We start from the raw sequence: 50,403 nt of genomic DNA on the forward strand, positions 1-50,403 counted from the left end.
TCGAACCTCCACACCTTGCGGCACATGGACCTGAACCATGCGCGTCTACCAATTCCGCCACCTGGGCACGGCATAACGTGTATGCTATTGCTTTCGTTGAAAACGCTGCGTTTTATTGCCTCGTTTCAGCGAAGTCAGAACTATACAATACATTTTTTTGGGATGCAAATAGCCTTTGAAAAAGCGAACCAACAACGACAATAACCATGACGGTTCCCTCGTGACAGCCACGGATCTGCCCTCTGATTTCGACCCTAAAGTCCCCAGCCGCGAACAGATGCTGGACGCCTTGCGCCACGCAGACAAGCCGCTGTCGCTCGAGGCCCTGGCCGACACCACGCAAGCCTCGATTCCCCTGACCACCGGCTTCATCCGCCGCGTCAAAGCCATGGAGCGCGACGGACAAGTCCGCTTCAATGCCCAGGGAAGGTTGCAAATATGCAACAACACGGATTTCATCACGGGCACCGTTCAGGGGCACCGCGACGGTTACGGTTTCCTGATCCCCGATGACGGCAGCCGCGACCTGTACCTGTCTACCCATGAAATGGCCAAGATCCTGCATGGCGACCGCGTCCGGGTCAGGGCCAGCGGCGAATACCGTGGCCGCCCCGAAGGCGCCATCGTCGAGGTCCTGGAACGCCGCACCGTCAAGCTGGTCGGCCGTTTCCTGAAGGAACACGGCGCCTTCGTCGTCGCCCCTGAAGATCAGCGCATCAAACACGATATTCTGATTTCCGCCCAGGATGCCGGCGGCGCCGAACCCGGCCAGGTCGTCACGGTGCAGATTCTGCGCCAACCCGCCAGCCACATTCAGCCGCAGGGCCGCATCGTCGAAGTGCTGGGCGAGATCGACGACCCCGGCATGGAAATCGAAATCGCCGTGCGCAAATTCGACGTGCCGGTGGAATTCTCCAAAGCCACGATGCGGCAACTGGGTTCTATTCCCGACCACGTGCGCGATGACGAATACGCCGGGCGCATCGACCTGCGCGATGTGCCGTTCATCACGATCGACGGCGAGGACGCCCGCGACTTCGACGACGCCGTCTTCTGCATGCCCGCCGACCTGGGCACGGAAAAGCGCGCCCGCCCCGGCTGGCGGTTGCTGGTTGCCATCGCCGACGTCAGCCACTACGTCCAGCCGGGGTCCGCGCTGGACGACGACGCCCTGGATCGCGGCACCAGCGTGTATTTCCCGCGCCGCGTGATTCCCATGCTGCCCGAAGCCCTGTCCAACGGCATCTGCTCGCTGAATCCGGATGCCGACCGGCTGGTGATGGTGTGCGACATGATGATCCCCGCTGGCGGCGCCAAGGCCGGCACGGTGGCGGCCTATCAGTTCTACGAAGCCGTCATCCATTCTCATGCGCGCACGACCTACACCGACATCTGGGCCGCGTTACAGCAGCCCAAAGGGCCGGCGGCACAGAACCTGGGGGATCTGTACCCTCACGTACAGACGGCGTACGAACTGTTCCAGGCCTTTTCCCAGGCCCGCCGCACACGCGGCGCCATCGACTTCGATACCGTGGAAACGCGCATCGTCTGCAACCCCCTGGGGCGTATCGAAAAGATCGAACCCTATACCCGCAACGACGCCCACAAGCTGATCGAAGAATGCATGCTGGCCGCCAACACCTGCGCGGCGGACTTCATCGTGCGCAACAAGCGCCAGGCGCTGTTTCGCGTGCATGACGGCCCCACGCCTGAAAAACTGCAGGCGTTGCGCGAAACCCTGCGCCACCTGGGCTTGACGCTGGACGGCGGCGATGATCCGCAAACCAGCGACTATGCCAAGCTGATCCAGGCCAGCCGCGCCCGGCCAGATTTCGAGACCATTCAGACCCTGTGCCTGCGGTCCATGCAGCAAGCCATCTACAGTCCCGAACAGACCGGACACTTCGGGCTGTCCTACGAACACTATGCGCATTTCACCTCGCCCATCCGGCGGTATCCGGATCTGCTGGTGCATCGCGTCATCCGCGGCATTCTGCGCAAGCAGCGCTACCAGCCGCCCGCCCTGCCAGGCGAACCCGTCGACCCGACGCTGCCGGCCAACATCCGCGAAAAAGACGCCTGGGATGCGCTGGGCGCCCTGCTCTCGGCCCGCGAACGCCGCGCCGACGACGCCTCGCGCGATGTCCAGGCCTGGCTGAAATGCTGGTTCGTGCGCGAACACGTCGGCGAGGTCTTCAGCGGCCGCATCACCAGCGTCACCAGCTTCGGCGTGTTCGTCACGTTGGATACGCTGTACGTAGAAGGCCTGGTGCATATTTCCGAACTGGGCGGCGACTACTTCCAGTACAACGACGCCTTGAACGAATTGCGCGGCGAACGCTCCGGGTTCCGCTACCAGTTGGGCGATGCCCTGCAGGTGCAGGTCTCGCGCGTAGATCTGGAAGCCCGCCGTATCGATTTCCGTCCGGTCCGAGGAGAAGACTTCAAGTCTCTGCAGGCCGAAATCGAAGGCGATCCTCGCGCCAGCGCATCGCGGCCCTATAAAAAAGCCGCTGGCGCCAAGCCCGCCGCACTGCGCGGCACCACTGCGCATCAGCGCCGCGCCGAAGCCAAACGCGCCACACGCCAGGAAACCCCGCGCAAACGCCGCAGCTGACGCCCGCAGCGGCGGCACTACAATGACAGGCATGGCCCGCACCGCCTTCGGTGCGGGTTCCTTTCACTGCGCTTCAGGAAGACCATGTCATCCCAACAGATTCTGGCCGGATTCCACGCCGTACAGGCGCGGTTGCGCCACGCCCCCGATTCGATTCGCGACGTCTACCTGGACACCAGCCGCCAGGACGCCCGCATGCAGCGCTGCATCCAGCAACTGGAATCGGCCGGGGTGCGCTGGCACGCCGCCGATGCTCAACGCCTGGACGGCCTGGCCCACGGCGTACGCCATCAAGGCATCGTCGCCCTGGCGCAGGCCCGCCCGCTGGCCATTTCAATCGACGAAGTGCTGGATGTCCTGGAAGATCGCCAGGAACCCGCCCTGCTGCTGGTGCTGGACGGCGTGACTGATCCGCACAACCTGGGCGCCTGCCTGCGCACGGCCGATGCGGCCGGCGTACATGCCGTGATCGCCCCCAAGGATCGCGCCGTCGGCCTGAACACGACAGTGCAGCGCGTCGCCTGCGGCGGCGCAGACACCGTGCCCTACCTGATGGTCACGAATCTGGCCCGCACCCTGCGCGCCCTGCGGGAACGCGACATCTGGCTGGTCGGCACGGATGATGCCGCCGATCACAGCATGCACCAGGTCGACGCCCGCCGTCCCATGGCCTGGGTCATGGGCGCCGAAGGCGAAGGCATGCGCCGCCTGACCCGCGAGACCTGTGATGAACTGGTCTCCATCCCCATGCAGGGATCGGTCGAAAGCCTGAACGTCAGCGTCGCCAGCGCCGTCTGCCTGTACGAAACCGTACGCCAGCGCCTGAATCCGATCAGCGCATAATTCCCTATTTCCTTTCCTGCACTCGTCACGCCCCCATGTCCAATACCGGCTTCACCACTCAAATCGTCCACTACGGCCACCGCACCGATACTGAGCACGGCGCCGTGCATGCCGCCGTCCACCCTTCGACGGAATACACCTATCACGATGCGCACGATCTGGCCGCTGTCTTCCAGAACCGCAAGAAAGGCTATACCTACGGACGCACCGGAACACCAACCACCGCCGCTCTGGAAGCCCAGGTGACGACCATGGAACAAGGCAACGGCACAGTAACGTTCGCCACCGGCATGGCGGCCCTGAACGCCGTGTTCTTTGCCCTGCTGCGCCACGGCGATCACCTGATCGCCAGCAAATACATCTTCGGCAATACCAACAGCCTGCTGATGACACTGGAAAATTTCGGTGTCGAACTGACCCTGGTCGATGCCACCGATGTCGCCCAGGTTCAGGCGGCCCTGCGCCCCAACACCCGCATGGTGTTCGTGGAAACCATCGCCAACCCCGGCACCCAGGTCGCCGACCTGAAAGCCATCGGCGACGTGTGCCAGGCGCACAAGCTGGTCTACGTGGTCGACAGCACGCTGTCATCCCCCTACCTGCGCCCAGGGCGCGATTTCGGCGCCTCGCTGGTCGTCAATTCCCTGTCCAAGCACCTGGGCGGCCACGGCAACGCGCTGGGCGGCGCCGTGACCCAGACGGGGCTGTACGATTGGGCCGACTTCCCCCATATCTACGAGCAATACCGCAAGGACGATTCCCGCACCTGGGGCCTGCTGCAGATCAAGAAAAAGGGCCTGCGCGACATGGGCGGCACCTTGTCCTCCGACGTCGCCCACCGCCTGGCGGCAGGCGCCGAGACCATCGCCCTGCGCATGGACCGCATCTGCAGCAACGCACTGGCCCTGGCCCGGTTCCTGGACACCCACCCTCTGGTCGAACGGGTGCAATACCCGGGGCTGGACACGCATCCACAGCACCAGCGGGCCACGGAATTCTTCGGCGGGCTGTACGGCGGCCTGCTGGGCGTCGTGTTGAAAGATCAGGCAGATGTCTTTGAGTGCCTGAACCGCTTGCGTATCGTGGCGCTGGCAACACACCTGGGCGACAACCGCACGCTGGTGCTGCCGGCTGCCCATACCATCTACTATGAAATGGGGGCGGAGCGCCGCGCCCTGATGGGCATCCCGGATAATTTTCTGCGCATCTCCGTTGGAATCGAAGAAGAAGCCGATCTGATCGGCGATTTTGCGCAAGCCCTAGCAGATCGGTGAAGGCACCGACCACCCGCCGCCAGAACCGGTGAATACGCTCATCGCACTTAATATTTTTAACAGATGTCAGGAAATACGCGGGTCTTCAGCGGTTTCCTCTTGACACTACAAGCCATTCGAAGGCTTAATACGCCTTAGCCACCAACGCTGGCCGGGACCCGCCGCACAGACCGTGCGGCCCCAGGCAGCACCAGCCGGCACAAATGGCGGACACGTCCATCAAATGACTCGATGGATCATCCATCGGGCGACAATAAACCTCAGGGGTATTTTGTAAATGAACAAGACCGAGCTGATCGAGCACATTTCCTCCAAGACCGATCTCTCCAAGGCCGACGTAGGTCGCGCCCTGGAAGCCTTTGTCGGCGCCGTGAAAACCACCCTGAAGAAAAAAGGGTCGGTTACCCTGGTCGGCTTCGGCACCTTTGCCGTGTCCGAACGCGCCGCCCGCACGGGCCGCAACCCGCGCACCGGCGAAGCCATCAAGATCAAAAAAGCCCGCGTGCCGAAATTCCGCCCGGGCAAGGCGCTGAAAGACGCCGTCAACTGATCGGCATGCAGCTGCAAAAAGACCACCCCTGCGGGTGGTCTTTTTCATGCCTGCCCCGCCGCATCGTTTGCCCCCCGTCTCAGGCGCCGATATAATTGCGCCCTGGCTGCCCGGGACACCGGCGCAGCTATCCGGGTGCTTAGCTCAGTTGGTAGAGCGGCGCCTTTACACGGCGTAGGTCGGGGGTTCGAGCCCCTCAGCACCCACCAAATTTTTACCCGGAATATCAAGCACTTAGGAGAAACTCCCTGAGTGCTTTTTGTTTTTATGAAGCCGAAAATCGCTGAAATCACGGTTTTTGGGACACTTTTGGGACAGTTAGCTCGTCCCAAAGGCACAGGATGGGCGCTGTCTATAAATGAATTCCAGGAGAGGATTCATCATGGCAACCATCGAAAAGCGCGGACCCTATCAGTTCCGCGCCAAAGTGCGTGTGACAGGCACGCCAACACTTACAGAAACGTTCACGACGCGCGCAGAGGCGGAGCGCTGGGCGGAAAAGACCGAAGAACAGATTCGCGCCAAGACGTTTGTCGATGTCAGCGCCATGAAGGGCAAGACGCTGTTTGACATTCTGACGCTGAGCGAGACAGACTTCTGCCCCACGAAGAAGGGGGAAAAACAGGAGCTGAACTTCATAGGGCGACTGAAGGGACACCCTTTGTCGCGCAGACTGCTTTTGGACATCACGCCATCTGATATCAGGAAATACCGCGACGAGCGTCTGAAAACGGTTGGGCCAGGGACAGTGATCAGGGAGCTGGGCATGATTTCGTCGTTTTTTAACTACGCCATCAGCGAGTGCGACACATACAAGCACCTGAAGAACCCAGTCAGCGGGGTCAGACGACCGAGGGCGCCAAAACACCGCACCAGGCGCTTCCTGTGCGATTTAAAAGAGGCAGACTATGAATACATCAAGATTCTTGAGGTGACGCAGTCAGAGACGTTTAGACGGTTTCTGAAGGTCGCGGTAAACAGTGCCATGCGTCGGGGAGAGTTGGTCGGGCTGCAAATCGAGAACGTGTTGCTGGATCGCCAAAAGGTGATCTTGCCAGACACCAAGAATGGGACGGCAAGAATTGTGGCGTTATCAGAGGCAGTCACTGACGTTTTGCGCGAGCAAATAGGCGATAGAAAGAGCGGCTCTGTGTTTGGTGTGAAGGCTGACAGCATGACTCAAGCGTTTGGACGCGCTCGCGAACGCGCTCGCGAAGCTTACAGGCAAGAATGTCTTCGTGACGGAGTGCAGCCAGAACACGGGATGTTTGATGACCTGCGACTACACGATGCGCGCCACGAAGGGACCAGTCGCCTGTTTGAAGTCCATAAGCTAAGCATCGCGGAAGCAGCATCCATAACGGGCCACACAGACCCGCGCCAGCTCATGGGATACACAAACTTAGCTGATGACTACTTGGTTAAAAAGTTAGGCTAAATCAGCCCCGCCCTACGAAGTGACTCTTCCCTGGTGGGGCGACCAGACCTCTTTTTGTGGGCGGGCAAGCCAGTTTCGAGATAGTTGATGATGTCATGCAGGTGGACAACGTCCCGACGCCCGACTTTTGAAATCTGAACCGGGAACGTCCCGGCTGACTTCATGTTGTAGGTCGACTGGCGGGAGTAGCCAAGCGCAACCCCCGCTTCAGTGACGGTCAATGACACGCGATTGGGAAACTGCTTCAAAACTAACTCTGCGGGACTCATGCTGGATGCTCCAACGAACACCCAGCAGTCTAGTGAGTGCCGCCAGTGCTACGCGGTGATAAGTCGCTCGAACTCGAACGCGTCGTCATCCCTGTCGATCACCAGTATGTCGCGATACAGGCGTCTGAGGGCTTCCAGGCCGATACCCTGGCTGACGTCATTGACCGACTCTTCCAAGCCCACCAGAGGCAGCGCAGCGCCCGTCTCTGGCGATTCTTCCCAGAACACATAGTCGAGCTTCAGATGCCTTGGCATGGAGCGCACTATTTTTGCCGCCATTCCTGTCAGACGAACCCGCTTGGATATTTCGCCATGCTTCAGGGTGGTGACGTCCTTTACTGACATCCCGGTTTCCAGCATGAACAGAATTGCTCTACGTCGTGTTTGCGAAACGTCATCCAGCCAGTAGATCAGCTCTTCCATCGTCAGTCGCGGGGCAGGCACCTTGAAGTAGACCAGTTTTGGCGCCTCTTCCAGCCTGCCGTCCAGCACTGCATCCCAGACCGCGTCGACCGCGTCGACCACCTCGCTGACAGCGAGTTGGTAGTTTGGGGTGCCAAGCTGTTGCCGCAGAAAAACACTGAGTTCAAGCGGCTGAATCGAGTCGATTGAACGCGTCCATAACGTGGATTGCGACAGCAGGTTGCAGCGCCAGTTTCCGCCCAGATCGCACAAACGCATCACTTGGCCCCACCTTCGTCATTCTGGGTAGACAGACGCGTCATGATGCGGTTGACGACCGTTGCCGCCTTTGGTGCGCGCTCACGAAGGTTTCGCAAGAAAAAATCTTCAGCGTCACGCGGAGACATGCCTGCGGCCAGCCCGAGGTCGTATGCGCTGTCGATGGGGATCAGGGTTCTGCCCGCCAGGAAGTGGGAAATTGTCACATGGCCCGAGTAGCCCATATCCCTGCTCACCTCTTCGTAGGTCCGTCCGCAGTCTGTCATTGCGATGCGCAGCATCGACCGTGCAGGCGTGTTCGCCGTAATTTTCTCAGCCATGTTTTTCTCCTGGCAGCACTGCTGCCCATAAAAATAACCCGTAGGTTGGAGCTGATTATAGAGAGTTATCACTAACCACGATAGTTACCACTCACTATAAATCACTACCGATGCGTCCTGAACTTTGGCATGACTGTATCGCTGCAAACCTAATTTTCGTTGGAGCGCTTTATGTTCATCATCCCGGTTACCTACGATGCCGCTTCCCAATTTATCGACGTCTACCAGTCTGTGGAGAAGAGTCGTGTTGAGGTGGGGCAAACAATTTTCATCCCGTGCGAAGTTGCCGGTCACGACCCCATCTATGTGATGTTCGACCCCCTGGGCAACACAGCGATCATCGGTGACGGCGATCACCCATCATTCGGGGTTTAGTCGCCGACGCCAGAACTGCAACATATACAAATCAGTAATAACGGGACACATGATGAATCGAGCATCGCTTATGCGTCAGAAGGTCGAATCGGTTGTTTCGATGCTTGCCGCTAAACAAATCAAGGTCACGCAACGGGGGTCGACTGCGTATACGGGTTACCGGAAGGACGGTTCCATTTCCCACATCAATCTGCCGTATATCCCAGATGACGCAACGGACGACTTCTTGAATGCCATTGAGGGGTATCTGGATCACGAGGTCGGACATGTCCTGTTCACAGACGCGTCAGTCGCGCTTCAGGCGAAAAAAGACGGCGTCGCGGGGATGTTCAATCTGATTGAAGACACGTTCATAGAGCGCAAGATGGCTGGAAAGTTCCCGGGGTCAAATCAAACCCTAAGCGACCTAACGAACTTCTTCCTGACGAACTATACAGACAGGGCGATTCAAGACGGAACGGAAGACCCAATCCCATACCTGATGATCCCGATGTTTCGGGCGCTTGCAGGTCAAACGGCATGCCAAGACTACATGGGTGGTAAGTGGGAATTGGTGAGTGACCAGATGAAATTGCTGGGCGACTATCTGGCTAAGACCCTGCCAAGCATCGGTTCCAGCGCCGAGTCCCTTGCTGCGGCAATCGAGGTGAAGCGACTCATGAAGAGTCTTCCGCCGCCACCCACACCCCAAAACCAGGAGTCTGGTGATGGTGAACAAGGGAATGGTGATCGCACCGACCAAGACCAAGACCAAGACCAAGACCAAGACCAAGACCAAAGCCAAGACCAAGACCAAAGCCAAGACCAAGACACTGACGGCGAACGCGGCAACCAAGGTGGTGATTCGCAACAAGACGACACCGACACCGACACCGACACCGATGGTGATGGTGATAGCACGCCCCAAGACCAGGAGTCTGGTGATGGTGAACAAGGGAATGGTGATCGACAAGAAGGGGGTGGCGGCAATATGTCGTCGCTATTCGACTCGGAAGAGCTAGGTGCATTTGACGCGAACATTGGCGAACTGCTGAGCGACGCAAGCAAAAGGGCTGCTGAGTTGGCGGAATATCTGGTCTGGACGAAAGACTTCGATGACATTTCGCCCCCGGATGCAGGCTCGCCTAAAGACGAGCTGGTCACGAAGATGGTGGACGCAGTCAACGGCATGGTTGGTCCCATTCAGAAAGACTTGGAGCGCGCCATTGCCGCCCGCAGCAAAGCAATCTGGTCGCCAGGACATCGCTCTGGGCGCCTGCATAACGCCGCCTTGTCCCGATTGACTGTGTTCAAGGACGACCGGGCGTTCCGACGCAGACAAGAGTCTCGCGTGAACGATGTCGCGGTGACTCTGCTGGTCGATTGTTCTGGGTCGATGACGCGATCCAACAAGATCAAGACTGCGTGCTACGCGGCATACGCACTGGGCGTTGTTTTGGAGCGCATCAGGGTGTCGTCTGAGGTGCTTGGGTTCACGACATCACGCGACAGTTTCCCGCACGAAGAGAGTATCGAGCAAAAAAAACTAGGTGTGGAGTATGCCCGACATGAAGCGATTGTGATGCCGATCTTCAAGGGCTTTTCAGAGCGCATGACGCCGCTTATCAAGACAAGAATTGCGCAAATGGCAGAAATGGAATCTGGCCTGAGTATGTGCAATAACGTGGATGGCGAAAGTGTCCAGATTGCAGCGCAGCGTCTGTCGCAGCGCACAGAAAAGCGAAAAATTCTGATCGTTCTCTCAGACGGATACCCGTCTTCTAGCGGGAACGATGCGACGCTCAAAAAGCACCTTCTCAAATCGGTTCTGGAAGTGCAAAAAGCAGGAATCGACGTGCTGGGCATCGGGATTAAAAGCGATGCAGTAAAGAAGTTCTACCCAAAGTCGGTTGTTCTTCAAAACGTCTCTGACCTGCCAACGACCGTCATTGGTGAAATCAGGCGCCTTCTGATTCAGGGTTAAATCTTTAAATATTGATTTAAATGACTTTTTAGGGTAATTGCGCCCATTTTTGATAGTAAGTGCTTACAACACAATAGGAACTAGGATGTCGAAGATCAAATGTGAAATTTGCGGGGCTGAAACCCACATCATCGTGACTCACCTGAAGAGTGACCACCCTGACGTTTCGCCGGATGAATATCACGCGAAGTTCCCCGACGCCCCGATGTTGAGCGATATGGCGGCGCAGAAAATTGCAGAGCGCACGGGCGCTGCGCAACCGGGAGCAACCCAAGTCCCCGCTGCGGCAATCAGCGAAAATCGCAAGCCGCTACACGAATTGTTTGGTCTGAACGCAGCGGACAAAAGCGCGCTGAACCGGCGCGGCGACGCGGTGCTGGTGTCGGTGCTGCCCGATGGCGGTGACAAAGGGATGGTCCCTGAAATCGACCCGAACTATGTTTTCGACGGCGAAATGCTTCGCAACGCCCTGATGGCTTACGAACTGAACCTGCAGCTCTATGTTTGGGGGCATGCCGGCACAGGGAAGACCCAGCTGCACGAACAGATTTGCGCCCGCACAAATCGCCCGATGATACGCGTGCAGCACAGCGCAAACACCGAAGAGTCGCACATTCTCGGTCAGTGGACAGCGCGCGGTGGCGAAACCATCTTCGAGTGCGGCCCATTGGCTGACGCGATGAAAAACGGGTGGGTGTATCTGGCTGACGAATACGATTTCGCGCTGCCATCTGTTCTGGCAGTCTATCAGCCCGTGTTGGAGGGTAAGCCACTGGTGATCAAAGAGGCAGATGCTGCGAACCGCGTCATCAAGCCGCACCCCAATTTTCGCTTCGTTGCGACGGGCAACACCAACGGCACCGGCGACGAAACCGGGCTCTATCAAGGCACCAACATTCAGAACGCAGCGAACTATGACCGCTTTCGTATGGTCTTCGAGGTGCGCTACATGCCGCCAGACAAGGAGACCCAGATTCTGGTCAAGCAAGGCGGCATCGCCGCCTCTGACGCAGAGCGTATGGTCGATTTCGCCAACCGTGTGCGCGCCGAATACAGCAACGCCAAAATCAGTGCGCCCATCAGCCCCCGCACGCTGATCGCTGCATCAAGAATTGGGATGATGAAAGGAAACTACCGGGACGGCCTACAGCTGTGCTTCTCCAACAAGCTGTCCCGCGTCGACAAGGAAATCGTCGACTCTGTCGCAGCGCGGATTTTTGGCTGAGGGCTGCGACATGGAGACACAACAGGCAACAACGACGCGGGCCAACCCGCGCGGTTACGACACCAGCTTCGAGGCGCAAAACGCACTGATGATGATGCTGTCCCGCAGGGTTCATTCGCGGGTCAGACAGTCTGGCGCATTCATTCTGTTCGAGGACATTTACCAGGAGGCGTGTCTGGCTTACACCAACGCGCTGCGCACCTATGACCCATCGCGGGGGATCACGTTCAGCGCGTATCTGGGGCGCGCAGTAATGAATGAGGCGAACCGATACGTCAAGAAGCGTATCGAAGAGCGGACCGTGCATAAGGTCGTGGCGTTTTGCGAACTGCAAAGTGACGACAATTTTTCGCCTGAAGAGCTGATACCAGACGCCTCATTCAACGTCGAAGACCTTTCTGTTCGTAGCGCAGAGATTCGCGAACGCATTGACCGTCTGTCGCTTGAATCCAAGCTGATCGTGCGTGAACTGCTGTCGCCCACCCGCAAGGTTCTGGCTGCCCACCGTCGCTATGTGCGGGCAGCAGTCGCTAAAGCGGCCGAGAAAAACGCGCGCGCTCCGTCAACGGCCCTGACCGTTCGGATGATCGGCAAGCATCTTGGCTTTTCAAGACCGCAGATGCACGCCATTGCGCGGGAATTCAAAGAGGTGCTGGGGGTAACAGTCAATGCGTGACCCCAGTTGTTTCGGCATCCCAAGCGTATACGCGCCAGCATCACCAAGGTGCAGGGATTGCCCAATGTCGGACAGGTGCGCGCGCACCGCTGTCGTTGTGCTTGGCAGGTTAGGCGACACAGAGGTTTTGATGACCTTCGTGGCGCTTGCTTCGCTTGAGGCGCCGGCAAAGAAAATCACGATCCCAACAGAGCAGCGTCAACGAAAGTCGCGGGCCGCGTGGATTCCGACCGCATCGCAGGAAGTTGTGCTGGGCAAATGCCCGTCTGGGGTCGCAAAAGTGCTGCGCGGGATGTTCCGGGTGGAAAGCAAGATCATCGAATGGGTGGACAGCGGGCGAAACCCGTTCTCAATGGACGAGAACGGTCCTGCCCACATCGTTTTCGATCAGCTGCGCGCTGGCTCCACCAACCAGACGAGCGTCAGGATGGCGTTTTCCGAGCATCTTGGGTGGGGGCCAAAACCATCTGCTGTCAGAGCTTCGGTGACCATTCGGGCGCTGAGAGAAGCGGGGGTCGTCGTTGTTGAAAACGATGGCCAAATCGTCACCAATCCTCGTCTCAATGGCAACACTGTCAGCTTGGATTATGTAAGGGAATAGTCGTAATGCTCAAACACGCACTGTCAGTTCGGTCTGACCACTCAATCGGCGAGTCGATTCTGCAGATCGAGCCAATGGTGGCCCGAGCCAAAGAGCTGGGGTATGAGTCAGTGGCGCTGACCGACACAATGTCGATTTCTGGCCTGCCCGCACTGACCGCTGCGTGCAAAGACGCGGAAATCGCTCCACTGCTTGGCTGCACCCTACGCGTTTATGATGACGCGACATATTTCCCGCCCAATGCGGCAGAAAGGAAAAAAGGCGCGGTTGAGAAGGAAAACCGCACCTGCCAGATCAAGGTTTATCTGAAGTCTGAACGTGGGCTGCAATCGCTCATGGGGCTGCTTTCCCGCGCCAACAGCGCTGAACAGTTCTACTACCACGCCCGCACAGACCTGCCCCAGGTTTTGGCGCTGGAAGACGTGATTGTCACGACCGGCGACCTCTTCGGGCTTTTCCATCACCCCGACGCAGAGGCGATTGCCCAAAAGCTGTCTGAAAAGCACCCAACCTATGTTGAGGTGACGCCTATTCAGACGATGCTTTTCGACACCCTGAACACAAAGGCACTGGCGTGCGCCCGATCGCTGCGTCTGCCCCTGTTGGCGAGCTGGCCGCGCTTCTACGCCACCCCCGAAGACGCTGACACGCACGACGTCATGCGGGCGATTGCTTCGTCTGGGCAATGGACGATGGACACGCCATGGCTGCCTATCCCGACGACGCGTGATATGTGCTTTGACGAGCCAAAGGGGCTGCTGACGCACTTGGCGCAGACTGCCCGTCGCATTGGCATAACCAAGGGCGAAATCAAGCAGTCCATTGAGTCCATGGATGCGGTTGCTGACGGCGCCATGTATCGGTTTGAAAAAATGCCGATTTCGCTGCCCCACATGGCAGCAGACCCGTTTGTTGAGCTGATGAAGCACTGTCGCGATGGTTGGGCCAAGCGGTTTTCTGCGCCGGTTCTGGGTCATCAACCATCGGGCGCTGAACTGCAACAATACAAGGAGCGCCTTGCTTACGAGCTTGGGGTGCTGCGCAAGTTGGGGTTCTCGAACTACTTTTTGCTGGTGCAAGAACTGATCGGGTGGTCTAAAGCGCAGGACATCACCGTTGGCCCCGGGCGCGGTTCTGCTGCGGGGTCGCTGGTGTCATACCTGTTGGGGATCACCGACGTTGATCCTATCAGATTCGGGCTGCTGTTCGAGCGGTTCATCAACCCCGACCGCTTGGACTTACCTGACGTCGACATGGACTTTATGTCTTCGCGCCGTCAAGAGGCGGTCGCCCACGTTGTCGAAACCTTTGGGGCTGACAAAGTCGCAGGGATTTCCAATTACTCGACGCTTGGCCCCGCATCGTCATTGCGTGATGTTTCGCGTGTCCACGGCCTGAAGCCATACGAATACTCATGCTCGAAGCAGATGGAGCGTGAACATGGCGTCTCGCTGTCACTGACAGAGTCTGCTGATGCGGTCCCTGACATTGCCAAGTTTCGCGGCGAACACCCCATCATCTGGAAACATGCGCTGACCCTGGAAGGCAACATGCGTAACCTTGGCACCCACGCTGCTGGGGTCATCGTGTCGCATGATCCGATTGCAGAGCGCGCGGTCGTCATGCAGCGCGTCAAAGACTCGCTGCCCATCGTGAACTGGGACAAGCGCACGGTTGAAGACTTCGGTTTGGTCAAAATGGACATGCTAGGTCTGTCCACCCTGGATGTGCTGGCCCACGCAAAGCGCTATATCGAAGAACGCCACCCCGGCGCAGACACCGACCTACTGACCATTTCGCTTGAAGACCCGATGGTGCTGGATGCGTTTGGGAAGGCAGACACCGTGGGGGTCTTCCAGTTTTCTGGTCACGGCATGCGTAAGTTGTTGAAAGATTTGGCAGTTTTGGAGCCACTGACGTTTGAAGACATTGCCGCAGCGACCGCCCTATTCCGCCCTGGCCCGATTGACGCTGGACTGATGGACAAATACGTCGCCATCAAGCAGGGCAAGCAGTTGCCCAGCTACGTCAGCCCCCTGGTTGAGCCCGCACTGCGCGAGACATTCGGGGTCACAGTCTACCAGGAACAGGTATCCAGAATTGCGGTTGACTTGTGCGGGTTCACGGGTGCTGAAGCTGATCACCTGCGCAAAGCAATTGGAAAAAAAGATCACGACAAGATGGCGAAAATGAGCGCCAAGTTCGTTGCGGGCGCTGTCGCCAGTGGCATGCAGGAATACGAGGCGCAAGCACTATGGTCTGACATCGAGGGCTTCGCAGCTTACTGCTTCAACAAAAGCCATAGCACGGCGTATACGCTCATTTCGTATCAAACGATGTGGCTGAAGACGAACTATCCAGCAGAGTTCTATGCCGCGTCCCTGTCGGTCGAGGACGTTGATGAAAAGCTCGCCCCGCTGATTCTGGATGCCCGCGCACATGGGATTGAAGTGCTGCCGCCAGACATCAACGTTTCTACAGACCGCATCGAAATCAGGGATGACAAGACGCTGGTCGCTCCATTCCAGGCCGTCAAGGGCATCAGCACAAACGTTGCAGCAAAGATTCTGAGTGTAAGGCGCGCCCACAAGCAACCATTCAAGTCGTTCGAGGAATTCGACGAAGTGGCGACAGCCACCGTGGGCGGCAAGGTCAACGTGCGCCACAAGGACTCGCTACGCAAAGTGGGGGCATTCGCGTCTGTTGGCGATGGCGTCCCCGCCCTGCATAACGACCGCTTGAAGGATCGCTTGGAACTAATGCCGGGGTTCACCGTCGAGGTCGTCAAGGCAGAACGTGGCTTGAGCGCAGGCCGAGCCCAGCAAATCCAGATTCTGGAAATTGCGGGTCAGTGTCGCATTTGTGACAAATGCTCATTGTCGGGTGTCCCCCACCCCACCCCTGTCATGGGCAAGAACCCGCGCTTCATGATGGTTTTCGACTCGCCAAACTGGCAGGAGGGCAACGCAGGAAAGATGATGACGGGCGACGTCGCTGACGCTATCAAGGCAGCACTCAAGGACGAGGGCATCAGCCCCAACGATGGCTACTACACGTCGCTTGTGAAGGGCGTTAAGCCAAAGGGACAGAAAGCGCTGACGACAGAACAGATCAACGGCTGCTCGGAATATCTGAAACGTGAAATCGAGGTTTTGAAGCCCGCAGTCATCGTCGCGATGGGGTCAAACGCGATCAGATATTTTTCCCCTTCTATAAAGGGGGGTGTTGGCGACCTTGTTGGCAAAACGATTTTCGACCCCAGCCTGGATGCCAGCATCATATTTGGATTCAACCCGGCGTCAATCTTCTTTGATCCCGGCAAGATCAAGTGGCTTCAACAAACATGCTCCAAAGTTTCGGAGCTTCTTAACTAAGGAACCGTATGACACAAGACATCGACGCTGAACTCGCGGCGTTTCTGGATGGTATCGACAAGGAAATCAAGGGCCAAGAGACTGTCGCGACAGCCAAGCCCGAGACAGCCAAGCCCGAGACAGCCAAGCCCGAGAATCCCGTCACTGAACCAGACAAGGGTGAGCCACGCGTAGGGATCGAAGCGTCCCCCGCGATTGACACGCAGACCAAGGCTGCGCCAGATGCACCCCCGACCCCGCCAGTCCCCGCGAACGTGGGTGACGCAGACCCTGGCGTTGTCAAGCAAGCTGATGGCAGCGCGCTGAAGGCATACGTCGACGCAGACGCACTGAAGAAGGACGTCCAAGTCAGCATCACCGATCTGGACAACGTCATGATCCAGCACGCAGCGCTTTATGTGCATTACGCCACGCAAACGGTCAACGCCCGTCGCCAGTATGACCGCGTGAAGAGCGCTGTCGAAATTCTGGAAGCACAACTTGATTCGTATTACCGCAACCGCGCAGCAGACGAAGGCAAGAAAACCACCGAAACGCAACTGAAGGGACAAGTCACGGGCGACCCACGCTACGCAGACGCCCAAAAGAAGCTGATCGACGCACACAGCATCTGGAAGCTGGCCGACATTGCTGAGCGGGCGATGGAACAGCGTAAGGACATGATTCTGGAAGTCGCCCGCGACCGTCGTAAAGAGCGCGAAGGACAGCTTCGGGTGTTGGAGCTGCGTTCGATGAAAGAAGAGTTCTTGAAGAACGCGGGGGAAAAAGCCGCCTAAGTTTTGCCCTAAAATGTTGGTTACCGCTAACCAACATTGGCGGGCATACACGCCTAAATCTACAACCCACAATCTATTCGCAATCAACCACACGCACCGGAGCAAACCATGTCCAACCTCATGGAATTGATCAACCAAAAGAAGCAAGCCATCCAGGCTAACAATCGCGGCAAGACCGTGAAACCGCCCGAGGGGACGTCGTCCTGGCGCATTCTCCCCCGTTGGGATGGCGACCTGCAAGGAGCGTTCTGGCACGACTACGGCCAGCACTTCATCAAAGACACCAAGGGCAACCTGAAGGCGGTCTATGTCTGCACCGACAAGACCTACGGTCAGCCCTGCCAAGTTTGTGACGCCATTCAGCACGGCATCATGAACTCTGCAGACGACGCCATCAAAAAGGCGATGGAAGAGGCGAAATCGTCCAGTCGCGTGCTGCTGAACGCGGTCAATCTGGGCGCAGACAAACCCACCGCTGAAATTCTGGAACTGTCCCCTGGCACGTTTGCGCAGGTTCTGGGCATCATCAGCGAATGGGGTGTCGACGAAATGCTGACACTGGAGGGCGGTCGCGTCGTCATGATCGAGCGCACCGGCAAGGGTTTGCAGACGAAATACGTCGCACAAGCGGGCGCGAAGAAAGCTGACGTCGCTGAAGCGATCTTCAAGCAAGCGACCAATCTTGACGAATACGTCAAGCAGGAAAGCGCCGAGCAAGAGCGTCGCGCTATCGCCAACCTGAACGCTGTCGCGGGTCTGCTGAGCGCCCCCAGTGCGTCCAAGCCTGATCTGGCATCTGTCGCTGCTGAGCTGGACGCACTGGACGCAGACGGCACAGATGCGATTCAGGGTGCATCAGGCACTTCCCCTGCTGCAGAACCTGCAACTGCTGCGCCGCAGGTAGCTGAACAGGCTGCGACTGCACCCGCTGCCAGCACGGGCGATGCTGACCTGGATGCCCTGATGAAAGAGCTCGACGGCATTTAATCAACCACGGGTGGGCGCAAGCCCACCCGCTTCCAGGAAAGAAATGGCAAACACAATCATTGTTGATGCTAGTAATCGCGTTCACGCACACCACTCTGTAAACGTCTTGACCGTGGGCAAATTCCAGGTCCAGGCGATCTTTGGGTTCGTGCGTGAAGTGCATGCGCTGGTAGAACGAAATCCCGGATGGAGTCCCTTGGTTCTTTGGGATGGACACGCGCAGTGGCGTTATGACGTCTTCCCAGAATACAAGTCGGGGCGCGAAGAAAAAGCGAAGAACGATCCCGAAGCGGCAGACCGTCGTCGCTCCCGCGAAGCTCAAATCCCCTACATTCGCAAAGCGCTGTCGTGGATGGGAATTCACCAAATGTATTCGGTCAGCCAAGAAGCTGACGACATGGCGGGCTACTTCGCCAAGCGCATCCCCGCAGACGGGTCGCTTGTGCGTCTGGTCAGTTCTGACACCGACTGGTCACAGTTGGTCGGCACGAACGTCCAGTGGGTCGACACGATCAACGACAAGAAGCTCACGCCAACGAACTTCTTCGAGATGACGGGCTACCGGGATGGTTTCGCATACATCCAGGGCAAGGCGCTGATTGGTGACACCAGTGACTCGATTGACGGAATCCCCAAGATCGGGAAAAAGACGGCGCCTCTGATCCTGGCTGAATTTGGCTCGGTTGCCGAGTTCTTCAGGCAGGTAGACGCGGGCATCTTTATCCCCAAAAAAGTTGCCCACAAGAATCTGGCATACCCGGTGGGCAGACATATTTTTGAACGCAACATGAAGATCATGAACCTGCTGGATGCCCCCGCGCCACCAAAGGGCGATGCACGGGTGATCGCGCCTGACTTCAACCCGCAGAATCTTCGGTTGCTCTTCGACAAGCTCAATTTCCAAAGCATCTTGCGCGACTTCGACGACTGGATTGAACCCCTACAAAAACGACAAGGAAAAGCATGAAAAAACTCTGGATGAATCACGGTTTGCTGCTGGGCTATCTGGCTACGTTGCTGCTGGGCGTGGCGTTCCACGCGTCCGAGCCGTTCTTTATCGGGGTGGCGCTAGGCGGGGTGTTTTTCGTCACCTACGACAAGCTGCATGACATCTTGATGGTGCTGCGCAGTCAGCCGCAAATTTCAGGCTGCGTCATCAACGCACACAGGATGGAATACACACCCACGAATGCCATCACCAACGTCTTCTCTTCAGCCAAAGGGAAAGACGCAGCAGACGCACAACCGGAGCAACAGCAATGAGCGCAGTTGAAGACCTGAGCAAGGCACTGCTGGCTGCGGTGGGCGAAAACGACGAAAACCAGGGCGTCACACGCTACATCGACACAGGCGTCCCGTTGCTGAATCAGGTCATCAGTGGCAAACCAGATGGCGGGCTGCCACAGGGGCGCCTCATAGAAGCGTTTGCACCATCATCTGCTGGCAAAACGGCGGTGGGCACACACTTCATGGCTCAAGCACAGCGGGCTGGAGGTGTTGCGGGTTTCCACGATCACGAAAAGACATTTGACCTGAAGCTGGCAAAGAACGTCGGACTGTCAGACAAGTTCCCATTCTGGATTTACAAACAGCCGACTACCTGGGAAAAGTCGAACATGATGATCGCCAAGGCGTCGCAGGCGATTCGTCAGTCGGGGGCAATCTCAGATGACGCGCCGATCTTATTTGTTCTGGACTCGATTGCATCGTGCAACACCGAGTCAACTATCGGGAAAGACCTGGACGAGCTGAACATGAACGACACGACCGCCCTGGCCCGCGTGACGTCCACGACGCTCAAGAGCATGGCTGCGCTGGCTGAAATGTATAACTTTTCAGTCCTGTATCTGAATCAGATCAGGACAAAGCCTGGGGTTTCCTGGGGTGACCCAACGACAACGCCGGGGGGCAGCAGCATGGAATTCTACGCCACCACGCGTCTGTCGTTGTCGCGCGCGAAGATCATGGAGGCGGTTAAGGGCGGAAAGGAATTTGTGGGTCAAACGATCACCATCAAGACGGTGAAAAACAAGCTCACGCGTCCGTTCCAGGAATTCAAGCTGGACATGATGTTCGAGGAAGACGGCGTTGCTTACTTCGATCTGACCGGCGCGCTGATCGACTCAGCAATCGCGCTAGGCAATCTCGTGCAGGCGGGCTCGCGAATTGAATGGCAAGGCAAAAGCTACTACCGCAAAGCACTGATCCAGCACATCGAAGCCAATGGGCTTCATGCTGATCTGAAGGCGCTGGCTACACCTGCGTGATCACAGACGGGGTTCGCCCCGTCTCATTTTATGAGGCTGAAATGGAAAAGTATGTGCTGGGATTCGCCCCGCCAGTCACTGGCCTTGAGGGTCAGTTCAACACATTCAGGCTGGGTGTCGCGTGGGGTAAGAGACTCAATGAACACGACACCGTCATCTTGGTCAATCAACCACGGTCTGAAATTTTGGCGCGCGCTGAGGTGGTCAGCGTGCAGTGCGGAGTCTTTTCTGACATGGCTGCCATGCACGCGACGCGCAACCACAACTACCGAGGGCTGACCCGCGAAGAAGCGTCACAGCGACTGATCGCCAGCATGATCAAGCGCTACGGTCCTCACAAGTGTAGCGAGAATTCAAAGGTGACAGTGATTTATCTGCGAGTGATTTAGCTATGGCACGACATCGAATTCTGCACGACGGTATCGTCGATTTTGGAAAGCACAAAGGGAAGTCGGGCGATGACATTGTGAAGGCAGACCCAGGATACCTGTTCTGGTGCGTCGCCAGTGATTGCGCGTCAATTGATGACGCACTGGACGCAGCGGTGAGCGAGTGGGCGCGACGAAACACAAAAGAGACAAATCGGATCATTGCTGTTCTGAAGCAGAAGGGTGCATACAATCCGGGCGGGGTTAGCGGCAACAACCCCGCACAGGCATTCGTCGATAAGCCCAAACCTGCCCCGCCCGTTACCGCAGACACGAACCCCAACTGGGGAAGTTGGTAGCGATGTATAAGACATCGTCAGAATACAAGCTCCACAAGTCGGGCGCCTACAAGTTCAAGCGTCTGACCAGCGGGGGCGCATTCTTTGGTGAGTTCAGAATCTACGCCAGTGGCGCGAAGGTCTATTTCGCGGCCCGTCTACCCAGTGAGCAGGTCATGATCAAACAGGGCGCGTGGGCGCTGGACGTTGCCCTGGACGGCTGGCTCAAGATGCTGGGTGTCGAGTTCATCGGCGTAGCGGTATCCAAACGCCCGTCCCGCAACATCGAACCGCACAATGTCGGTATCTACTACCTGATGCGCACTGACGACTACTACCGCTACCGCAGGAAAGAACGCTGGAACTTTTCGGGCCACACTGGCGCGAAAGGCAAGCGCGGGTCAAGCCAATATCTGATCGACCCGATGTTCATGCGCGAACTGAATGTGTTAACCGAAAAAGAGCGGCTTGCGTGGCTGCTGGGAGTCCCCACCTGATGCTGCTTTCAAGCGCCCTACTCTGCTTAGCTGCGAACCTGTTCTACGAGAGCAGGGGCGAGCCCTTGATCGGACAGATCGCGGTCGCCAACGTCACGATGAATCGGGCGCGGGCTGCGCGTAAGGGCGTCTGTAGCGTAGTGATGAAGCCGAAACAGTTCTCATGGACGACAACATACGTTCAGCAAACCGCGCTGGGGCCAATGATCGGGCTGTCGAAGATTGAAAAAGAGCCTGTCGCTTGGGGCAATGCGGTGGTGATCGCGCAACTTGCCCTGTGGGGGATTCTTCCGCAAAGGGTCGGCAGGGCGACGCACTATCACGAAGCTGGCGTCAGTCCTTATTGGGCGAGTCACTATACTGTTGTCGCACAGGTTGGCAATCACATTTTTTATCAATAATTGTAAGTTACCACTAACGAACATGAAACCATTTGGGGTTTTTTCTGACGCACATTTACACCCGTGGACGTCGTTCAGTAGCGACGACGAACATGGCGTCAACCTTCGTCTTCGCGGGCTGTTGACCGAAATCAAGCGCTGCGCCCTCGAAGTCAAGGACGCAGGTGGCGACACGATCTATTGCGCAGGCGACGTTTTCCACACTCGCGGCAAGATTGCCCCGTTGGTGCTGAACCCCACTATCGACACAATCAAGGAAGTCACTGGCGGTGGGATCAAATTTCGCATCATGTCGGGGAACCACGACCTCGAACGTCGAGACTCTGAACGACTGTCAAGCGCAATCACCGCGCTGGCTATGCCAGGGGTTGAGATCGTCAACGAGCCATACTGTTTCACTGACGACGTGGTCGCCATGATCCCGTGGTTCGACAAGCTGCCCGACCTGCAGGACGCAATTCGCGCATGCCCGTTCAGGGGCGACAAAGACGCGACGCTGATCTTGCACGCGCCGGTCAATGGTGTGATTGCGGGGCTACCAGAAACCGGGCTTGATCCCGAGTGGCTGGCGTCACGGGGTTTTGGCCGCGTGTTTGTCGGCCACTATCACAATCACAAGGAGTTCCCCGGCAACGTCTACTCCATCGGAGCGCTTGCAAACCACACATGGTCTGACGTTGGCAGCAAGGCTGGCTTTCTGCTGGTCGACGACGAAGGGGTTCACTTTCGCAAATCGCACCTGCCCGAGTTTCTGGACCTGGACAATCTCGCAGAACTGGATCTGGACCAAGAAGAAATCCAGATGGCGGTCGCCGGCAACTACGTGCGCGTCAAAACTGACGAAACGAAGACCAGTGCGGTCGAATCGCTGCGTCAGGAACTGATCGCTTGGGGAGCGCTGGGCGTCCTGATTCGATCTACCCCAAAAGCGACTACGACGCGCGAAAGCGCGGTAACTGCGTCAATTCAGAGCGGTGCGTCCATCGAGCAAAGCATCGGCGACTACGTCAAGTCGCAAAAGTTTGCTGACCCCGGCGCTGTCAACGCTGGGTGCCTGGACATTCTTTCGAGGACTGTGGCATGAACAAATACATCAAATTTTCGCTGGTGGTGCTGAGCATGGCGCTGATCGCGCTGCCCATTGTCAGTGCGTTCGTCTACTCGTTTGCGGGTATAGAACTGTGGATGCCGGCAGAAAATGGTTCAACTCGGGAGCTGGGCATCCTGCTTTTTCATGTGGTGACGCCAGTCTTTGGCTCTTACTTGTTTGTTGAGGTTCAAAGCAAATGAAAGGGCTTCGACCGATGTGTCCCTACTGCCGTAGTTGGGCAAACCTCGTGACGGGCAAGGAAATCTACCCTCACCGCCCAGACCTGTTCGACAAGAAATTCTGGGAATGTGCGCCATGTGGCGCATACGTCGGGTGTCACCCTGGCGGGATCAAGCCGCTGGGGCGTCTGGCGAACGCCAGTCTTCGCGTGACAAAGCAGCGCGCTCACGCAGCATTTGACCCCCTGTGGAAAGACGGCGGTATGACGCGCTCAGAAGCGTATGCGCGCTTGTCTGAAGACTTGGAAATCCCCCGTGAAGAATGCCATATCGGGATGTTTGACGAGTTCCGCTGCCAGCGGGTCATCATCTGGGCACAGAACGTTTGGAATAAAGCATGAATATCGAAACCCTTACCATCGTCAACTTCATGGCCATCGGCGCTGACTGTCCCGCGTTCCTGCTGGCCAATCGCGGGCTGAACCTGATCCAGGGCACAAACGGTCAGGGGAAGTCGTCGGTCGTCGACGCTCTGTCCTGGGCGCTATTCAACGTGACCGCTCGTGGCGAGTCTGGCGACGCGGTGATCAACAACAAGGCGAAAAAGAACTGCGCGGTCGAAGTCAGACTGGATGACGACGGCGCCAACTACCGCATCACCCGTTATCGCAAGCACCACACCCACAAAAACGCGGTGCGCGTCGAGCGCGTGGATGGCCCGGACATTGTCGATATGACGCTGGCGACCGACAAGGACACGCAGGGGCTGATCGAACAAATTCTTGGCTGCAGCCAAGAGGTCTTTTTGGCTGCAATCTACGCGGGCCAGGAAGCAATGCCTGACCTGCCCAAGATGACCGACAAGAACCTCAAAGCGATCATCGAAGAGGCGGCGGGGGTCAATCAGTTCGAGCGGGCATACCAGCTTGCCCGTGACGACGTCAACGAAATCAAGCAGAAGATCGACATGGTCGAAGCCGCGATGGCAACGACTCGGTCGCACCTCGAAGATGACAGGCGGTCGCTGGAAGGCGTTGAGGCAGATATCAAGGCATTCGACGAGGGGCGGGAACTGCGTCGCGACAAGGCATTGGCAAGCGTCAAGTCAGCGCAAGCCCAGGTAGCTGCGTTGGCTGAGGAATACAAGCGTTTGGACACAGACAAGCTGGAAGCTGCCCTGAAGGTGTTTTCTGACAAAGTCGCGTCTGTGATCCCCGCCCAGGAAGCGTGTGATGAAGCGACCCGCGCCCTGAATTCTGTGGTCTTCACCGCTTCAACGAACGAAACGGCGCTGCAGAATATCGCTGACGAAGTCGCCCGACTAAAGGGGCAGATTGCCAACGCCCCCGAAGAAATGAAGAAGCCCTGCCCCGAGTGCGGGAAACCCCACACCGCCGCGGAGCTGGACGAATTCAGCACGCACCTGAAAGTGCGATTGGACGACGCCATGAAGCGTGCGGCGCCGGCAGCCAAGTCATACAAGGAGTCACAAGCTGCAGTGGCGGCTGCTGAGGATGCTCGGGCCAAGGCAAAGGCGAATATCCCCAACGTCGCTGACGCTCAAGCAAAGGTGTCGCAGATCAACGCTGCGCTACGTAAAGCTGCAAATATGAAGGCGACGCTAGTGTCGCTCATGAAGGACGCGAAATCAGGCGCTGAGAGCGCGCAAAACTTCATGACCGAGCCCAACCCCTACGCTGCATCCAAAGACCTCCTGGTGAAGCGCGTGGCGGGTTTTGAGGACAGGCTGAAGCAAGGTGATGTGTCGCGCAAGGTTCTGGAAGCGAAGCTGGCAATTGCTGATGACGTCGCCAAGGTCTTCAGCCCCGCTGGGGTGCGAGCGCACATCTTGGACACTGTGACGCCATTCCTGAACGAGCGCACCGAAGACTACCTGTCGATCATGTCTGACGGGCAGATCACCGCTGTCTGGTCGACCCTGGGCCAGACCGCTAAGGGCGAACTGCGCGAAAAATTCAACATCGAAGTCAAACATGCTGATGGCGGCGCATCGTTCGGGCTGCTGTCGGGCGGGGAAAAGCGCCGGGTGCGCTTGGCGACCGTCATGGCGCTGCAAGACCTGCAGGCGTCTCGCGCCACCAAGCCCATCCAGCTTTTCATCGGCGACGAAATCGACGACGCCATTGACGAAGACGGGTTGGAGCGCCTGATGGTGATTTTGGAACGTCGCGCGCGCGAACGAGGCACCGTCATCGTTATTTCACACAACGAGCTGCAGGACTGGGCCAACGAGGTCACAACGATGGTCAAGGGCGCGACTGGCTCGGTCGCTACTGGGGCGCTGGTCGAATGAGCGAATACCTGGGGCTAACCGACGTAGAGTGGTTTGAAGCAATCAGGCGCGACCTGCGGGAAGTGCAGATGAACTTTGGGCAACACTTCAGGCCGTTCGAGCTTGACTCACCCCAATACATCACAGGGACAAGCGGGTCAGGAACCATTCGCAATGTAGCTTTGATTGGCGGAGAAGAGTTTTCTCTATACGACGCGTCTATGAGACAAGGTGTCGTGTCGTTAGATTTTAGATTCGACTACGAGGGCGACATCATTGCGGCGCGCTTCGGCATGCATGAAGCTGCCGGTGCGTTCGGTAGTGGCATTCAGGAATACTTTGCCGCGCTGGCGGACCGTTATCTGGGCGAACAGATGGACCCAGTCAAAGGGGTGGGCGCAAAAAAACAAGCAGAGCATGACGCTGAAGAGGCGCTGCTGCTTCACAAAGAAAACCCCGACTGGGGAAGCTGGTAACAACGGAGTATCAACACATGAAAATCAAAGTAGTCGGCGTGGACCCATCAACTTCAAATTTCGGCATCGCTCTAGCGGCTGTCGACATCGAGACTGGCGAGTTCGACGTCGAAGACCTCATTTTGATCTGCACCGAGCCAGAAACCAAAAAGGGTGTGCGCAAGGATTCAGATGACTTGCGACGCGCCAAAATCGTCCATGACGGGTTCATCGCCGCATGCGAGGGTCGGTCGTTTGTGATGGCTGAAATCCCCTACTGTGACCCGCGTGGCTACGCTGGCGCGAATTTCAATTCTGGGTTGGTGACTGGCGTGCTGGCAGGATGCCCCTTGCCACTGATCCAGGTTTTCCCGCAAGAATCCAAGCAGTTGTTTGTGGGTAGTCGCCACGCAGCGAAGGAAGAAATGATCGAAGAAGCAATGCGTCGCTTCCCGACCGCGCCCTGGTTGATGCGCAAGCTGAAGGGCAGGATGGTTCCCACCAAGGCGAACGAACACCTAAGCGATGCGGTAGCTGCAATAAACGCAGGAATTAAGTCCACTCAATTTCAAGAAGCAATCGCGATGTTCAAAGCAATGAAGGCGGCGTGATGGACGCGACAGAGGGGGTTAAATTGTTCGTCCAGGAATTTTCTGCGACCAGAGATATGAACCGTGAATGTTCGGTCATCAGCTTGGAATTAATTCTGTTCGAGTCACAGGTGGAGACATCGCCAGATATACCCGAACTCCTTGATAGACTTTTGCGCCCTGGTGCCGGCGTGATGGTGTCTCGCCCCACCCCGAAGTCTCTGCTTAGGCCAGCGGTAGTTGCTGGCGAAGCACCCAAACCGTGCATTCCATCCGGCGATATCGCAGGAACATGGTGATTTTTAATTTCACCAAAAACGTTAGTGAGTGGTAACTTACTACAATGTCCAATCCCCGCACTTCGCGGGACTCAACCAAGGAGCCAACATGGCCAACGCAACAGACCGCAATCAACTCGCCCAATACATCGCCAGCGTCCATGACCTGACGAAAGCGAAGTCGCTGGAAATCGTGAACGACCTGTTCGAGCAGATCAAGAGCGAAATTGCGGATGGCAACGACGTTAGCATCCACGCTTTCGGCAAGTTCTCTGCGAAAGCCCGCGCAGCACGCACTGCCCGCAACCCCGGCACGGGCGAGACCATTCAGGTTGCAGCCAAGACTGCTGTGACGTTCAAACCCGCCAAGCAATTCAAGGACGAGGTGAACAGCTAATGATTCAAGCGAACGTCATTGCTGACAGCATTTCGGGCGACGACGTTCGCCTGACCACGCTGCAGCTTCAATACCCCCGCTTCATTCACGGCGAACTGATGACGCACAGGGTCTTTTCTCGCAACGCATCATCGTCACGGGCAATTCCTGTTGCAAGGATGATCCGGCAAGTCGAGGACGATCCCGCGTTCTTCGTCCACATCGGCAAAAACCAACCCGGCATGCAGGCGCGCGAAGCGGTTGACGAGCGCACCGCGAAGGTTTTTGAGCGCGAGTGGCGTGAATTGGCCAAGATCAGCGGCGATTTCGCCACTCGCTGGTCGAAGCACCTGGGCATCCACAAACAATGCGTCAATCGTGTATTGGAGCCGTTTCAGTGGATGAATACTATCGTCACCGCGACTGACTGGGAAAACTTCTTTGAGCTGCGCTGTCATCCAGACGCACAGCCTGAAATGCAGGCGCTTGCCAACGTCATCAAGGACGCCATGTGGCGAAGCGCGCCGGTTGAACTGACGCAAGACCAATGGCACCTGCCCTATGTTTTCGCTGGCAACGATGTGAATGAATCTGGCTACAACTTTGAGCTTGCCCGCAAGTGTTCGGTTGCCCGCTGCGCCCGAGTGTCATACGCAAACCACGACGGCAGCGAACCAGACATCGAAAAGGACGTCGCGCTGTTCGACAAGCTGGTGGGTTCTCGTCCCTTGCATGCCAGCCCAGCAGAGCATCAAGCCACGCCTGATCGCAAGCTGAAGAATGGCAGATGGGCGCACCCTGAATTGCACGGCAATCTCACCGGCTGGATTCAGTTTCGCAAGCAACTTGAACAACAAATCTGGAAAAAATAATGGGAAGTCAATACACGGTGGAAGTCGACGTTATCAAGCTGTCGCCAGAAGCGGTTGTGCCAAAGCGGCAAAGTATTGGGGCGTCAGCGGTCGATCTTTGCGCACTGGAAGGTAGCGTCATTCATCCGGGACAGACGGGGCTGGTGAAAACAGGACTTGCCATGTCGATCCCCTGCGGCATGACAGGCATGGTCTGCTCTCGCTCTGGGCTGGCGCTCAAGCACAAAGTCTTCGTGCTGAACGCGCCGGGGATTATCGACTCCGACTATCGGGGCGATGTTGGCGTGATTCTGCACAACCTAGGCGATACAGATTTCGTGGTCGATCCCGGCAGTCGTATTGCCCAGTTGCTGATCTTGAAGCACGAGACTGCGTTCTTCAAGGAAGTTAACGTGCTTGACGAGACAGCGCGCGGCGCCAACGGTTTTGGATCGACAGGCAAAGAATGAGCTTTGGGCTGTCGGGACCCCATCGGTCAGGCAAGACCACGCTTGCCAAGGCATTTGCTGAACACGAAGATATCCCGCTAGTTCAAACGACAGCTTCGGGCGTATTTGCGCGCCTGGGGCTGTCGCCTAGCGAGACGCTTTCCTTTGAAAAACGCATCACGGTTCAACGACACATCCTTGACGCATTTGATGCCCAGTGGGGTGCGGTCGCGGGCGGGGTCTTCATTTCTGACCGCACGCCTATCGACATGATGGCCTACACCATGGTTGAGATTGGCCAGGAGCCCATAGGCGCGTCAAACGAAGCTGAGTTGACCAGATACCTCAAGGACTGCAGAAATGTGCTTAGCATGCGGTTTTCGACGGTTGTGTTGCTGGGTTCGGGCATTCCCATCGTTGATGCGCCTGGAAAAGCTTCCCTGTCACGCCCCTTCATTGACCACCTATCAATGGTGATTGACGGACTTTGTGTGATGCCGGGGATTACGCCAGCAGTGTTCAGAATCGACCCGAGCGAAACGGGACTGGCCGAGAGGGTTCAAGCACTATCGGAAATCATCGACGATCAGTTCGCAGCACAAGAATCAGGCGCCAAAGACGCAGCGAAGCTGCTCGGCGCACCACTTACCTTCCATTGAGGACATCATGGCTGCAACACCAGAATTGCACGACGAGGTCGTGCGCAAAGCATACGAAACCATCGAGCGTCTTGAGACCGACCGCGTCAGTGGCAGGATCACATCAGCACAGTTTGGCTACGGGGTCGACATCCTGTGGTCTGCAGTCGCTGGGCTGGTTGATGGCGAGTTCATGACTGCGGTCGAACTGCTGAACGCCCACCGCAAAGAGGCAGTCACTAAGCTGGTCTTCATGCACGACGAGACTGGGGCAATCGTTCGAGTTATCAACGATCACAAGGGCTCGCTTACCTATACTGCATTCGCACACGGGAAAAACAAAAACGCCCAGAATCGGGTCTTCGACTTCACCCAGGAGCATCAGCCGCTGGTGCATGTGAAGGAAAAAATCGCTGGAATCGCCAAGGCACTGCACGCCAAGGGCTTTTCTTTACTCTGAAATGCAAGTGAGTGGTAACTAACATGAATGCAGAATTGATCATTGCGCGGGCCAACCGTGACATCAGGCCGGTCGCAAACGAGAAGCTGACCAACGACATGCTGACTTCGCTGCTGAAAATCCCCGAGTCGGTGCAGGCCGGGTTTTGGGTTCGCGACAAAGAGGGCGGACATGTCTGCATCTTTGGTGCGCAGGGGTTCCCTGATCATGTCATTGAATACGTCGCGGGGGGCCAGGACGACTCCATCACGACGCTCTATCGAGCGACGGATATCTTTGATTCGCGCACCAACCTGATGAAGCTGCGGGTTGACCTGATTCGCGAAATCAAAGCGGCAACGATGACGGTGAACGACTCATTCACGCTGTATGACGAGGGCCGAGAGCGTCACGTCAGACTGAAAGAAATGGGAACCGCGCAACTGGTCGACACCGTGATCAATCTGCGTCGTGGCACCCTGAAAATTTAACCCGCACCTTTTGGAGATACAAATGGCTTCAACCAAGACCAATCTGACCATGAAAATGCGCGACGAAATTCTCTGGTCGGTCACCAACAAGACGTTCGCCCCGCGCGTCGAGGTGATCAACAAGCGCATGAAAGACCTTGCGCAATCGCTGGTCGACAAGCACCACAAGAAATACTTCGAGCTGGCAGCGAGCGCTGGTGCTAACAAAGCATACATCGTCGGCACGCTCGACAGCGGGAAATTCAAATATTCGCTCACGGAAGAGGGCGCGGAAAACATCCACAATCTGTCCATTCGCTCAAGAGACATGGGCAGCGGGCGTTATCGCCCCGAACTGCAGCGCGACGTCTATCGCAACTACGTCACCGTGAAGGGACCAACCAGCGGCGACTACAACTCAAATGTGATGACCGTGCCTGTCACGAAATCTGAACTGGAACGCATCAAGAAGCTGGAAAAGGAACGCGACGCAATCTTGGAAGCTGGCAACAAATTCGTCAGCGAACTGCTGTCAGCCCTGGCGTCAGTGAAGACGGTCGCTGCGCTTTACGAACTGATGCCTGAACTGCGCAGCGTCGTCAAGGTTCCCGAGACGAATGCGGTCACGACCACCGCGCTGGTCCCCGCGACTAAGAACATCGTCGCGGAACTGAAAAGCGCTGGGCTGCTGAAGAAAGCGGCGTAACGGGGGTGATCATGGAAAGTCGCTGGTATACCCTGGCCGAGGCAGCAAAGCTGACAAACGAAGTGCTGCGCAGCACGCTCCCCGATAAGTATTGGGTAAAGTTCTTCTGCAACACATCGCGCGGAAAGCGCGGTCGCCAAACGCACGTTCAGGACTGGATGCGCGTCAGAACGAAGCTGGAAAGGGGGAAAGTTGTGATTGAAGAGAACAGCCTGCAGTCATTTCTTGAAGAGGCAGCAAAGCGCGACTTTCCACTTTATCCGAAGCATGCCCCATACAGTAAGCGAAAGACGGTAACCGTGGAGCCAGACCCACTTCCCCACAAGGAGTCGCTTGCTGGGACGAAAATCAACGCAAATCGCGATGAAAACACCCCAACAGCATGGGTGGGGATTGTGGACGGCAAGCCGTCAGTGATCGTTGAAATCGGCGGCATTCAGTTCCCGATAGAACTGAGTGAAGCGAAAATGCTGGCTGAGTCTCTGCAATTTGTGACGCAAGCAACTTCGGCGTGGCATAACGAAGCGTCTCTTGCGCCAAAAATGGTTGGTTACCGCTAACTTACATGAAAATACTTCTTCTCATTCTGGGCTTCTGCGTTTTCGCTGTGCTAGTGGTGCGCGGCGGAATCGCCATCTTCTCTGACTTCAACCACAAAAAGGGACGTAAAAAATGAAAATCGTGCTTGGCATTTTGAGCATCATCACTGGGCTGGTGCTGCTGGTCGCCAGCTTTGGCAGCTTCTATACAGTCGATCAGGGTGAACGCGCGGTGCAACTACGCTACGGGCAGATCACGGGCGTCGCTGACCCCGGCCTGCACTTCAAGACACCGTTCGTCGAAAGCGTCGAATTTCTGTCGACCCGTGAATCCACGCTGAAGTTCACCGACCTGAAGGCATACAGCGCTGACCAACAACCTGCTACGTTGCGGGTGTCGGTGACCTGGGGTGTGACAAGCGCAGGCGTCGCTGACGTCTACTCGAATTACGGGACGGTCGACAACTTGCAGACCCGCATCATCGAACCCAAGGCATGGGACGTCGTGAAAAACGTCTTCGGGAAGTTCACCGCTGCCAACGCAATCACCAAGCGCGACGAGTTGGGACAGAAGGTCTTTGATGCACTCAAGCAAGACCTGTCCGCAACCGAGGCGGTGCGTCTGACTGGCGTGCAGATCGAAAGTCTGACGTTCTCTGACGCATACGAGGATTCCATCGAAAAGCGCATGAAGGCAGAAGTCCAGATCGCCACGATGGAACAAACCGAAAAGACCGAAAAGATCAACGCGAACATTGCGGTCATCCAAGCAAAAGCCCGCGCTGATTCCAGGGTCGCAGAAGCAAAGGCAGAAGCAGATGCGGTTCGTCTGCAGGGTGAAGCTGCGGCTGACGCCATCAAAGCCAAGGGTGACGCGCTGCGGGCCAATCCTGGGCTGGTCGACCTGATTGCTGCTGAGCGCTGGGATGGCACGATGCCCAGCACCATGATCCCTGGCGGCGCCCTGCCCTTCATCAACGTCAAGTAATCATTTGGGCGTCTGGGTTCGCCCAGACGCCGGGAGAGCGCCATGTCAAAAAAAGTCAGCCTTGACGAGTTCGCTGGCGAGCTAAATGAGCAAGTCGCTGAGTTCGAGCGACGGTATCGCGCCCGTCACGAACACTCGCCAAGCATGTATCCGCTTGAATTCGACGAAGACAACTCTGGGTTGTGGTTCGAGTTCTTTGTTGGGTTCTGTTCGACCGGGGAGTTGTGACGGTGGCTGACGAAGTGTGGGCGCAACGCGAAGCCCTTGGGCTACTGCAAGGCACCCAGATCAGCTATGGCTCAGCCCGCACGGTATATGCCTGCAAGCTGTTTTCAGACTGCGTGATTAAGGTTGAAGACGGTGCGGGCAGCTTTCAGAACGTCATGGAATGGGAAACATGGCAGCGCGTCAAAGACACCAAGTTCGCCAAGTGGTTCGCCCCGTGCGAATTCATAAGCCCAGCGGGGGGCATCCTGGTGATGAAGCGCACTATGCCCATTGATGAAAAGAGATACCCCCAGTCGGTGCCAGCGTTTTTCACCGACCTCAAGTATGCCAATTACGGAATGCTTGATGGGCAGTTCGTCTGCCACGACTACGGGGTGTCGCTTCTGATGGAAAACGGCATGTCTGAGCGCATGCGTAAACCTGAGTGGTGGAAATAATGAGTGGGATTATCCGAATCAAGGTTGAAGTCAGCACAAACAAGGTTGGCAGCGACGACTACAACATCGTCGAGTTCGACCGCGACGAGTGGAACGCGCTGACAGACGCGCAGCGTGAGCAGTATTGCCGCGAAGTGATGTTTGAAATGATCGAGTGGAACTGGGAAGAAACCGATGCCAAAGATTGAATACCTCTGGCAGTTGACAGACCCACCCGCTGGCATTCCTGGCGTCCACATGACCAAGCGTGGCACCAAGAAATACCAAACTCTGCGCTATTGGGACGGTGCGCGCTGGTTTAGTGTCGAGATATCTGATAAGCGCGGGGGAATCCCGACCCAATGGCCTGTCGGCGCGACGGTGCCACGCATGAAATGGATGTGCGGTCGCACGTTCTATGCGCGGGCAATTCACGCGGGGCAGGAAAAGATTCTGTGGGGCATCCCTCAAAAGGTATACGAGCCCAAGGAAGTTTTGAAATACCTCGTGCATCGGGGCGATATGCCCGCGAACTGGAAGACAGCGTTCCAAGACGAAATGCGTCGAGATAACTGGTAGGGGGCCATATGATCCATTTCACAACACCAGAAGGGCACTGCGTTTACGCCAACGCAGCAGACATCGTCAAGATCGTCGAGGCCGGTGTAAGCGGCAAGTGGCGCGGTATCCACGCGCACGTCACCCTGTCTGACGGCAGCAAGTTCGATGCACAGGAGCCCGCGATACAGATCGCGGTGGCAGTCGACAACGAAACGCGCGGAGTTGAAGAAAGGTGAAACGCAATCAAGAAGAAGCACTGAAAAAGCTGGAAGCTGCGTTCTTGGCTTGCAAGCGCGCGGGGGTCGCTCTGGTTGGGAACGAGGACGGTATCGCCGCCGCACCGCTTAGCTCAGAGTTGAATGCAGCGAGGGACGCGTCAGACGCAGTTCGTGCTGTCGTGAATGATCCTGACACGAGAGACGTCAAGACGTATGGCTGCTACTGGGATAGCGGATCAGCTTAGTCTCTGGAAAGAACTTACAGCGGAGCAATGCAAATGAAAGTCGAGCTGAATTGCGACGACGCGCAGGCGATCAAAGACGTCCTAAGTTCCAGGGCCAACGAAATCGCCCGATGGAATGAATGCGGCGCGGGGAAAGAGGCGCCAGCTTCCGTGCAAGAGGCAATGTCGCGGGAAATCTCCCGCCTTCGCGTTCTTGCTGGAATTCTTGAAGAAGACATTTTCGGGGAAGATTAGACATGACCAACATCACGCAAGACCCAATTCGCGCACTGATCGCAAAGCACCACGAATTGCTGGATCGAAACCCTAACCTGATTCTAAGGATCAACTATTCACCAAACGCAGAATGGTCTGCGGTAATGATGGATGGCTCCAAGAATTGGGCAGTTATCAGTTTTGAAGCGGCGGGGCGTGGCGCAACGCCAGATGAAGCATGCAGCAGTGCGCTGAAAGATTTGGAGCGACGCGCAGCCAAGGTGACGGCATGACGAAACTTGAAGACGCGGTCGACTACGACAAGGCAATTGCTATCTTCGCCGAAGAAATGGGCATGAACCTTGCTCAGGCTGAAGTGGAATTCAAGCGCCTGGAAGACGCTGGCACACTGAACTATATCGACGAACGTGGCTTTCACATCACCCCTAAAGCGTTTTTGTCGCGGGTGCGCAAAGCCAAGAAACAGGGGGTGTGACATGGATAGAATGGACAACAAGATGCGCGACTTCATCACCGGCATGAGCGTATCGGTTGATGTCAGCACTGGCGACGATGACGTGGGCAACCGCTATTTTGGGACCGTCACCGAAGTGATGGACTACGACGGCGACAAGCATGGCGTCACGCTGTTGGTGCAAGACGCAGAGCCGAATTTCGACGCCCCGTGTGACGCCACGAAAATGGTGCCGAGCGACGATGACAGCGAAGACCAGTGGCGTCGCCTCGCTTTGCAATTCGACGGGCACCGCATGCAGGCTATCGGTTGGTTGAAAGCCGCCCAGGCCGGGCTACCCAATACACCAACGCGAGCTGGCATCTGCGCCTTCCTGGCCGCGCCGCCGCTTTCTGGCGAGCAAGTGCTGGCAGATCGAATTGCCGCAATGAGCCAGCCTGCCGCAAGCGCGGAGCCGACCGACGAAATGGCGGCAACGCTGTTGAATGAGTTGGGAGGCTCCGTGAATTACAGCAGCGCCAAAAGAGCCATAAAGGCCGTCATGCGCTGTGTCGCCCCTGTAGCGCAGGAGCCGACCGAGAGCGCGGTGCTGCTTGATGCGCTGTCTGGTCTGGTCAATGTCTTGCGAGAGCGCCACTACGGACGCATGCCGGATGAAGTGCAGGCCGCATACGACAAGGCATGGGCGATAGTCTTTTCGTCGCCTGTTGCCGCCCCTGTAGCGCAGAAGCCGATGGTTGACATGCTTCCGCCCGCAACAAGCCGTGACCGCTGGATGTATCAGCAAGGCAGGCTTGCCGAGCGCGACCCTCGAACGCCGGGGTCATTCGCTGCTGAGATTCCCGCCCAGGCGCAGCCCACGATGCCACCGCTGACAGAAGCCATGCGTGCAGTCCTGCGCAACGAGCATTGCGTATACGACAGCGAAGACGCGCTGTATGCCGCGCTGTGCAATGCAGCGGGATCAACTCCCAGCGCCCAGGATAGAGAGGATGACGAAGCCCTGGCTGACACCCAACGGGCAATCATTGAAGCGGCAGAGCAGCGCGGGTATGAACGGGCGATTGCGGAATGCACCCAAGATCGGGAGGATGCCCGTGTAGCGTTCACAAACTGGTGCGACCGCAACGAGTTTGACCGGGCGCAGCGCCTGGACGGCACGGGCTACAACAACCCGGCAACGGCACGGGCATGGGCCGCATGGCAAGCCGCAAGCGTAGCGAAGGAGAAATGATCGTGTGCAATATCTGCAAGCACTGCCGCGGCACCGGCTGGCTCGGGCCATACGAACAATGTCCGTGGTGCGATGGCACCGGGGGCCGACCATGATCTGGCCATTCAACAAGTTACACCGCTGGGTATACCGCAACCCGTTCAATCGCACCTGCAAAGTCTGCGGGCGACATGAAGTGTTTCACGGCAAAACCGCAGCGCTGACCAAGTTTGAGGGCTGGTGGGAAGTCTTCGACGATGGTGAAAAGGCGCTCCACAACAAATGAGCAAAAAGTATTACGTCACCAAGTTTGCACTGCGCAACGGCATCCAGGTTCTGCATGGAAGCCCGCCTGACGAATCGGGTCACACAATCACATCCTGGGGGTCGCTCAAGGTGGGGCGCGACGCGTTCACGAACAGAATCGACGCTATAAAGGATGCAAACATGCGACGCGACAAGCGGGCGCGTGCCTTGGAGCGAGAACTAAAGTTCTTGTCAAAGCTGAAATTCAAAGTGGAAGAGCCACATGAGTGAAACAATCTACCGCAGAACACAGCACACCCTGAATACCCTCAAGAAGTGGCATGACATGGGCGGCGGCGGTTCTGGCGCTGAAGAACAGGCACGACAAGAGCTTGTGGCGCTGTGCCGCAAGGTCGACGGCAGCGACGAACTCGCGGGGTTGGCCCGCGCACTACTGGATTCGCTGGACATGGAGTCTCGAATCCAGGCAAATGCCCCAAAATTTGGCACCACAGCGTCTGCAGAGCACCGAACAGCAGCGACGCTTGCCGCGATGAATACCGCAGAATTGCGTCGAAAACTTGCCAAATTTGTTAGTTACCACTAACTTACAAAGAGACGATAATGAAAAAGACAACCAAGCTTCTGATCATGAACGCTGCGTGCTTCGCGGTGCGTTGTGCGTTTGTTCTTGCGGGCGCAGGCACAGTCGCCAAGGAGGTCATGCCCGTGAGCGCAGGATGGCGCTGGGTGGTGGTGTATGGCGCGCTGTTGGCGGTCTATGCGCTTGCAGCCATTGGTGACTGGGTCAGCGACTACGCATACAAGCGGGAGAAAGGACTGTGACGTTCTGGGACTTCCTGGTGCTGTGCTTGGCCATCTACTACAGACGCGAAATCTGGGACTTCCTGGTCTACCTGCTGATCGTGCTGGCTGGCAACGAACGTCAGTGGAAAGAAATGCAAAAGCGAATGAACGGGGACGACGAATGACGCTGTTTGTGGGGATTGACCTGGAAACAACCGGGCTGGATTGGGCGACGGGGCACCGAATCATCGAGGTCGCCGCGATCATCTACCGTGAAGACGAAACCCGCGTGGGTGCATACGTGCAGCGTATTGACCCCGAGCGGGCTATCGACCCCAAAGCACAGGCAGTTCACGGCATCAGCTACGAAGAGCTTTCGATGTGTCCCAAGTGGGAAGCAGTCGCGCCCAAGCTGCATGCGCTGCTATCCAAGTGCGATGAAGCAGTCGCCCACAACGGGCGCGGGTTCGACGCCCCCTTCCTGATCCACGAGTTTGACCGGGTGGGTCTTTCGGTCCCCAGTTGCCTGCACCGCTGCGTCGACACGATGGTTGACGGGCGCTGGGCAACCCCGATGGGGAAGCTGCCCAACCTGGGGGAATTCGCGTTCGCGACCGGGACGCCGTATGACGTCGCCCAAGCACACGGGGCCGAATATGACGTGATGGTCATGATGCAGGCATTTTTCGCGGCAAGAAAATGGGGATATTTCAATGCCATTAATACCGCCCGATCTGCCGCTTAGTCGGCTCACCAGAAGGGTCAGGGGCCAGAATTGGACCCATGAATCAGTCGCGCTTTACAACTTGGTGAAAAGCCTCGGTGGCGACATCACCATTGAGTATGAAAACACAACGCCCGAATGCGGGATGATGATCGACAGTCCCGCACCCGGCAAACTCAGAATCACAACCTACAAGGAATGAACATGGATCACGAAGAAAAGTTTTGGGTTTCGCTTTGGAGTCTCGTTGCGGTTGTTGCTGTCACTCTGATCCTTGGGTTGTTGCTCTATAACGCTGACAAGAATCAGAAGATCGCAGATATGGTCAAGGCCGGCGCCGACCCCATCATCGTCTCGTGCGCAATGGGGACTGTCAGCGAGGGGACCGGCGCATCTGCTCTTTGTTCCCTGCGCGCCAGTGGTGCGGCGAAATGAAAAAGTTCGCAAAGCCCTGGCAAGGGATGGAAAGCGCGCCCCACGACCGCCCTATTCTGGCATTTGTGGATGACTCCAGCGCCCCCTACGAAGAAGAGTCGGGCATCTTGACGGTCTACCGGGCGCACACTGAAGCGTTTGGCGGCGCAACTACTGGATTTCACATCATTCGCTGGGGCGGCGAATACGACGGCGGCGAAGACGAAGGCTACTGCCACATACCCGACTGGTGGTTTGTCGACGACGGCGGGGACTTTGAAACCCCGGCATACCCGATCTGCTGGATGTCGATTCCTGACGTCTACAAGGGAGTCGGGCAATGAAATTTCAATTCAAAGCTGACGTCGTCTTCGAGGCAGAAGACTTGGACGACGCTTTCAACAAAATCGCAAGCCACTTTTTAGAACTGGCTGGCGACGAAGACGCTGCGAGTCTGGACATGCTCGCGGGCGGATTTGACCTTCACCGACTGGCGCTTCGTCAACGGACAGAGCAAGAGAGGGGCGCATGACAACCAAGCAATCTGATCAAAACACTGGAATCCCCGCAGACCTGCTCGCCCGGTTTAAGTCCCCGTTGACGCACTACGGCGTCTTGGTTCGTGCCCTGCGCATTGTCGCTGACACCACGTTGCAGGAAATGGCGACCTATATGGACACCACGCCAGCGACCCTTAGTGGTATGGAATTCGGGTATCGAGAGCCCAGCTACATGGACCTCTGCGCCATGCGGGATTTCTTCCAGGCAAAGGGGCTTGACGTCTCATTTGGTCTTCTCAGCCAGTCTTTGCACGGTAGGCAATCATGAGCGCGCCCGCGCTGCTCTTTATCGACCCAAAGGGGCGCCGTTGGTATCCCTACACAATCACGTTCGACAGCCCTGACGGCACATTCGACGTTGATCTTTACGCGATCAGTGAAGACCACGCCCGACTGCAGCTCGACGCGTTGAAAGAGACGGGTCGCGTCACTGGGCGAATCATCGAAGTCTTCCCAGAAGACGACCCGGCAAACTAACCAGTCTTTCGACCCCGGCAAACAGGGGTCTTTCCATTTGAGGCAAGCCATGAGCAATACACAGGCACTTGCTGCATTTTCTCAGCGAGCCATCGTGACGGCAGTCAAAGTTGCGGTTGATGCGATAGCTGAAGAGAGAATGCCGCCAAGCTACCAAGACCCGACCGCACACGACGCGATTGAGGCATACACCGAGACGATTCAGCGTTATATCGAAAGGGAGAAAGCTCTCTGGATCAATGATAGCGTCTGTCTTACCGCTGATTTTCTGCGGCGAATGGTTGGATTCCTGATCTTGGTCGCCGCGTCGAGCGACAACACGGTGTCAATTCCATACGACGATGCGCTAAAAATTCTCGAACTGCACAACGCATTTTCGGGCAACACCGCTATGACGCGAGCACTCAATGTCGTTCTTTAACTTCAACAAGAACCCCGACCGGGCGCTGCGCCAGCACCCGCTGCTGAAGGGCAAAAAGCTGATCGGACGCGGGCTGATGTCTGGCGTCTTTGATTGCGACGATGAATGCGTCTACGTCGTCACTTGTGATCGCGCTAAGTATCTGTTTTATCAGGAACTTTGTGATGGGAAACATGCATTCTTTCCGAAGGTTCTCGAAGACCACGGCTCCATCGCCCGCGACGTCAAGTTGCTGCGCGTCGAGCGACTGGAAAAGCGTATTCGGCGGGCTTCCGGTCAGGGCGAAATTTGTATTCGGCAAGGTCGTGGTCAAGGCGTAGAGACCCAGGCGTGCCGCACTCCCCAGGACTGGGTGCGTCTCCTGAACTGGGTTGCGGACTACACGGAACACGACGGCGGGAAGCTGCGCCGAACCGAGCCGTGGGCGTATCAGGCGGGCGTCCTTCGAGTTGCCGCCTGGATGGGGCAGTCCGAACCCCACCATCAGGCGCTGATAGCCCTAAGCGACTTCATCGGCGACGCAAGGTGCACGCTTGATCTGCAACCGAGCAATTTCATGTATCGGGGCGCGGCGTTGGTGTTCAACGACCCCGTATCCCACATGGGCGGCGATATGGATTTGTTTGCTGGGTGGTAGCGCCGACATTGAGGTCTGAGACTGATGGCTCAAGCAGCTCGATTAACTGAACGCAAGGAACGATCATGGGATTACTGAAAAACGCCGCCAACATCGAAGAGGCTGCGCTGGCTCAACTACTAGGGTCGCTGGGCATCGACGATGAAGCCCTGGCCCAAGAGGTTGCAGGCACACAGCATCCTGCAGCGCAACGCATCGCAATCAAAGAAGTCGGTGGGAAGTCGAAGAAAGCAGACAGGCGCATCGCACAAAAGCCCGTGCGTCGCCATCACGCAAATATGGTTGACCGCATGCGCGACACGCTGGCCGATCACTTCGACGACGCCATGCTGCTGACTGTCGCTGAGCGCGCACTGAATGGCGAAGCGCGCAAGACCAAAGCAAGCGAAAACGCAACAATGATTCGCGGGCTGGGCAAGAAGGCGGCGCACCGTGCCACCTTCCTGATCGAACACGCACAGGGTCGCACCGAGAAACTGAATGGCGTCATGCGTCTGGCGCTGGACACCCTAACCAAGGACGAGCGACTGACAACAGGCAAAGACGGGAATCTTGTCGCTGCGCTGGTTGCGTCGGGCAAGACTGCTGCAACCAGCCGAGCAATGGCGGGCAACACCATCATCGCCATGAAGGCGCTGCAGATCATTCGCGTGGCGGGCGACCAAGCATTTATCGCCAATCCAGACAGCGCCCTGTTGCCGCTTCTGGCCAAGCAGGCATGAACGGAGTCAAGATTGTGCAGCCCGGGGAGGGTTATCTTCCCTGGGTCTGCTTTCTCGCGCGCCTCATAGAACCGAGTTCGTCTGTCGTGGTCCTGCGGGTTGACAACCCCGGCGATCCTCGGGGCTACTCCGACGTTCGCGCCGATGTCCTTTTGGACTCGCGATACAGCGATGTCCAAAAGCTAAAAGTTCTGGGCGGTCGTCAACTGTAGTTATCTCACTTCAGACCGCCTGCAGTCAGCGCTCACTATAAAGCCATCAACAATAAATGGTGAACGCGATGACGAAAGACGAAGCAATTCAGCGTCTGAATGAAGTGTTTGGCGCGACTGCGCGTAAGCACAAAATCTTCATTATCACGAAGAAAGTTAGCGCCAGCGGCATGAGTCGGGAAATGGAAATTTATGTATTCGACAAGAAGGCGAACGACATGCGGTGGATCACACCCGTCGTTGCGTCTGCTTGTGGATACAAGATGACCCGCGATGGCGACAGGATGCGAGTCGATGGGTGCGGCATGAACATGCACTTCGCGGTCGCGTATGACTTGAGCCAAACGCTGGGCAAGAAAATCGAATACCAATCTCTATAAGGAATAACGATGCGACCAGTCAATGACGCGGAGAGCATCACGCTGAAGAACGCTTGGGGCGGTTTCAACCCAGTAAAGCGCCAGCGCTTTGAAATCACCGCTGAGGACATTGGGCATACTCGACCGCACTACCGTGGACACAACTACTCGGCATACACATTTACTCACCGGGACGTCGGCAAGCAAATCTCGTGCATGAACGAAAACAACGACGGCACCAGCGGATGGACCTGCTGGGTTTTCGCCGACTAATAGAAATATAGGAGCTGACATGAAAAGCCAAGAAATCTTCAACCGCGTTTTGACCCACCTTCGCAAGCAAGGTCACGCCTCTTTTGGTTCTGCTGGCGATAACGGCGAAACGTGTTTATATCGCGGCGACAACGGCGACATGTGCGCGGTCGGGTGCTTGATTACCGACGAGGCATACGACCCCGCGTTTGAAGGTGATGATATCAGCGAGCAACGCGTGCTGAATGCTGTAGAGACGTCGATTGGGCGAATCACGAAGCGACAGGGCGAATTACTGATGAGGCTTCAGCGAGCCCATGACTTCCATCTCGACCGAGGCATGGGCGTGTGGGAAGGACAAATGGTCTGCATCGCCCAAAACTTCAACCTGAAATACACGCCTCCCGCGTGAACTCAGAATAACAACATCAGCCAAACAAACAGGTAAACGTCATGAAAATCATCAAAGGCCCCGAATATGTTGCGCCAAAGAACCACCTTGCAGGACTCAATTTGGAACTGATGGGCACCCGCGAAGAAGCCATGAGCAGGCGCAAGGTTATGGCTTGCGTAGCAGACGCGGTTCGTGCGGAAGGATACGACCCTGACGGTAAAGCGGAAGTCGGGTTCCCCGTCGCATGCGACGACGAATCCAAAACCCTTTCGGTTTGGTTTTACGAAAAGCTGCCAGAAGGCCCGGTCGAAAAGACATACACCGTTATCGGCGTCTACCGCAGCGACGATTACGAGCGGTTTGCTGACGTCGTTTGGGCTGACTCGCCAGAGCGAGCGGAACAAATTGCGCGCAATATACGCTCCGCCGATCCCGACGAACTGATTATCGCTGGCGTCGTCGAAGGTTCCCCCAAAGTGGTTCTGTAGGAGGCAGACATGAAATTGCGGCATCGTAGGCGCCACATCGCGTTTGCTGTTTTTAATTGGTTCGTTGACGAAAAGTATCAGTCCAGGGTCGCCAGAAACGACATCGGCAGAAAGGGCTGGGGTAACAGGCACGACGGTCGAATGGCTTGGTATAGGGGCTGACATGACGTTCAAAGAGGCAATCGAATATGGATACCTGAGCAGACAAGGCGAGTATAAGGGCGCGCCCTGGATCTGCAACGGACGACAGTATCCAACATGGCGCGAAGCACTCGCTGCAGCGAACGCCTCGCTCGCAGCCCACGCGCCTGACCCCGTGACTTGTAATGTGATTATCGAAAGACGCCAGGGATAAAACATGAAGATCAAAACCAAAGACCTTGTCGGCACCGCCTTGGATTGGGTGGTGACAACGTCGCGAGGCTTGAAAATCGAATATGACGGCATAGCCCATTGGGTTGTCAGCGACAAGTTCGCCAAACAACTCGGAGCGCATTTTGACGCGACAGGTAAACAGTGCGGGTATTCACCATCAACCGATTGGGCGTGTGGTGGACCCATCATCGAGCGCGAAAAGATTGAACTCATACCGGAGAGAGTCAAGGTTGGTTGTTGGTGTGCAGCGCTATGGGATGAAGATCGGTGTGCTGACATAAGTGCCACTGGCCCAACGCCGCTCATTGCCGCTATGCGCTGCTACGTCGCTTTCGCCATAGGTGACGAGGTGGAAGTGCCCAACGAACTGGTAACGCCATGAAAGACAGCGATTTCACCGTGGCCCCGCTTTGTATGCTGGGTCTATTCCTCGTGATTCTTTTCATTATCGCGATCAACGTGCAGCCAGACGATGAATACAAGCGTTGTTCCATCATAAGCAAGGTAAAAACCGGCAAAACGCGCCCCGATGTTGCTATGAAATTCGTGGGGCGACAGCACGAAACCATTATTACCTGGAAGTGTGCCAGCGGCGAGAAGCTGCAGGTCACTTGGGAGAATCACTGATGAACGCAAAGCAGACCGTTTACGGCGCCAGGATCAACCCTCCCCCACCCGATTACCACCAACAGGACTAACCATGAACGACCAACTTTCACAGGCACTTGCAAGCGTTATCAGCCAGGGTGCTGGCGCGCTTTCGTCGGGCATCACGTTCTTGCAGTCGGAAATCCCCGATGTCATCGCCCAACTGCTGCTGTGGAAACTCGTGTGGTCGGGTGCGAAGGCAATCTTTTTCCTGGCGGTTGTCATCGCGTGCCTTCGACTCTTCAAGTTCTTCTACCAGAAAACCGCCCTGTATAACGAAGCCTGCGCGCGAATCAAGCGGGCAAAATACGGAAGCGACGAATGGGATGCCGCCAAAAATGACATGGATGTCTACGAGGATGGCAGTATCGCTGGCTACCTGGGCTGCACCGTCTGCGTGCTTGGGCTTGGAATAGCAGGCTTTGGCGTCTTCGCCCAGGTCGGCAATGTCATTCAAATCTGGCTGGCACCGAAGATTTATCTGATCGAATACGCCGCGTCGCTGGCGAAATAATCAGCAATCAACAATCACAAATGGAACTGTCATGGATAAAGCCGAAGCTCAAAAGCAATTGAAAAACCTGGAAGATAAGTTCAGCGAGGAAGTCGCTGCGCTGCGCAAAATCATCGAAGCGCCAGAGGTCGCGCCATCTTTGTTGACTGGACCTGAGCCGGGTAGTTCCAAACCTTATTGGGTGCTGGGCGAACATCCGGTAGACGGGCATCTGCGGGCGAAGAATTATTTCGCAAAGTCTCCCAACACAGCCAACTATTCACATGGCAACGTTTTTCCCAACAGAGACACTGCCAGCGCCCACGCCGAAGCCATCAGCACCATGCTCACGCTGCGACACCAGCCGGGGACGGTCTCCCCCGTCTCCGACAAATCGCAGTATCTGATCGACCTGGATGGCGACTTGATCGCGCGGGTTAAGTCTTATTGCCGCGCTGATCTGAAATTCACCAGACTGTCGCCGTGCTTCGACACCGAAGAGCAGGCACAGGTCGCGCTCGATACGCTCGGGGCTGATCGCGTCAAACGGATGTTTGAAACCCTGCATGGCATCAAGAGTTAACCGTGACGGGCGTCGCGCCGGTCGCTGACGCCCACAATAAAAACATCGACAACAAGATCGGATAAACGCGATGAAAAAGTTTCTCTGCACCATGTCCGACCGCAGCGTTAAGCCTCACTGTCGTTGGGCCGTAATTACAGATGACGGATATGTAGACCCAACCGATGATGACTGCGGAACGCCAATCGAAGACTTTGTAATGTATTTCTGCTCGGACATCGAGGTTTCGCGCGATCAGGCGTTTGAGATTTTTATGCGCTTGATTGAAGCCAGTGAAGACGGCGAGCGGGCAAACCTACGGGATGTCATCGACGCGGTTGTCGCCTCCACCTGATACGCACAATAAAACCATCGACAACAAAACAGGTAAACGCAATGAAATTTCCCAAGCACCTGCGGACACAACTGGTCGCGGACGTTCGGGCGGTCTGCGCGGCGCAAGCCAAGATGCTTTCCGAAAAGCAGTCAGCAGACCTTCAGGATCGCCCGTTCACGGCAGAAATGATCGCTGAAATTCGGAAGCAGTCGCCGTTCGCGTTCGTTCACGAAATCAATGCGCAGCGCTCCTACGATGACAAGCACCCGCGTTGGCGCAGCGAGAATTATCTTCCGCGCGTGCTGGAACCGTCGCATGTGGACGGACGGTGCTGGCTGAACGAACTCTACGACCGCGACGGCTACGACCTGAATGACGAAACGCTGCGCACCGCCGTTGTCTGGGCGCTGCGTCAGGTTGCATCAGGCGAAGGAGCTTGATGATGACGAAAGACGACGCGCTGGACTTGGCGCACAGGTATCGAATCCCGCTGGGCGAGGGCTTTCACACTCTGGGAAGCGGCGTGGTGGAAAACATCATCGCTGCGGCAGACGAATGGAAATACCGCAAGCCTATTGACGCCAACGGATCGCGCGCCCGCTACTTCTACGCCTACATGCAGCGGGCGGCTTCCCGTGACTGACGACGAACGAATGGTGCCTGCCCCACGGGCGCACCATTCAATCATCGACAGCAAAACAGGTAAACACCGTGTTAATTCCGAATCACATCACCTGCTGGACGGACTATCCGTTCAAGACACTGGGTGACAAGCCATACGAACTCGCCCCAATCCGACACGTCAAGATTCTCGGTTGGGACGGAAACAAATACGTGCTGGTGCGCGACATAGAAACCGGCGTCGTGCTTGGTTCCGTCAAGTGTGGCTACCTGTATCGCAACCGTGCCCGCCTGGGCCACGGAGCAAAGCCCGTAAATCCACGCAAGATCGAAAGGTTCGGCCAAACCAGCGAGTATTACGACTGGATTGAGGGCGATTTGTAATTTGTCGCCGCCACCTGACGCCCACAATAAAACCATCGACAACAAAACAGGTAAACAACATGGCCAAGCAAGAATTCGACCGCGACCGAGACATTTACGCCTATATCTGGGGTGATAAATTCGAGAGCTGGTCGCACATCAATGTGCGGATTTTCAACGCTGTTCGATCCGTATGGAGTTACGACGGCATCTGGATCGAAGCGCGATGCCAGGGCGGTGGCTCAGGATACCGCGACGATGGGACGCCTGAAATGTATGGCTTTCAATGGGGCGCTGTGCCGCAAGCGACGGTCATGTCGCTGTGCGCAGTCGAGTCTGCAGCCAAGGCCATGCGCAAAATCGCGCGCAAGTTTGAATCGGAAGACCTGCGCGAATCGCTGGGTTTCGCCAGCTTCGCCTCCAAGCTGCTGCGCGCAGCAGGCGCGAAACACTGCTTCATCAATCAAAACTTCAATCGAGGTTTTGAAGGCGCCATCACCGAATCGCTGCCCTGCTTTACCACGCCCGAGGATATATACCGCGAACTTGATGCGCTGGAACGTGCGGCGCTGGCTCAAGTAGCGTCGAAAAGCGAGTGGGCGGCATGATTAAGGTCAAAGACATCGTCTACGAAAATGGCGCTTCCTGGGTGCTGCGAAGTGGCAAGGAGAGCTGTTATTTCGTAATGGTCAATGGCGTATCGCTTGCGAAATCAGATAGCGCATACCCGCTCGACGAGGACGGGCTATCTATCGCCAAGGCGCGCTGCGACTGGCTGGCGAAGCGAGAAGCAGAAAGGCAGCCCACGAAGAAGGTGGTCCTGCTCGATGACCGGCACGTCATTATCGACGCACCGGGGCGCTATATCGCCCGCAACGGACGCGTCGTCGAAATATTCAGGATCGACGACCCCAAGAAATCGACCTTCAACTGCAAGGGACTCCGACTGCGCAAAGGGTTGAATGGAAAGGTTGAGCGCAAATACGACATCTGGCATCCGTCTGGCGCGAGATTGGCGATTTCCGAAAGCCCCTGGGATGTCATCACCAAGGAAAAATCATGACCGAAGAACGTCACGAATGTTTTGACCACGGCCACTGGTATCAGGATTGGGACGGTGCCATTTATATCGTCCCCGATGACCGCTATGGGCTGGCCGAAACCTATGGGCCAGACGGTGAAATGCTGGATGCAATCAACAAGGCTTACCGCGAGTGCTGGCCCACGCCTTCATGGCAGGTTGACCCCGAAGTGATCGCAGAAAAGCTGGACCTGGAAACCGTTCCTGAATATCTGCGCAGGTTCGATCCCGAAATTGGCTACTACCACGCGTGAGGCAGAACATGAAAGTCATCTGGAAATTCGAAATCCTGCACAACCAACCCATCGAAATGCCGGTGGGGGCGAAAATTCTGACCCTGAACACAAGGCGAGTCGATGTGCGTTTGGGCAGAGTGTGACCCTGACGCACCAACTGAGGCGCGAATCTTTCGCGTGGTCCCGACCGGCTGCAGAGTCGGAGCTGACGAACACTACTCCGACATGCGATACATCGGCACCGTGTCATTCAATAACTTCGTTTTGGTGTGGCACATTTACGAGTTGATCAAATAGGAAACCGTTTAAATCGCGTCACAAGCGATTATCTCGCTGACCCGCCATAACCCCACCACCCAGCAAAATAAAACGCGCCTGGGCGATCCTGGCGCGACAAGGAGCATATTGTGCGACATGACCTGAAGCCAGGATTCAATGTGGACAGAATCGACGTGCAGGCGGGGACAAACGAACTCACCGCTTGCGGATACACCGACCCTTGCACCGTCGAGGTCATTCGATACGCGCTGATGCGCTGGGCACGCGGCGAAGAAGAGCAAGCGGAGCGCGGCGCAATCGACGAGTCCTTTCATGGCATTCCATTCACCTGCTGGCGCAGGGTGCTGGCTGCCGCCATGTCAGCGACAGAATGAAGCCATCAAACAAATAAAGGTAAACATCATGCCGATACTGATCAGCAAAACCTACGAAATCTTGGACGAGGAATCGCTGGAAGCGGGCGAAACAAATGACCGCGGATTCGAGTTCGAGGATAAAGAGTTCGACTTCAAGGAACTGGTGCGCGAACTGGAAAATTACCCGAATCCCTCATGTTATCCCGGTGTGCCGCACTGGGTCAGCTCAAACGACGACCCCGACCTTGCCACGGGCGACACCGTGATCTACAGCCTGCACCCAGGGCGTGACGCCCGCAGTCAGCGGTATTGGGCGAAAGCGTGTCGGGCTGCCGGTATCTGCGACTGAAAATAACACAATCACAACAACAGGTAAACATCATGGACAAGAAAGAACTTCAAGCGCTGCTGGATGAAGTCGCGGGGATTCTGGGCGGCACAGCACTCGCTGTGCATGATTGGACCGGCTACATTGACCTGCCAGAAATCAATAAGTTGGCGCGAATTTTCTTTCGCGTTGACGGGAAAAAGCTGTGGGTCAGCGGACATACCACCCTTTCCGGCGAGAACAAATACTGGCTACCGAGTCGCGCTGATGTGATTGGTATTTCGTGGGCGCGGGGAGCGGCTGTCATTGCGAAAGAAATCCAGAGCAGGTTTCTGCCTGAATACACGGAATGGATTGATGAAGCCGCGACGCTAATCGCCGAGAGCGACGCCCGCGATGCCATACTTCACGCCAGGGCGAATGTGATCCGGGAAATCATTGGCGATAATCACTCATATGAGCATGCGAACTTCACCTTTCATGGCTATGATCGGGAGCGAGGACTGTCAACCAGCGGAGGCGTCAACAGCGTTGATGTCACCTTGGAAATGCGCGTAACCTTCGAGGAAGCGAAGACGATTCTTCGGATGATCAACAAGGGGCGAAAGAATGCGTAGTCTGATACTTGCAGGAACCGCGCTGCTGGCGTTTGGAGCGGTTGCATCTATGCCCATCCACGCTGAAGAGCGCGGCAGCGCAACCTATGTGGGCGGCGGTCGCTACACCTGCCACGACCGCAGCGCCGAATGCGCCATCGTCAAGCAGAACAATCGCCGCATTGACGAGTATGAAATCAGGGAGCGCCAGCAGCGCGACCGCCCGTATGTGAACCCCGACCCCACATTCAGCAGCGGGTCTGACCGCTGGTATCAACCGTCTGGCAGCAAACAGAAAAAGGAACGCAGCAAATGATCTGGTTTCTCCTTCTCGTGTTCTCGCTGGGTGTGGGGCTGGTTGGGCAAGGCTGGTGGTTCTTCATCTTGATCGCGGTCTCGTGCTTTCTCGATGTTGCCTGGGGAAGGCCCATGCGTGAACGCGAACGCATTGAAAAAGAAATCAATGATTCTTGGCGGTGATAACTTCCTGACACTATAAATTGTGCGGAAACGCAGAAATTCTTGCGCCCAAAAATGTAAGTTACCACTAACCAACTGACAGGCGAAGCGATGAACAGATATTTCTTCAACGTCAAAGAAAGCATGCAGGTCATGGTGGTGGCTGACACGCCCCATGAGGCCATGGAGTCCCTGCTGGACGACCTGGGGGTGCGTCTGGTTCGGGCAGTTGAAGACCCAACCGTCATGGTGGGCGATACGCGGGTGGCGCCGATCAAGTTGAACGCCAAGATCATCCCGTTTCGCCCGCGCAGCACGCCTGCGATGAACGATCAAGATTGATACATGGACAACACGGGAAACGCCATGACCACCTACACCTTTTCGATGGACCTGCGAGTCCACGACGAACACGCGATCCGCCAGCTTGCTCGCCAGCAAGCGATCAACGATGGTTTGGGCGACGAAATCGCCGACGAATTCATGGACGAGGACATCAACGATATCACCGACTGTCTGCAGATGATTCTCGACCCTAGCTGCATCGAAGGCGCAGAGATTCTTGGGTCTGCCGCTGAATGCACAGCAATCGACTGGGCGGAATAACGATGGGCAAGTCACAACCGCAATATCTGATTGAAGCCTTGGCGTCATGCAAGACGCACCCGAAGGGCGCACAAATCATCTGCACCGGACCGCGCCACTGCATTGCTCGCGGCTGGCGAGTCATTAAACGAATCTAGGAGCCACCATGAAGGGAATTACCGAGCGCATCGAGGGCGACAAGCTGATCCTCGAAATCGACCTGAACGGCAACTTTGGCGTGTCCTCGACAGGGCGCTCCATCACCATCGCTACCACCGAAGGCTTCCAGAAGATCGAGGCCCGCCCCGGCATGAGCTATTCGGTCAACGTGAACCTGCCCGTGCGCTACGCCAAGCAAGCGCAGGCAAAGCCCGCGTCCAGCCAGGATGACGGGATCGAGAACATCGAGGTCTGACATGGGTCTAGACATTACCGCATACAGCAAGATCGGCGACTTCATCGAGGCAGAAATCACTGACGCGACCGACGCGCTGATTGACGCACGCAAAGCGCGCCTCCTGTGGGTTAACCCCGACTTTCCTGGACGCGCCGACCCCATCACGAAGACCGGCGTCTACGCCATCCCTGACGACGCCCAAAAATTCCACTTTTGCGCAGGTTCATACAGCGGCTACAACC

General features: G+C 56.6%; 83 protein-coding genes and 1 tRNA gene (1 of these 84 only partly in view). 82 read left to right on the forward strand and 2 right to left on the reverse strand.

Features of this window, described 5'->3' with window-relative positions; all coding sequences use genetic code 11:
- Positions 1-175: 175 nt before the first annotated feature.
- The 6 genes from rnr (at position 176) to VDP79_RS00865 (ending at position 6,722) form a co-directional block, all read left to right on the forward strand.
- The gene (rnr, locus tag VDP79_RS00840; RefSeq protein WP_323016346.1) at positions 176-2,617 is read left to right on the forward strand and encodes a ribonuclease R; all 2,442 of its coding nucleotides are present in this window, start codon (positions 176-178) and stop codon (positions 2,615-2,617) included.
- Between the two features lie 84 nt (positions 2,618-2,701).
- Positions 2,702-3,460: a 23S rRNA (guanosine(2251)-2'-O)-methyltransferase RlmB gene (gene rlmB / locus VDP79_RS00845; protein WP_323016347.1), complete on the forward strand. Its 759-nt coding sequence runs from the start codon at positions 2,702-2,704 to the stop codon at positions 3,458-3,460.
- A gap of 35 nt (positions 3,461-3,495) precedes the next feature.
- Positions 3,496-4,734 carry a cystathionine gamma-synthase family protein gene (locus VDP79_RS00850; protein ID WP_323016348.1) on the forward strand — a complete coding sequence of 413 codons (1,239 nt, stop codon included), beginning with the start codon at positions 3,496-3,498 and terminating at the stop codon, positions 4,732-4,734.
- A 277-nt stretch (positions 4,735-5,011) separates the two neighbouring features.
- Entirely contained in the window at positions 5,012-5,284 is a 273-nt protein-coding gene (locus VDP79_RS00855) for an HU family DNA-binding protein (protein ID WP_269495036.1), read from the forward strand.
- A 133-nt stretch (positions 5,285-5,417) separates the two neighbouring features.
- Positions 5,418-5,493 (forward strand) — tRNA-Val (locus tag VDP79_RS00860).
- 173 nt (positions 5,494-5,666) lie between these two features.
- Complete coding sequence (locus tag VDP79_RS00865; RefSeq protein WP_323016349.1) at positions 5,667-6,722, forward strand: site-specific integrase; 1,056 nt, start codon at positions 5,667-5,669, stop codon at positions 6,720-6,722.
- Between the two features lie 317 nt (positions 6,723-7,039).
- Here the strand turns inward: VDP79_RS00865 and VDP79_RS00870 are convergent, their stop codons facing one another.
- Together VDP79_RS00870 and VDP79_RS00875 are read right to left on the reverse strand one after the other, a co-directional pair.
- Positions 7,040-7,672, reverse strand: coding sequence for a hypothetical protein (locus VDP79_RS00870; RefSeq protein ID WP_323016350.1), 633 nt, complete (start codon positions 7,670-7,672; stop codon positions 7,040-7,042).
- A complete protein-coding gene (locus tag VDP79_RS00875; protein WP_323016351.1) occupies positions 7,672-7,992 on the reverse strand; it encodes a hypothetical protein in 321 nt (106 codons plus the stop codon). The genes VDP79_RS00870 and VDP79_RS00875 overlap by 1 nt, the downstream gene beginning before the upstream one ends.
- A 171-nt stretch (positions 7,993-8,163) precedes the next feature.
- Between VDP79_RS00875 and VDP79_RS00880 the strand changes: the two genes are divergently transcribed.
- The 76 genes from VDP79_RS00880 to VDP79_RS01255 all read left to right on the forward strand — a co-directional run.
- Complete coding sequence (locus VDP79_RS00880; RefSeq protein ID WP_323016352.1) at positions 8,164-8,367, forward strand: hypothetical protein; 204 nt, start codon at positions 8,164-8,166, stop codon at positions 8,365-8,367.
- 70 nt (positions 8,368-8,437) lie between these two features.
- Positions 8,438-10,330, forward strand: a complete 1,893-nt coding sequence (locus tag VDP79_RS00885) for a cobaltochelatase CobT-related protein (RefSeq protein ID WP_323016353.1) — start codon at positions 8,438-8,440, stop codon at positions 10,328-10,330.
- Between the two features lie 85 nt (positions 10,331-10,415).
- On the forward strand, positions 10,416-11,555 hold the full coding sequence (locus VDP79_RS00890) for a MoxR family ATPase (RefSeq protein WP_323016354.1): 1,140 nt from the start codon (positions 10,416-10,418) through the stop codon (positions 11,553-11,555).
- A gap of 10 nt (positions 11,556-11,565) precedes the next feature.
- The gene (locus tag VDP79_RS00895) at positions 11,566-12,231 is read left to right on the forward strand and encodes a sigma factor (RefSeq protein WP_323016355.1); all 666 of its coding nucleotides are present in this window, start codon (positions 11,566-11,568) and stop codon (positions 12,229-12,231) included.
- A 127-nt stretch (positions 12,232-12,358) separates the two neighbouring features.
- A complete protein-coding gene (locus tag VDP79_RS00900; RefSeq protein WP_323016356.1) occupies positions 12,359-12,832 on the forward strand; it encodes a hypothetical protein in 474 nt (157 codons plus the stop codon).
- Positions 12,833-12,837: 5 nt separating this feature from the next.
- Positions 12,838-16,206: a DNA polymerase III subunit alpha gene (dnaE, locus tag VDP79_RS00905; RefSeq protein WP_323016357.1), complete on the forward strand. Its 3,369-nt coding sequence runs from the start codon at positions 12,838-12,840 to the stop codon at positions 16,204-16,206.
- Between the two features lie 8 nt (positions 16,207-16,214).
- Positions 16,215-16,982 carry a hypothetical protein gene (locus VDP79_RS00910; RefSeq protein ID WP_323016358.1) on the forward strand — a complete coding sequence of 256 codons (768 nt, stop codon included), beginning with the start codon at positions 16,215-16,217 and terminating at the stop codon, positions 16,980-16,982.
- A 108-nt stretch (positions 16,983-17,090) separates the two neighbouring features.
- Entirely contained in the window at positions 17,091-17,969 is an 879-nt protein-coding gene (locus tag VDP79_RS00915) for a hypothetical protein (protein WP_323016359.1), read from the forward strand.
- 43 nt (positions 17,970-18,012) lie between these two features.
- Positions 18,013-18,936, forward strand: coding sequence for a 5'-3' exonuclease H3TH domain-containing protein (locus tag VDP79_RS00920; RefSeq protein ID WP_323016360.1), 924 nt, complete (start codon positions 18,013-18,015; stop codon positions 18,934-18,936).
- A complete protein-coding gene (locus tag VDP79_RS00925) occupies positions 18,933-19,232 on the forward strand; it encodes a hypothetical protein (protein WP_323016361.1) in 300 nt (99 codons plus the stop codon). Before VDP79_RS00920 ends, VDP79_RS00925 begins: the two co-directional genes overlap by 4 nt.
- Positions 19,229-20,236, forward strand: a complete 1,008-nt coding sequence (locus VDP79_RS00930; RefSeq protein WP_323016362.1) for a hypothetical protein — start codon at positions 19,229-19,231, stop codon at positions 20,234-20,236. The genes VDP79_RS00925 and VDP79_RS00930 overlap by 4 nt, the downstream gene beginning before the upstream one ends.
- Positions 20,237-20,277: 41 nt before the next feature.
- Entirely contained in the window at positions 20,278-20,625 is a 348-nt protein-coding gene (locus tag VDP79_RS00935; protein ID WP_323016363.1) for a hypothetical protein, read from the forward strand.
- 2 nt (positions 20,626-20,627) lie between these two features.
- Positions 20,628-20,963, forward strand: coding sequence for a hypothetical protein (locus VDP79_RS00940; RefSeq protein ID WP_323016364.1), 336 nt, complete (start codon positions 20,628-20,630; stop codon positions 20,961-20,963).
- 2 nt (positions 20,964-20,965) lie between these two features.
- Complete coding sequence (locus VDP79_RS00945) at positions 20,966-21,439, forward strand: hypothetical protein (protein ID WP_323016365.1); 474 nt, start codon at positions 20,966-20,968, stop codon at positions 21,437-21,439.
- A 65-nt stretch (positions 21,440-21,504) separates the two neighbouring features.
- Entirely contained in the window at positions 21,505-21,840 is a 336-nt protein-coding gene (locus tag VDP79_RS00950; protein ID WP_323016366.1) for a cell wall hydrolase, read from the forward strand.
- Positions 21,841-21,862: 22 nt separating this feature from the next.
- Positions 21,863-22,924 carry a metallophosphoesterase gene (locus VDP79_RS00955; protein WP_323016367.1) on the forward strand — a complete coding sequence of 354 codons (1,062 nt, stop codon included), beginning with the start codon at positions 21,863-21,865 and terminating at the stop codon, positions 22,922-22,924.
- Positions 22,921-23,130 carry a hypothetical protein gene (locus tag VDP79_RS00960; protein ID WP_323016368.1) on the forward strand — a complete coding sequence of 70 codons (210 nt, stop codon included), beginning with the start codon at positions 22,921-22,923 and terminating at the stop codon, positions 23,128-23,130. Before VDP79_RS00955 ends, VDP79_RS00960 begins: the two co-directional genes overlap by 4 nt.
- Positions 23,131-23,144: 14 nt before the next feature.
- The gene (locus VDP79_RS00965) at positions 23,145-23,510 is read left to right on the forward strand and encodes a zinc-finger-containing protein (RefSeq protein ID WP_323016991.1); all 366 of its coding nucleotides are present in this window, start codon (positions 23,145-23,147) and stop codon (positions 23,508-23,510) included.
- A complete protein-coding gene (locus tag VDP79_RS00970) occupies positions 23,507-25,423 on the forward strand; it encodes an AAA family ATPase (RefSeq protein WP_323016369.1) in 1,917 nt (638 codons plus the stop codon). Before VDP79_RS00965 ends, VDP79_RS00970 begins: the two co-directional genes overlap by 4 nt.
- Entirely contained in the window at positions 25,420-25,878 is a 459-nt protein-coding gene (locus tag VDP79_RS00975) for a hypothetical protein (RefSeq protein ID WP_323016370.1), read from the forward strand. The genes VDP79_RS00970 and VDP79_RS00975 overlap by 4 nt, the downstream gene beginning before the upstream one ends.
- A 17-nt stretch (positions 25,879-25,895) precedes the next feature.
- Positions 25,896-26,468: a hypothetical protein gene (locus tag VDP79_RS00980; RefSeq protein ID WP_323016371.1), complete on the forward strand. Its 573-nt coding sequence runs from the start codon at positions 25,896-25,898 to the stop codon at positions 26,466-26,468.
- A 366-nt stretch (positions 26,469-26,834) separates the two neighbouring features.
- Positions 26,835-27,122: an HU family DNA-binding protein gene (locus VDP79_RS00985; RefSeq protein WP_323016372.1), complete on the forward strand. Its 288-nt coding sequence runs from the start codon at positions 26,835-26,837 to the stop codon at positions 27,120-27,122.
- Positions 27,122-27,973: an FAD-dependent thymidylate synthase gene (locus VDP79_RS00990; protein ID WP_323016373.1), complete on the forward strand. Its 852-nt coding sequence runs from the start codon at positions 27,122-27,124 to the stop codon at positions 27,971-27,973. Before VDP79_RS00985 ends, VDP79_RS00990 begins: the two co-directional genes overlap by 1 nt.
- On the forward strand, positions 27,973-28,422 hold the full coding sequence (gene dut, locus VDP79_RS00995) for a dUTP diphosphatase (protein WP_323016374.1): 450 nt from the start codon (positions 27,973-27,975) through the stop codon (positions 28,420-28,422). Before VDP79_RS00990 ends, dut begins: the two co-directional genes overlap by 1 nt.
- Positions 28,419-29,060, forward strand: a complete 642-nt coding sequence (locus VDP79_RS01000; protein WP_323016375.1) for an AAA family ATPase — start codon at positions 28,419-28,421, stop codon at positions 29,058-29,060. The genes dut and VDP79_RS01000 overlap by 4 nt, the downstream gene beginning before the upstream one ends.
- Before the next feature lie 7 nt (positions 29,061-29,067).
- The gene (locus VDP79_RS01005; RefSeq protein ID WP_323016376.1) at positions 29,068-29,499 is read left to right on the forward strand and encodes a hypothetical protein; all 432 of its coding nucleotides are present in this window, start codon (positions 29,068-29,070) and stop codon (positions 29,497-29,499) included.
- 23 nt (positions 29,500-29,522) lie between these two features.
- On the forward strand, positions 29,523-29,969 hold the full coding sequence (locus VDP79_RS01010; protein WP_323016377.1) for a hypothetical protein: 447 nt from the start codon (positions 29,523-29,525) through the stop codon (positions 29,967-29,969).
- 22 nt (positions 29,970-29,991) lie between these two features.
- Entirely contained in the window at positions 29,992-30,654 is a 663-nt protein-coding gene (locus tag VDP79_RS01015) for an Nmad5 family putative nucleotide modification protein (RefSeq protein ID WP_323016378.1), read from the forward strand.
- 11 nt (positions 30,655-30,665) lie between these two features.
- On the forward strand, positions 30,666-31,214 hold the full coding sequence (locus VDP79_RS01020) for a hypothetical protein (RefSeq protein ID WP_323016379.1): 549 nt from the start codon (positions 30,666-30,668) through the stop codon (positions 31,212-31,214).
- Between the two features lie 112 nt (positions 31,215-31,326).
- Entirely contained in the window at positions 31,327-32,181 is an 855-nt protein-coding gene (locus VDP79_RS01025; protein ID WP_323016380.1) for a prohibitin family protein, read from the forward strand.
- Positions 32,182-32,223: 42 nt separating this feature from the next.
- Positions 32,224-32,409 (forward strand): hypothetical protein, encoded by a 186-nt coding sequence (locus VDP79_RS01030; RefSeq protein ID WP_323016381.1) that lies wholly within the window; start codon positions 32,224-32,226, stop codon positions 32,407-32,409.
- 2 nt (positions 32,410-32,411) lie between these two features.
- Entirely contained in the window at positions 32,412-32,846 is a 435-nt protein-coding gene (locus VDP79_RS01035; RefSeq protein WP_323016382.1) for a hypothetical protein, read from the forward strand.
- A complete protein-coding gene (locus VDP79_RS01040) occupies positions 32,846-33,034 on the forward strand; it encodes a hypothetical protein (RefSeq protein ID WP_323016383.1) in 189 nt (62 codons plus the stop codon). The genes VDP79_RS01035 and VDP79_RS01040 overlap by 1 nt, the downstream gene beginning before the upstream one ends.
- Before the next feature lie 49 nt (positions 33,035-33,083).
- Positions 33,084-33,404, forward strand: coding sequence for a hypothetical protein (locus VDP79_RS01045; RefSeq protein ID WP_323016384.1), 321 nt, complete (start codon positions 33,084-33,086; stop codon positions 33,402-33,404).
- Positions 33,405-33,412: 8 nt separating this feature from the next.
- Entirely contained in the window at positions 33,413-33,622 is a 210-nt protein-coding gene (locus tag VDP79_RS01050) for a hypothetical protein (protein WP_323016385.1), read from the forward strand.
- A gap of 260 nt (positions 33,623-33,882) precedes the next feature.
- Positions 33,883-34,083: a hypothetical protein gene (locus VDP79_RS01055; protein WP_323016386.1), complete on the forward strand. Its 201-nt coding sequence runs from the start codon at positions 33,883-33,885 to the stop codon at positions 34,081-34,083.
- 2 nt (positions 34,084-34,085) lie between these two features.
- Positions 34,086-34,337, forward strand: a complete 252-nt coding sequence (locus tag VDP79_RS01060) for a hypothetical protein (protein ID WP_323016387.1) — start codon at positions 34,086-34,088, stop codon at positions 34,335-34,337.
- Positions 34,334-34,540 (forward strand): hypothetical protein, encoded by a 207-nt coding sequence (locus tag VDP79_RS01065; RefSeq protein WP_323016388.1) that lies wholly within the window; start codon positions 34,334-34,336, stop codon positions 34,538-34,540. Before VDP79_RS01060 ends, VDP79_RS01065 begins: the two co-directional genes overlap by 4 nt.
- 10 nt (positions 34,541-34,550) lie before the next feature.
- Positions 34,551-35,753 carry a hypothetical protein gene (locus VDP79_RS01070; protein ID WP_323016389.1) on the forward strand — a complete coding sequence of 401 codons (1,203 nt, stop codon included), beginning with the start codon at positions 34,551-34,553 and terminating at the stop codon, positions 35,751-35,753.
- A 4-nt stretch (positions 35,754-35,757) separates the two neighbouring features.
- The gene (locus VDP79_RS01075) at positions 35,758-36,018 is read left to right on the forward strand and encodes a hypothetical protein (RefSeq protein WP_323016390.1); all 261 of its coding nucleotides are present in this window, start codon (positions 35,758-35,760) and stop codon (positions 36,016-36,018) included.
- Positions 36,019-36,261: 243 nt separating this feature from the next.
- Positions 36,262-36,585: a hypothetical protein gene (locus VDP79_RS01080; RefSeq protein WP_323016391.1), complete on the forward strand. Its 324-nt coding sequence runs from the start codon at positions 36,262-36,264 to the stop codon at positions 36,583-36,585.
- Between the two features lie 17 nt (positions 36,586-36,602).
- Positions 36,603-36,824: a hypothetical protein gene (locus VDP79_RS01085; protein ID WP_323016392.1), complete on the forward strand. Its 222-nt coding sequence runs from the start codon at positions 36,603-36,605 to the stop codon at positions 36,822-36,824.
- Positions 36,821-36,970, forward strand: a complete 150-nt coding sequence (locus tag VDP79_RS01090; protein ID WP_323016393.1) for a hypothetical protein — start codon at positions 36,821-36,823, stop codon at positions 36,968-36,970. The genes VDP79_RS01085 and VDP79_RS01090 overlap by 4 nt, the downstream gene beginning before the upstream one ends.
- Positions 36,967-37,530, forward strand: a complete 564-nt coding sequence (locus VDP79_RS01095; protein WP_323016394.1) for a 3'-5' exonuclease — start codon at positions 36,967-36,969, stop codon at positions 37,528-37,530. The genes VDP79_RS01090 and VDP79_RS01095 overlap by 4 nt, the downstream gene beginning before the upstream one ends.
- A 183-nt stretch (positions 37,531-37,713) precedes the next feature.
- Positions 37,714-37,944 carry a hypothetical protein gene (locus tag VDP79_RS01100; RefSeq protein ID WP_323016395.1) on the forward strand — a complete coding sequence of 77 codons (231 nt, stop codon included), beginning with the start codon at positions 37,714-37,716 and terminating at the stop codon, positions 37,942-37,944.
- Positions 37,941-38,267, forward strand: coding sequence for a hypothetical protein (locus VDP79_RS01105; RefSeq protein WP_323016396.1), 327 nt, complete (start codon positions 37,941-37,943; stop codon positions 38,265-38,267). The genes VDP79_RS01100 and VDP79_RS01105 overlap by 4 nt, the downstream gene beginning before the upstream one ends.
- Positions 38,264-38,455: a hypothetical protein gene (locus VDP79_RS01110; protein WP_323016397.1), complete on the forward strand. Its 192-nt coding sequence runs from the start codon at positions 38,264-38,266 to the stop codon at positions 38,453-38,455. The genes VDP79_RS01105 and VDP79_RS01110 overlap by 4 nt, the downstream gene beginning before the upstream one ends.
- A complete protein-coding gene (locus VDP79_RS01115) occupies positions 38,452-38,751 on the forward strand; it encodes a helix-turn-helix transcriptional regulator (RefSeq protein ID WP_323016398.1) in 300 nt (99 codons plus the stop codon). The genes VDP79_RS01110 and VDP79_RS01115 overlap by 4 nt, the downstream gene beginning before the upstream one ends.
- Complete coding sequence (locus tag VDP79_RS01120) at positions 38,748-38,960, forward strand: hypothetical protein (RefSeq protein WP_323016399.1); 213 nt, start codon at positions 38,748-38,750, stop codon at positions 38,958-38,960. The genes VDP79_RS01115 and VDP79_RS01120 overlap by 4 nt, the downstream gene beginning before the upstream one ends.
- Before the next feature lie 49 nt (positions 38,961-39,009).
- Positions 39,010-39,381 (forward strand): hypothetical protein, encoded by a 372-nt coding sequence (locus VDP79_RS01125; protein WP_323016400.1) that lies wholly within the window; start codon positions 39,010-39,012, stop codon positions 39,379-39,381.
- Positions 39,368-40,018 (forward strand): hypothetical protein, encoded by a 651-nt coding sequence (locus VDP79_RS01130; protein ID WP_323016401.1) that lies wholly within the window; start codon positions 39,368-39,370, stop codon positions 40,016-40,018. The genes VDP79_RS01125 and VDP79_RS01130 overlap by 14 nt, the downstream gene beginning before the upstream one ends.
- Before the next feature lie 65 nt (positions 40,019-40,083).
- Positions 40,084-40,740, forward strand: a complete 657-nt coding sequence (locus VDP79_RS01135) for a hypothetical protein (protein ID WP_323016402.1) — start codon at positions 40,084-40,086, stop codon at positions 40,738-40,740.
- A gap of 280 nt (positions 40,741-41,020) precedes the next feature.
- Positions 41,021-41,332 carry a hypothetical protein gene (locus tag VDP79_RS01140; RefSeq protein ID WP_323016403.1) on the forward strand — a complete coding sequence of 104 codons (312 nt, stop codon included), beginning with the start codon at positions 41,021-41,023 and terminating at the stop codon, positions 41,330-41,332.
- Positions 41,333-41,341: 9 nt separating this feature from the next.
- Entirely contained in the window at positions 41,342-41,584 is a 243-nt protein-coding gene (locus VDP79_RS01145; protein ID WP_323016404.1) for a hypothetical protein, read from the forward strand.
- A gap of 19 nt (positions 41,585-41,603) precedes the next feature.
- A complete protein-coding gene (locus VDP79_RS01150; protein ID WP_323016405.1) occupies positions 41,604-41,975 on the forward strand; it encodes a hypothetical protein in 372 nt (123 codons plus the stop codon).
- 41 nt (positions 41,976-42,016) lie between these two features.
- Entirely contained in the window at positions 42,017-42,445 is a 429-nt protein-coding gene (locus VDP79_RS01155) for a hypothetical protein (RefSeq protein ID WP_323016406.1), read from the forward strand.
- A 358-nt stretch (positions 42,446-42,803) separates the two neighbouring features.
- Positions 42,804-43,202 (forward strand): phage protein NinX family protein, encoded by a 399-nt coding sequence (locus VDP79_RS01160; RefSeq protein ID WP_323016407.1) that lies wholly within the window; start codon positions 42,804-42,806, stop codon positions 43,200-43,202.
- Positions 43,199-43,447, forward strand: a complete 249-nt coding sequence (locus VDP79_RS01165; RefSeq protein ID WP_323016408.1) for a hypothetical protein — start codon at positions 43,199-43,201, stop codon at positions 43,445-43,447. Before VDP79_RS01160 ends, VDP79_RS01165 begins: the two co-directional genes overlap by 4 nt.
- 73 nt (positions 43,448-43,520) lie before the next feature.
- Positions 43,521-43,982 carry a hypothetical protein gene (locus VDP79_RS01170; RefSeq protein ID WP_323016409.1) on the forward strand — a complete coding sequence of 154 codons (462 nt, stop codon included), beginning with the start codon at positions 43,521-43,523 and terminating at the stop codon, positions 43,980-43,982.
- Between the two features lie 31 nt (positions 43,983-44,013).
- Complete coding sequence (locus VDP79_RS01175; RefSeq protein WP_323016410.1) at positions 44,014-44,544, forward strand: hypothetical protein; 531 nt, start codon at positions 44,014-44,016, stop codon at positions 44,542-44,544.
- Between the two features lie 70 nt (positions 44,545-44,614).
- Positions 44,615-44,878 carry a hypothetical protein gene (locus tag VDP79_RS01180; protein WP_323016411.1) on the forward strand — a complete coding sequence of 88 codons (264 nt, stop codon included), beginning with the start codon at positions 44,615-44,617 and terminating at the stop codon, positions 44,876-44,878.
- A 41-nt stretch (positions 44,879-44,919) separates the two neighbouring features.
- The gene (locus VDP79_RS01185) at positions 44,920-45,300 is read left to right on the forward strand and encodes a hypothetical protein (protein ID WP_323016412.1); all 381 of its coding nucleotides are present in this window, start codon (positions 44,920-44,922) and stop codon (positions 45,298-45,300) included.
- Complete coding sequence (locus tag VDP79_RS01190; protein WP_323016413.1) at positions 45,300-45,503, forward strand: hypothetical protein; 204 nt, start codon at positions 45,300-45,302, stop codon at positions 45,501-45,503. The genes VDP79_RS01185 and VDP79_RS01190 overlap by 1 nt, the downstream gene beginning before the upstream one ends.
- 68 nt (positions 45,504-45,571) lie before the next feature.
- A complete protein-coding gene (locus VDP79_RS01195) occupies positions 45,572-45,865 on the forward strand; it encodes a hypothetical protein (protein ID WP_323016414.1) in 294 nt (97 codons plus the stop codon).
- A gap of 59 nt (positions 45,866-45,924) precedes the next feature.
- Positions 45,925-46,452, forward strand: a complete 528-nt coding sequence (locus VDP79_RS01200; RefSeq protein WP_323016415.1) for a hypothetical protein — start codon at positions 45,925-45,927, stop codon at positions 46,450-46,452.
- Positions 46,449-46,907 carry a hypothetical protein gene (locus VDP79_RS01205; protein WP_323016416.1) on the forward strand — a complete coding sequence of 153 codons (459 nt, stop codon included), beginning with the start codon at positions 46,449-46,451 and terminating at the stop codon, positions 46,905-46,907. The genes VDP79_RS01200 and VDP79_RS01205 overlap by 4 nt, the downstream gene beginning before the upstream one ends.
- On the forward strand, positions 46,904-47,179 hold the full coding sequence (locus VDP79_RS01210; RefSeq protein WP_323016417.1) for a hypothetical protein: 276 nt from the start codon (positions 46,904-46,906) through the stop codon (positions 47,177-47,179). The genes VDP79_RS01205 and VDP79_RS01210 overlap by 4 nt, the downstream gene beginning before the upstream one ends.
- A 419-nt stretch (positions 47,180-47,598) precedes the next feature.
- The gene (locus VDP79_RS01215; RefSeq protein WP_323016418.1) at positions 47,599-47,814 is read left to right on the forward strand and encodes a hypothetical protein; all 216 of its coding nucleotides are present in this window, start codon (positions 47,599-47,601) and stop codon (positions 47,812-47,814) included.
- 28 nt (positions 47,815-47,842) lie between these two features.
- Positions 47,843-48,145: a hypothetical protein gene (locus VDP79_RS01220; protein WP_323016419.1), complete on the forward strand. Its 303-nt coding sequence runs from the start codon at positions 47,843-47,845 to the stop codon at positions 48,143-48,145.
- A 32-nt stretch (positions 48,146-48,177) separates the two neighbouring features.
- A complete protein-coding gene (locus tag VDP79_RS01225; RefSeq protein ID WP_323016420.1) occupies positions 48,178-48,741 on the forward strand; it encodes a hypothetical protein in 564 nt (187 codons plus the stop codon).
- A 49-nt stretch (positions 48,742-48,790) separates the two neighbouring features.
- Positions 48,791-49,036, forward strand: a complete 246-nt coding sequence (locus tag VDP79_RS01230; protein WP_323016421.1) for a hypothetical protein — start codon at positions 48,791-48,793, stop codon at positions 49,034-49,036.
- Positions 49,033-49,200 carry a hypothetical protein gene (locus VDP79_RS01235; RefSeq protein ID WP_323016422.1) on the forward strand — a complete coding sequence of 56 codons (168 nt, stop codon included), beginning with the start codon at positions 49,033-49,035 and terminating at the stop codon, positions 49,198-49,200. The genes VDP79_RS01230 and VDP79_RS01235 overlap by 4 nt, the downstream gene beginning before the upstream one ends.
- Positions 49,201-49,290: 90 nt before the next feature.
- Positions 49,291-49,521 (forward strand): hypothetical protein, encoded by a 231-nt coding sequence (locus VDP79_RS01240; protein WP_323016423.1) that lies wholly within the window; start codon positions 49,291-49,293, stop codon positions 49,519-49,521.
- 24 nt (positions 49,522-49,545) lie between these two features.
- Positions 49,546-49,785, forward strand: coding sequence for a hypothetical protein (locus tag VDP79_RS01245; protein WP_323016424.1), 240 nt, complete (start codon positions 49,546-49,548; stop codon positions 49,783-49,785).
- A gap of 145 nt (positions 49,786-49,930) precedes the next feature.
- Positions 49,931-50,179: a hypothetical protein gene (locus VDP79_RS01250; protein ID WP_323016425.1), complete on the forward strand. Its 249-nt coding sequence runs from the start codon at positions 49,931-49,933 to the stop codon at positions 50,177-50,179.
- 1 nt (position 50,180) lies between these two features.
- On the forward strand, positions 50,181-50,403 hold the 5' end (the start) of the coding sequence (locus VDP79_RS01255) for a hypothetical protein (protein WP_323016426.1). 284 nt of this gene lie beyond the right edge of the window; only the first 223 of its 507 coding nucleotides appear in the window; it begins with the start codon at positions 50,181-50,183; its stop codon lies off the right edge, out of view.

Source organism: Castellaniella sp. (assembly GCF_034675905.1).
In the GTDB taxonomy this organism is placed as follows: Bacteria; Pseudomonadota; Gammaproteobacteria; order Burkholderiales; family Burkholderiaceae_B; genus Castellaniella.

Bases quoted from the DNA above. Each gene is read 5' to 3' on its own strand.
- rlmB (WP_323016347.1), top strand. From the start codon at position 2,702: ATGTCATCCCAACAGATTCTGGCCGGATTCCACGCCGTACAGGCGCGG.
- VDP79_RS00850 (WP_323016348.1), top strand. From the start codon at position 3,496: ATGTCCAATACCGGCTTCACCACTCAAATCGTCCACTACGGCCACCGC.
- VDP79_RS00855 (WP_269495036.1), top strand. From the start codon at position 5,012: ATGAACAAGACCGAGCTGATCGAGCACATTTCCTCCAAGACCGATCTC.
- VDP79_RS00865 (WP_323016349.1), top strand. From the start codon at position 5,667: ATGGCAACCATCGAAAAGCGCGGACCCTATCAGTTCCGCGCCAAAGTG.
- VDP79_RS00870 (WP_323016350.1), bottom strand. From the start codon at position 7,672: ATGCGTTTGTGCGATCTGGGCGGAAACTGGCGCTGCAACCTGCTGTCG.
- VDP79_RS00875 (WP_323016351.1), bottom strand. From the start codon at position 7,992: ATGGCTGAGAAAATTACGGCGAACACGCCTGCACGGTCGATGCTGCGC.
- VDP79_RS00880 (WP_323016352.1), top strand. From the start codon at position 8,164: ATGTTCATCATCCCGGTTACCTACGATGCCGCTTCCCAATTTATCGAC.
- VDP79_RS00885 (WP_323016353.1), top strand. From the start codon at position 8,438: ATGCGTCAGAAGGTCGAATCGGTTGTTTCGATGCTTGCCGCTAAACAA.
- VDP79_RS00890 (WP_323016354.1), top strand. From the start codon at position 10,416: ATGTCGAAGATCAAATGTGAAATTTGCGGGGCTGAAACCCACATCATC.
- VDP79_RS00895 (WP_323016355.1), top strand. From the start codon at position 11,566: ATGGAGACACAACAGGCAACAACGACGCGGGCCAACCCGCGCGGTTAC.
- dnaE (WP_323016357.1), top strand. From the start codon at position 12,838: ATGCTCAAACACGCACTGTCAGTTCGGTCTGACCACTCAATCGGCGAG.
- VDP79_RS00910 (WP_323016358.1), top strand. From the start codon at position 16,215: ATGACACAAGACATCGACGCTGAACTCGCGGCGTTTCTGGATGGTATC.
- VDP79_RS00915 (WP_323016359.1), top strand. From the start codon at position 17,091: ATGTCCAACCTCATGGAATTGATCAACCAAAAGAAGCAAGCCATCCAG.
- VDP79_RS00920 (WP_323016360.1), top strand. From the start codon at position 18,013: ATGGCAAACACAATCATTGTTGATGCTAGTAATCGCGTTCACGCACAC.
- VDP79_RS00925 (WP_323016361.1), top strand. From the start codon at position 18,933: ATGAAAAAACTCTGGATGAATCACGGTTTGCTGCTGGGCTATCTGGCT.
- VDP79_RS00930 (WP_323016362.1), top strand. From the start codon at position 19,229: ATGAGCGCAGTTGAAGACCTGAGCAAGGCACTGCTGGCTGCGGTGGGC.
- VDP79_RS00935 (WP_323016363.1), top strand. From the start codon at position 20,278: ATGGAAAAGTATGTGCTGGGATTCGCCCCGCCAGTCACTGGCCTTGAG.
- VDP79_RS00940 (WP_323016364.1), top strand. From the start codon at position 20,628: ATGGCACGACATCGAATTCTGCACGACGGTATCGTCGATTTTGGAAAG.
- VDP79_RS00945 (WP_323016365.1), top strand. From the start codon at position 20,966: ATGTATAAGACATCGTCAGAATACAAGCTCCACAAGTCGGGCGCCTAC.
- VDP79_RS00955 (WP_323016367.1), top strand. From the start codon at position 21,863: ATGAAACCATTTGGGGTTTTTTCTGACGCACATTTACACCCGTGGACG.
- VDP79_RS00960 (WP_323016368.1), top strand. From the start codon at position 22,921: ATGAACAAATACATCAAATTTTCGCTGGTGGTGCTGAGCATGGCGCTG.
- VDP79_RS00965 (WP_323016991.1), top strand. From the start codon at position 23,145: ATGTGTCCCTACTGCCGTAGTTGGGCAAACCTCGTGACGGGCAAGGAA.
- VDP79_RS00970 (WP_323016369.1), top strand. From the start codon at position 23,507: ATGAATATCGAAACCCTTACCATCGTCAACTTCATGGCCATCGGCGCT.
- VDP79_RS00975 (WP_323016370.1), top strand. From the start codon at position 25,420: ATGAGCGAATACCTGGGGCTAACCGACGTAGAGTGGTTTGAAGCAATC.
- VDP79_RS00980 (WP_323016371.1), top strand. From the start codon at position 25,896: ATGAAAATCAAAGTAGTCGGCGTGGACCCATCAACTTCAAATTTCGGC.
- VDP79_RS00985 (WP_323016372.1), top strand. From the start codon at position 26,835: ATGGCCAACGCAACAGACCGCAATCAACTCGCCCAATACATCGCCAGC.
- VDP79_RS00990 (WP_323016373.1), top strand. From the start codon at position 27,122: ATGATTCAAGCGAACGTCATTGCTGACAGCATTTCGGGCGACGACGTT.
- dut (WP_323016374.1), top strand. From the start codon at position 27,973: ATGGGAAGTCAATACACGGTGGAAGTCGACGTTATCAAGCTGTCGCCA.
- VDP79_RS01000 (WP_323016375.1), top strand. From the start codon at position 28,419: ATGAGCTTTGGGCTGTCGGGACCCCATCGGTCAGGCAAGACCACGCTT.
- VDP79_RS01005 (WP_323016376.1), top strand. From the start codon at position 29,068: ATGGCTGCAACACCAGAATTGCACGACGAGGTCGTGCGCAAAGCATAC.
- VDP79_RS01010 (WP_323016377.1), top strand. From the start codon at position 29,523: ATGAATGCAGAATTGATCATTGCGCGGGCCAACCGTGACATCAGGCCG.
- VDP79_RS01015 (WP_323016378.1), top strand. From the start codon at position 29,992: ATGGCTTCAACCAAGACCAATCTGACCATGAAAATGCGCGACGAAATT.
- VDP79_RS01020 (WP_323016379.1), top strand. From the start codon at position 30,666: ATGGAAAGTCGCTGGTATACCCTGGCCGAGGCAGCAAAGCTGACAAAC.
- VDP79_RS01025 (WP_323016380.1), top strand. From the start codon at position 31,327: ATGAAAATCGTGCTTGGCATTTTGAGCATCATCACTGGGCTGGTGCTG.
- VDP79_RS01030 (WP_323016381.1), top strand. From the start codon at position 32,224: ATGTCAAAAAAAGTCAGCCTTGACGAGTTCGCTGGCGAGCTAAATGAG.
- VDP79_RS01040 (WP_323016383.1), top strand. From the start codon at position 32,846: ATGAGTGGGATTATCCGAATCAAGGTTGAAGTCAGCACAAACAAGGTT.
- VDP79_RS01045 (WP_323016384.1), top strand. From the start codon at position 33,084: ATGACCAAGCGTGGCACCAAGAAATACCAAACTCTGCGCTATTGGGAC.
- VDP79_RS01050 (WP_323016385.1), top strand. From the start codon at position 33,413: ATGATCCATTTCACAACACCAGAAGGGCACTGCGTTTACGCCAACGCA.
- VDP79_RS01055 (WP_323016386.1), top strand. From the start codon at position 33,883: ATGAAAGTCGAGCTGAATTGCGACGACGCGCAGGCGATCAAAGACGTC.
- VDP79_RS01060 (WP_323016387.1), top strand. From the start codon at position 34,086: ATGACCAACATCACGCAAGACCCAATTCGCGCACTGATCGCAAAGCAC.
- VDP79_RS01065 (WP_323016388.1), top strand. From the start codon at position 34,334: ATGACGAAACTTGAAGACGCGGTCGACTACGACAAGGCAATTGCTATC.
- VDP79_RS01070 (WP_323016389.1), top strand. From the start codon at position 34,551: ATGGACAACAAGATGCGCGACTTCATCACCGGCATGAGCGTATCGGTT.
- VDP79_RS01080 (WP_323016391.1), top strand. From the start codon at position 36,262: ATGAGTGAAACAATCTACCGCAGAACACAGCACACCCTGAATACCCTC.
- VDP79_RS01085 (WP_323016392.1), top strand. From the start codon at position 36,603: ATGAAAAAGACAACCAAGCTTCTGATCATGAACGCTGCGTGCTTCGCG.
- VDP79_RS01095 (WP_323016394.1), top strand. From the start codon at position 36,967: ATGACGCTGTTTGTGGGGATTGACCTGGAAACAACCGGGCTGGATTGG.
- VDP79_RS01100 (WP_323016395.1), top strand. From the start codon at position 37,714: ATGGATCACGAAGAAAAGTTTTGGGTTTCGCTTTGGAGTCTCGTTGCG.
- VDP79_RS01105 (WP_323016396.1), top strand. From the start codon at position 37,941: ATGAAAAAGTTCGCAAAGCCCTGGCAAGGGATGGAAAGCGCGCCCCAC.
- VDP79_RS01110 (WP_323016397.1), top strand. From the start codon at position 38,264: ATGAAATTTCAATTCAAAGCTGACGTCGTCTTCGAGGCAGAAGACTTG.
- VDP79_RS01115 (WP_323016398.1), top strand. From the start codon at position 38,452: ATGACAACCAAGCAATCTGATCAAAACACTGGAATCCCCGCAGACCTG.
- VDP79_RS01120 (WP_323016399.1), top strand. From the start codon at position 38,748: ATGAGCGCGCCCGCGCTGCTCTTTATCGACCCAAAGGGGCGCCGTTGG.
- VDP79_RS01125 (WP_323016400.1), top strand. From the start codon at position 39,010: ATGAGCAATACACAGGCACTTGCTGCATTTTCTCAGCGAGCCATCGTG.
- VDP79_RS01130 (WP_323016401.1), top strand. From the start codon at position 39,368: ATGTCGTTCTTTAACTTCAACAAGAACCCCGACCGGGCGCTGCGCCAG.
- VDP79_RS01135 (WP_323016402.1), top strand. From the start codon at position 40,084: ATGGGATTACTGAAAAACGCCGCCAACATCGAAGAGGCTGCGCTGGCT.
- VDP79_RS01140 (WP_323016403.1), top strand. From the start codon at position 41,021: ATGACGAAAGACGAAGCAATTCAGCGTCTGAATGAAGTGTTTGGCGCG.
- VDP79_RS01145 (WP_323016404.1), top strand. From the start codon at position 41,342: ATGCGACCAGTCAATGACGCGGAGAGCATCACGCTGAAGAACGCTTGG.
- VDP79_RS01150 (WP_323016405.1), top strand. From the start codon at position 41,604: ATGAAAAGCCAAGAAATCTTCAACCGCGTTTTGACCCACCTTCGCAAG.
- VDP79_RS01155 (WP_323016406.1), top strand. From the start codon at position 42,017: ATGAAAATCATCAAAGGCCCCGAATATGTTGCGCCAAAGAACCACCTT.
- VDP79_RS01160 (WP_323016407.1), top strand. From the start codon at position 42,804: ATGAAGATCAAAACCAAAGACCTTGTCGGCACCGCCTTGGATTGGGTG.
- VDP79_RS01165 (WP_323016408.1), top strand. From the start codon at position 43,199: ATGAAAGACAGCGATTTCACCGTGGCCCCGCTTTGTATGCTGGGTCTA.
- VDP79_RS01170 (WP_323016409.1), top strand. From the start codon at position 43,521: ATGAACGACCAACTTTCACAGGCACTTGCAAGCGTTATCAGCCAGGGT.
- VDP79_RS01175 (WP_323016410.1), top strand. From the start codon at position 44,014: ATGGATAAAGCCGAAGCTCAAAAGCAATTGAAAAACCTGGAAGATAAG.
- VDP79_RS01180 (WP_323016411.1), top strand. From the start codon at position 44,615: ATGAAAAAGTTTCTCTGCACCATGTCCGACCGCAGCGTTAAGCCTCAC.
- VDP79_RS01185 (WP_323016412.1), top strand. From the start codon at position 44,920: ATGAAATTTCCCAAGCACCTGCGGACACAACTGGTCGCGGACGTTCGG.
- VDP79_RS01190 (WP_323016413.1), top strand. From the start codon at position 45,300: ATGATGACGAAAGACGACGCGCTGGACTTGGCGCACAGGTATCGAATC.
- VDP79_RS01200 (WP_323016415.1), top strand. From the start codon at position 45,925: ATGGCCAAGCAAGAATTCGACCGCGACCGAGACATTTACGCCTATATC.
- VDP79_RS01205 (WP_323016416.1), top strand. From the start codon at position 46,449: ATGATTAAGGTCAAAGACATCGTCTACGAAAATGGCGCTTCCTGGGTG.
- VDP79_RS01210 (WP_323016417.1), top strand. From the start codon at position 46,904: ATGACCGAAGAACGTCACGAATGTTTTGACCACGGCCACTGGTATCAG.
- VDP79_RS01220 (WP_323016419.1), top strand. From the start codon at position 47,843: ATGCCGATACTGATCAGCAAAACCTACGAAATCTTGGACGAGGAATCG.
- VDP79_RS01225 (WP_323016420.1), top strand. From the start codon at position 48,178: ATGGACAAGAAAGAACTTCAAGCGCTGCTGGATGAAGTCGCGGGGATT.
- VDP79_RS01230 (WP_323016421.1), top strand. From the start codon at position 48,791: ATGCCCATCCACGCTGAAGAGCGCGGCAGCGCAACCTATGTGGGCGGC.
- VDP79_RS01235 (WP_323016422.1), top strand. From the start codon at position 49,033: ATGATCTGGTTTCTCCTTCTCGTGTTCTCGCTGGGTGTGGGGCTGGTT.
- VDP79_RS01240 (WP_323016423.1), top strand. From the start codon at position 49,291: ATGAACAGATATTTCTTCAACGTCAAAGAAAGCATGCAGGTCATGGTG.
- VDP79_RS01245 (WP_323016424.1), top strand. From the start codon at position 49,546: ATGACCACCTACACCTTTTCGATGGACCTGCGAGTCCACGACGAACAC.
- VDP79_RS01250 (WP_323016425.1), top strand. From the start codon at position 49,931: ATGAAGGGAATTACCGAGCGCATCGAGGGCGACAAGCTGATCCTCGAA.